Origin of the sequence: Paucimonas lemoignei, assembly GCF_004342585.1 — a bacterium.
Taxonomy (GTDB): Bacteria; Pseudomonadota; Gammaproteobacteria; order Burkholderiales; family Burkholderiaceae_D; genus Paucimonas; species Paucimonas lemoignei.
This window is the reverse complement of the sequence record NZ_SLZQ01000003.1, coordinates 344,862-401,716: the sequence shown is the minus strand read 5'-3', so window position 1 is coordinate 401,716 and position 56,855 is coordinate 344,862. Positions and strand designations below refer to the sequence as shown.

The window sequence follows — 56,855 nt, the reverse complement described above, 5'->3', positions numbered from 1 at the left end:
GTTGGCGCACTCTTTGGAGTGGCTGCGTGAAGAGCATGCCTGCTTGGCCAGCGAAGCCTGCCCCTTCGCTGCACATCGACGCGCTACGACCGGCTTCGCCCTCCTCCGCGCGTGGGTGAGTTCATACGTTGGAGAGACCATACAAATGCAAATCGTTCCTGGCTTGTTCATGCTCGTGCTGAGCCTCGGCATGCTTGCCGTTGCCATACAAGGGGCTTATCGAGGATGGCTGCCCAATGGTCCGAACGGGTTTAAGCAAGGCGAAGGTGTTTCCCGCCAAGGCAATCCAATCGGGTTCTGGCTTGTCTTCTGCCTGTACGTCGGTAGCGGCATCTACGGGGCGTTTTATGCTTTGCGTCTCCTGTCTGGTCACGCGGCTGCATAGCTTCTTGCAAGATCCATAGGAGCGGCATGGGAAGCCACATCGAACTGCACGCCATGCTTCGCAAGGCCCAAACTCGGGAAAGCTCGCTCAGGACTTCGGCATCGGTTTTCCTTGATTCCGCCGCCGCTCGGTATGGCTGCCGGCTTAACTCTTCCTTCACCTGTCCCGGCGAATCGGCACAGTCCTCTTAAGAAGCGCGCTACGACACATAAAGATGCCATGAGCGATCCGATACTGACATTCACAAGCCAAGCAGAGTGGGAATCTTGGCTTGAGAAAAATGGAAGTGCCATTACCGGCGTGTGGCTTCGACTTTCCAAAAAATCTGCCGAGAAGCAGGCAGTCTCCTATGCTGAAGCGGTTGAAAGTGCTCTCTGTCATGGATGGATCGATGGACAGAAGCAAGCGGAAAGCGAACGCTATTGGCTTCAACGCTTCACGCCTAGAGCCGCCAAAAGCATCTGGTCCAAAATCAACAAGGCAAAAGCAGAAGCGCTGATCGCCGCTGGGAGAATGCGTCCGGCTGGTCTGCTTGCAATTGATCGGGCCAGGCAAGACGGGCGCTGGGATGCGGCATATTCATCAGCCGGTACCTCAACCATCCCGGACGATTTGCAACAAGCCCTTGATGCTAATCTGCAGGCCAAGGCATTCTTTGCAACGCTCAACAGCCATAACCGGTATGCCATTTTGTTCAGGATTCAAAATGTCAAAAAGGCAGAAACTCGCATCAAAAAGATCGCGCAATTCATCGAAATGTTAAACAATGGCGAAAAGCTTTACCCATAGCGCTGACGGCCTGACGTGTCGCTCAAAACGGGTCGACAAACTTGCCGTTTCGCGGCCGCCCGACGACCCTGCCAGTTCACTGTTATGCATAAGAGGCAAAGACGAATGAAGCCACGTATTTCCGTAATCACCTTAGGCGTAGATGACCTTAATCGTGCCGTTCAGTTTTACCGCGATGGTCTGGGTTTGGCGACAGATGGCGTAATCGGTAAAGAGTTCGAATACGGCGCGGTCACGTTCTTTGATTTGCAGGCTGGCTTGAAGCTGGCGCTTTGGCCCCGTAAGAGCATTGCGCATGACACCGGCCTTCCGCAAAGCGTGCCGAGTTCAACGGAGTTCACGCTTGGTCATAACGTGGCATCAAAGGCTGAAGTGGATGCCCTAATGAAGCAGGCCGAGAATGCCGGCGCCGTAGTCGTTAAACCTGCGCAAGACACATTCTGGGGCGGGTATGCGGGGTACTTTCAAGACCCGGATGGGCATGTATGGGAAGTGGTCTGGAATCCGCAGTTGTTGCCGCAGGATTAAGTTGTCACTCACTACGCAACCCGAACAGACAATGACAGCCGCTGCTGCATAGCTCTGCCGCCTACATATTATTCCGCCGTTACATGTGATAATCGATAGCCACGGTTTTACCGCAATATTCACCTCGAGAATTGAATGTCAAAAGTTTATATCTATGTGAGCGATGCCGATATCAACGTAAGTTATGCGGTCATCGATCTGGAAACCCTGCCAGCGCCGACGCTGAATGAACTGGTTTTATCCCAGCCAAACCAAGACATTGATATCGTTGACTATCTGAGTTCGGATCAGGCGCGAGCAATTCGCATCGTTAAAAATATCTACGCACACGCCATCGACAAAGAAGCCAGGGAATTCCTGCTGCATCTGGCGCGGTTCTGCGGCAATGCACCGGCATCCGCCACCGGAAAAAGCGATTGGGTGATGATGATTTCTAACGAAAAGGCCAATATGGTAAGGGTCACGCCCGAGCATGCTGCTCAGGCATTCAAGAACGTGCTCGGCTTGCAGTAATAGGCGTGCTTAAGAATATGCGTTGAGGCCAACCGCATGGCTCAAGAATTCGCGGCCATGTTCAGGAAGGCGCCTTGATCTCGCCGGTGAAGTGACCTTTGAACACCATCTCGGCCAAGGGTTGGCGCTGTGACGGCACTTCGCGTTTTTGCAGCGATTCGGACAGCGTCGAGACATCGCCCTGATAGCCGATGGCGACGGCGGCCTCGACCTTCAGATTCTCGGGCAATTTCAACACGACCGGCACCTTCTCGAATTCAATGCCTGCCATGCCGTGGGCGATCAGGCCCATGGCATGTGCCTGCAGCGCCAGGGACATGAAGGCCGAGCCGGCGTCGAAGCTATGGGTGATGTTCTGACGCGAACCGTCGAACGAGGTTACCGAGGTGATGAATATCAGCGCGCCGGCATTCTTGGCCCAGCCTTCGTTGAACGGCACCAGTAGGCTCAGCAGCGTGTCGAATTCCGGCTCGCCGCGTACGCCATAGAAAAAACGCCACGGCTGAAGGTTGGAGGCCGACGGCGCCCACCTTGCGGCTTCCAGCACAGTCAAGACCTGTTGTTCCGTCACAGGCCGATCAGAAAAGGCGCGCGGTGACCAGCGATCGAGGAATTGCTTGTCGATCGGATATTCAGAAGTACGTGCATTACTCATTGGGCTCACTCCGTTTAACCTAACTTTTAAAACTGGTTAGACCCGATTCTAGGGCAAATCAGTGATACCTGTTTTCACGGACGACGAGACCCCGAAAAGCGCTAAAGGAAGCAACGCGCAATGCAAGCTTTTTAAATCAATGCGCTTACCTATCTACTTACGCTGCCGGCGTTTTTCCAAGCACGATGTCAAAGCGCGCGGCGAGTTCTCCCGGAAATTCTGTGCTAGGCAGGAACGGGATCATCACGGATTCGCGCTGTTGAGGGTCAAGGATGCCGCGCACGATGTCATCGTACTCGTTGAGGGGGTGGCCTTGAATATAGAGCTGCGTGGTGAGCAGTTCGTTTCCACCCTTGAGCAACTTGACGTGGATATGCGGCGTGCGTCCGGGATACGGCACGGGCTTGATCGTGCGGAAACGGTATTCGCCATTCTCGCCAGTCTCGAATCGTCCAAAGCCCTGAAAATTGGCATCGTTTTGGGTGTTGGCATCGGCGGTATGAATGTACTTGCCATTGTGGTCGACTTGCCAGATTTCGATTTTAACGCCGCGCAATGGCGTGCCGTCCAGATCGAGAATACGTCCCGTCAAATGGGTAATTTCACCGGCTGCCGGCATGTTGTGGTCGGTAACGATGATCAAATCGTTGTCCTGGTCAAGCGGCAGGCGATCGGGATAAAACGGACCTTCGATCTGTGCCGGCGTCGTGACCAGGCTCTGTGCAAAGCCGCGTGTCGCGCTGCACGCCACGGCGCCGAGCAGCAAGCCGTTCAGCAAGAGCCGGCGCTTGATGTCATGTCGATTGTCAGCGGCATGGGGTGACAGCTGGTTCCAACCGGGCGTGTCTGATTTGGCTTCAGGCATGGCAGTTTCCCCTTCGTCAAGTCAATAGTCTCCTTGAGAGTGGGAGAGTGGCGAAAGGTGCCGGGAAGCCGGAATGAATCAAATGTTCTGTGTAGATTGCAACGCGCCGGACTACCGCGCTTGGCTTGCGCTCATTGCGTGATCAGACGGGAGCATATATTTTCCCGGTAATTATGGCGCGCAATGGCGCATCACTCATGGCGAGCCATGCCTGCCAGGCGCTGGCGCAGGAGACGGAGACCAGGCGTCATGCGGCGGTTCATCCAAAACAAATTGATGTCACCCATAAGGCCATGCAGCCATCGATGGATGGCATCAACTGGGCGAAGAAAGTCGTCGTGCGCGCAGCTTCCTGTTTGCTTCTTGCTTCACACTTTCTGCGACGAACATCGGAGAATTAAATATTGCCGTGCGGAAATAAAGTGATTAAAATCCACGCCGACAGGAAAATCCGATGGCTATCGGTATATTCCTACAGTGCAAATTAAGGAGCAGCAGTGAGCGTAGTTGCAGCAACCGGGGTGGATAACGAGTATCTTGCCTTTACGTTAGGCGAGGAAGAATACGGAATTGCCATCCTTAAGGTGCAGGAAATCCGCGGGTATGAGACGGTCACGCGGATCGCGAATGCGCCTGACTTCATCAAGGGCGTCGTCAATCTGCGCGGCATTATCGTGCCGATCATCGATATGCGTATCAAGTTAAACCTTGGCACGCCAACCTACGACCAGTTCACCGTGGTCATTATTCTCAATCTGCGTGGACGCGAGGTCGGCATGGTGGTCGACAGCGTGTCGGATGTGATTTCCCTGTCGCCGGAGCAGGTCCGGCCGGCGCCGGAAATGGGCACGGCCATGAACACTGATCACTTGATCGGCCTGGGCACGCTCGATCAACGCATGGTGATTCTCGTGGATATCGACAAACTCATGTCGAGTACGGAAATGGGCTTGATCGAGAAGATTCATGCCTGAATCGAACAAGCCGTATCCCGCATCTGCAATCTGGTAGCAGGGAGCAGGGCCATCAAATGGCGCGCTCAGCTGAACATCACCATAAATTCTCTAGCCCGCTCGATCGCTTGCCTGGGAAAACTCCCATGTCCATGCCTGCGCACCTGTTAAGGGTCGCCGCGTCTGTGCTCCAGAACGGCGCCCGTGTCGGGCTTCGGAAAAACTTCACCATTACGAAACTGTTATGAAGAACTGGAAAATCGGATCACGCCTGGCGGCAGGATTTGCTTTGGTATTGGCGCTGGCAATTCTAATGACGGGGATCGGGTTGTGGCGGCTTCACATCGTCGCCGAAGCCACGGCGCAGATGGCGGATGTGCCGTTATCGAAAGAGCGCTGGATTAGCGACTGGTATCGATTCGTCTATAGTGGCGTGCGCCGTACCACCGCCATCGTCAAGAGCACCGATTCATCTCTCGGCGCCTTCTTTGCCGCGGACGCTGAAGCTTCGACAAAGAATTCGGGCGAGCTCCAAAAGAAAATCGAACCGCTCCTGACCACGGAACAGGAAAAAGCGCTATGGCAGGAAATCATGGAGCAGCGCAAACTCTACTTGTCGACCCGCGCTGCGGCAGTCAAGGCCAAGGCTGACGGTAACCTGGAAGAATCCCAGCGCATCCTCGAGAACGAGTACTTGCCGGCCTCGGACAAGTATCTGGATATCATCCAGCAGTTGCAGTCGATGCAGCGGGAAAGCATTAACGCTACGGCCGCCCGGATCCAGGAAACCTACACGGCGAGCAAGACGCTTCTGATCGCGCTCGGTATGCTCGCCCTGACGTTTGGCATTGTGGTCAGCATGTGGCTAACACGCAGCATCACCAAGCCGTTGGCACGCGCGGTCGACATCGCGCGCGCTGTCGCCAGTGGTAACCTCACCAGCGACATCGCAGCTACGTCGCGCGACGAAACCGGTCAGCTGTTGCAGGCATTGAAAGACATGAATGTGGCATTGGTGAAAATGATCACCGATGTCCGCCACGGTATCGAGACGATCGCCACGGCCTCCACCGAGATCGCCGCCGGCAACCAGGATCTCTCTTCCCGCACCGAACAGCAGGCCGGCTCGCTGGAAGAAACCGCCTCGTCGATGGAAGAGCTGACGAGCACAGTCAGGCAGAATGCCGACAACGCGCGCCAGGCCAACTCTATGGCGGAAAGCGCTTCGACTGTCGCCGGCAAGGGCGGCGCCGTCATCGCCCAGGTCGTCGACACCATGGGTGAGATCAACAATTCCGCTAGAAAGATCGTCGATATCATCGGCGTCATCGACGGGATTGCATTTCAGACCAACATTCTTGCTTTGAACGCCGCGGTGGAAGCCGCGCGTGCGGGCGAGCAGGGGCGCGGGTTTGCCGTCGTGGCCAGCGAAGTGAGGACGCTTGCGCAACGGTCTGCCAGCGCGGCCAAGGAAATCAAGGCGCTGATCGATACTTCGGTCGAGAAGGTGGACACGGGCAGCCGGCTGGTCAACGAAGCAGGCATGACGATGTGTGACATCGTCGAAAGTGTGAAGCGCGTCACGGACATCATGGCCGAGATCACCGCCGCCAGCCAGGAGCAGACTGCCGGCATCGAGCAGGTGAACCAGGCGATCGGCCAAATGGATCAGGTCACGCAGCAGAATGCCGCGCTGGTGGAAGAAGCGGCAGCCGCTGCGCAACAGATGCAGGATCAAGCCACGTCCCTGGCCCAGGCCGTGAGCGTGTTTCGGCTCAACGAAAGCAGTGCGCCTGCATTAATCGCGGCGCCTCAAGCACGTCGTGCCGCTCCGCCTGCGGCGCAAACAAAGCCCCGCAGCAATCTGGTCAGCCAAGCGGCGCCGCGGCCGGCGCTGCCGCGAATCCCGGCCGTCACCGTGAAGGATGACTGGGAAGAGTTTTGATTTCTGCTGCTGAGCCTTAAGCAGATGCGGTTGCCTGACCCGCCTGCCGCCAGTCATTGCGTCTTGCAGTCCGGGCCTTGAGTCATTCCCTATGCTGTCAGTGATGCAGCAGCGTGGGCGCGTAGGTTTTTACAAAGAACGCCAGCATGATGCCGGACGTGGCAAGCAGCGTCACTGCACGAATGATCCGGGGCGATGCGCGTCGCCCGATGTGCGCGCCACCGTATCCGCCGATGACTGCGCCAGCCAGCATGGTGAGCGTCTCGGGCCAGCTGACGGCATTGGACACGATGAAGATGACGATCGCCACGACATTGGCTGCACTGACCAGCAGCGTGCGCGGCGCGTTGAGAAGCTTCAGGTCGCAGTTGTCGAGCAGCCCCCACATCGCAATCATCATGATCCCGACCGCGCCGCCGAAGTAGCCGCCATAGATGCCAAGCGCGAACTGGATAGCCAGCACCGCATGCGCATGAATGTGCCAGCGTGCGCGCAATGCCACGCCAATACGCCTTCCGAACGCCAGCGCAACCGACGCCACCAGCAGCAGCCAAGGCAGCACGAAGGTGAACGCCGCCGATGACGTCTGCAGCAACAGTAATGCCCCAACCAAGCCGCCGCATAGCGTCGTCACCAGCAATGCACGTAATGACACGTCGCCTACCGGACGCAATCCATCCCGATATGCCCAGGCGCTGGCCAGGCCGCCTGGAAACAGCGCGACCGTGCTGGACGTGTTCGCTTGAACCGGAGGCACGCCAGCCGCGATCAGTGCCGGCAAACTGACGAATGAGCCACCTCCGGCCAGCGCATTCATCGCGCCGGCCACTACGCCTGCGGTAAAGACTATGTTCATCGATTCCATGAAACGATATTAGTCTTCGGGATACGCTTACGCAATCTGGCAATTCCGGTGCTAGACTTCGGAGGAACCGAACGTAGGAGAGTTGATCATGCGCTTCGACCTGACCGATTTGCGGCTTTTCCTGACCGTCGTGGAGTGCGGCAGCCTGACGCAGGCGGCACGCGAGATACATCTGGCGCTGGCATCGGTCAGTGAACGCATTGCTGGCATGGAAGCGGCTCTGGGCGCGCCGTTATTGGAGCGTAACCGTCGCGGCGTGCGGCCCACTGCAGCAGGCGAGGCCTTGGTCCGGCATGCCCGTTCGATCCTGGGCCAGGTCGAACAGATGCGCGGGGAATTGCGCACCTACGCCACGGGACTGAAGGGCCGCATCAGCTTGTTGTCCAACACCGCGGCCATGGCGGCGTTGTTGCCGCCGCAGCTTTGCCACTTCCTGACAATCCATCGCGACCTGTCGATCGACCTGGAAGAGCGGCCCAGTGCGGACATCGTCCAGGCGCTGGTAGACCGGCGCGCCGATATGGGCATTGTCGCGGACATCACGGATCTCGGGCCGCTGCAGACGCACTTGATTGCCAGTGACCAGCTCGTCGTCGTTTCGAGCCATTCGCATCCCTTGGCCCGACAATCGCGCATTGCCTTTGCCGAACTCCTCGGCGAGCCGATCGTAGGCATGGCGGACACGGCGCTCGAAACGTATCTCGGGGAGCGTGCAGCGCGTCTCGGCCGCCAGCTCGACTACCGCATCCAGCTGCGCAACGTCGAACATGTGGCCATGTGCGTGGAAGCCGGCATCGGCATTTCCATCCTCTCCGATGCGATGGCCAGAACGCTGACGCGCGACTTGGCGATCATGCCGCTGTCGGAAGCCTGGGCCACGCGTCGGCTCTACCTCTGCGCGCGCGATTTTTCCACACTGACGCCGCACGCTCACCTGCTTGCGCAACAACTGCTGCAACGCGAGTCGCAATAGCCCTTGCGCCATGGTGGCGACCAACCCGCTTGGCCCGATACGGCTGACGGCTGCCTTGCTTCCGCATTTGATGCAGCAATCGCGCGCGGCCATTGTGAATGTGTCGTCCGGCCTGGCTTTTCTGCCATTCTTTGCCATCATGGGAAGGTCAGGTCCAAACCGAGCATGCCGGCAACGACGAAGGTGACGAGCCCCAGGCCCAGGAGCACTAGCACGAAGACTGCGACCACCTTGCCGCCCGCGCGTAGCACCGCACGCTTCTCCTCCTCCTTCTCTTTATCGTAATGCCACTTGATGGCAAAGAACATGCCCGTGCCGAACACGAGAACCTTGAACGTAACGAAGACTACAGGGACCCAATCCATCATGTTGAGTATTTCCAGGCTATTTACTTGGCACTAGCTATCGTGTGAGCACTACCTCAAAACGCTGCTTCAGCAGCTTCATTTTTTGTTCAAACCTTCGAAGCCTCGCCTGAGTGTTTTGCTCATTAAGATCGGTTGCCATTTCGGGCTAGCGGCGTGATTTGCTGAATGCAGATGAGAGAGGAGAAAACATCAGCGACTGCCGTGCAAGGATGGTGTTGCCACACATTCTGAGGCATTCTACTTAAAAGCAGTTTCCATACACTGAGACAAATTGTCCCAGTTGAAAATCACGCTAGATCAAGATTTGCCAATCTGCTTGCGCGGCGGCCGAGTCACTCAGCGCTGCTGTGGTTTTCACTGTTCAGGAAACCCTGTGCTGCCTTCGGGAGGTTTCTCAATGTGGTCGCGCCTTGGGTTGCTGCCGCGGTTTTATTTATCGTGAGATCACGCGTGAAATTGAAAAGACTGGAAGAAAGCTACGTTAGCCGTGCAGCATAACGTCCGCTTGGGAGAAGGAAGGGACAGCTGGAAAAGATGAAATCCGGCCCCCGCCGCGATTTCACTCACTTCTGGGGAGGCCGGTGCTAGCTAAAAATAATCGTTCCGGACGATGAGGCATGTCGTGATGTGCGCTCCACCTGTCAGCTATCTCTGTGCCGATACTGTCCACGCACCTTACTCGGTACTACCTTATATTCACCACTGATTCAGCGTATGGGGAAAGACAACCGGCTTAATGCAAGAAGAAATAAAGAAGCACGAGCACGATTGCCGGGACGCCTAGCAACCAGGCCAGAAAATATTTACCCATTTTTACCTCCTCCGGAATGTAAGTAGGAAAAGCTGGCAATTGTCTGCCCGCTTGCCATTAATGGCATTAATGGCGCACCGTATCAATGCGACTTCTTGATCATATCTTTGGCGTCGCCAAAGGCTTTCTGGGTCTTTCCTTCCGCCTGTTTCTCCAAACCTTTTGCTTGCTGTGTTTTGCTGTCGACAAGCTTGCCGGCTTGTTCCTGGACTTTGCCTGCAACGTCTTTTGCCGTTCCTTTGACTTGATCGCGATTCATGTGAGGGCTCCATGAGAAGTTGAGAATTACATAAATAAGGAGCGCAAAATAAATTAAATCGTTCAGTCCATTGCCGCTTGTATTTGATTTTTCGTAATGGTGGGTGTGGGGCGACTTCAAAACTGGCGCTGTCCGCGTACGCTCCAGTCCGCGAGAACCGGCGTTGCGTAAGGCGCGTCGCAGGTACACGCGTCATGGCTTTTTCCGTGACGGGTGAGCGGGAATTGCGCCAATTGTTTGAGGCATAGGGGCGATCACGCCTCTAGACCGGCCTACTCGCCAACATCCGCTCACGGCCAGAAGCAGCCTGCGCTTGAAAAACATGGCGGCCGCACACATGAAACCTGTACGAGATGGAATTTCGAGATGCCTGTAGAGTCTTGCAATTGGAGCGCATCTTGGCAGGCAAGGAATCATCCGTCAGTGTTCAGTGAGGCAGATTTTCCATCCCGAAGATGGATTGCCCATCCGAGGAGAACCTCATCCGTATGGCCTTGCAGGGTGTGCCCGACGTTAGCTCACCGTGCTCCTCGACCCTATGGTTGCGATCATCACGGTCATCGTCCTCAATGGCGCGCGCCGTATCCTGCAGCTTCGATAGGCAGGGCTCAGCCTCATGTAATTCATCATATGACTGATCGGGTTAGCAGCGGACGTTGGCGAAAGTCTGCTTCTGACCCGCAGCTATCCTTTCAAGCTGGGCCAGAGCAAGCACTTAATGCCGGCTTCATCAATTCTGCCTCATACAGAAGGTCGTTCGCCCATGGCGACGCCTGGACGAGCCTGGAGTCGGCGGCTGTGCCGTTCTACTTCTTCTCGGGCATGGCGGAGGAGTGATGGCTTGTGATTAGCCATTGCGATCCATCCCAGGCGTACGTGTAGGTATAACGGGCTTTTACTGTTTCGCCCGTTTTCCCGAATGTGAATGTATATAGTCCGGCATCGACAGCAGAATTACATCCCAGGAAAATAGTGCGCATATCGATTTTGCCGAATGGACGATTCTCTAAAAAGTGATGAAAGTAATCTTCTTTCTCGATGGGCGTGAGGCGGGGCTGGTTTGATACCGTGGGAAGGAGAACCGACCGTTCCGCATAGTTGGCGACGACTTTGTGCGGATCACCTGTTTGCAGAGAGTTGTTCCATCGATCAAATAGCACTGCGATTTCCTGGTCTGAGGAGGCTTTGCAGCTTGCCGGGGTGGCTGCCTGAGCATTCACCGGCGAGTTGTAGTTGGTCGCGCATCCGGCGAGCACGATCAGCAAGATGCCAATCCCAATCGGCTTCATGTCCATCTCCTCGCGTTTTTTCCAAGACTGTGGTAACGGCCTGATACGCACGAAAATTCTACCGACTGGCAAATCTATTCTTTAGAAATGGGAGGCGCTCTGCATTTCTCCTGCAAGTCTAGTTGTTTCCGCAGCTTGGACACCCGATTGCATCAAATGCCATGCCGCGCCAATTCAGCGGTGTCATCGCTTTGGCGCGGCATCAGCCGGCATGCTAGTGAGTGGGATCGAGTTCAAGCAGAGCAGGAGCAGCCGCGCTGGCGGCGAACAGGTGGGGCAACGACGGAACGCGGTACGCCTGAGCTGTCTGGGGCGTGTTGTTCATGCTGAGGCTTGCGAGCGGTGCGGGGACATGCGTCGGATCCAGTTCGGCGAGATAGCCGATATGGCCCTCGACACCGATCCAGCCTGATAGCATGTTGGCAAAATCTTCTTCACGGTACGACATTTCATTTTTCCAGAGAGGTTCACACATCCGTATGTCGATGTAACAACGGATACCAGCGGCTGCCGGATCCAGGCACGGCGACATTCGACATACTTCCTTCGTGTGATTCTTCCTGTGGGCAACAGTTCCTTTGGGAACGATGACATTTCAAGCTTTTGGCTAACTGTCAATGCCTTACGCCACATTTGCGAGCGATCAACGGCGACTTTTGCTGGCGGCAGGATGACGTGACCAAGCCAATTTATTGCCGTTCTCTTTTAGCAGTGTTCGGCGAAGCACTTATCGGCGTGGTGGCGGATAATAGCGGCCACATCACTTTCAGCACCATTTTTGGAATCCTCCCATGGAAATTAAGGTCAACTTTCTCGATAAGCTACGTCTTGAAGCCAAGTTCGATGACTTCACGGTAGTGGCCGACCAGCCTATCCGCTATAAAGGCGACGGCTCGGCGCCCGGCCCATTCGATTACTTTCTGGCTTCATCGGCCTTATGTGCGGCTTACTTTGTAAAGTTGTACTGCAATACTCGCAATATTCCGACCGAGCATATCCGCCTGTCGCAGAACAATATTGTTGATCCGGAAAACCGATACCAGCAGATTTTCAAGATTCAGGTGGAGTTACCGACGGATATCTCCGAATCAGACCGCCGCGGTATCTTGCGTTCCATCGAACGGTGCACGGTCAAAAAAGTGGTGCAGGCCGGCCCCGAGTTCGTGATTGAAGAAGTCGAGAATTTGGATGCCGATGCGCAGGCCTTGCTGACCTTGAAGCCGGCTGCTGACGCCAGCACCTATATCCTTGGCAAGGATCTGCCGTTGGAGCAAACCATCGCCAATATGTCAGGTGTGTTGGCGGGCTTAGGCATCAAGATTGAAATCGCTTCGTGGCGCAATATCGTTCCCAACGTGTGGTCCTTGCATATTCGCGATGCGCACTCGCCGATGTGTTTCACCAATGGCAAGGGCGCAACCAAGGAAAGCGCCTTGGCGTCGGCGTTGGGGGAGTATATCGAGCGGCTGAACAACAACCATTTCTACGCCGGGTCGTTTTGGGGTGAAGACATCGCCAATGCGGCGTTTGTGCATTACCCGAACGAGCGCTGGTTCAAACCTGGCCCTGACGATGCGCTGCCGGCTGAAATTCTGGATGAATACTGCCTGCCGATTTACGATCCCGATGGCGAGTTACGCGCCTCGCACCTGATCGATACCAACTCGGGCAATGTCGAGCGCGGTATCTGTTCGCTCCCCTTTGTGCGGCGGTCGGATGGCGAGGTGGTGTATTTTCCGACCAACCTGGTCGAGAACCTCTACGTCAGCAATGGCATGAGCGCCGGTAATACGCTGAGTGAGGCGCAAGTGCAATGCCTGTCCGAGATTTTCGAACGCGCGGTCAAGCGCGAAATTCTGGAAGGCGAGCTGGCACTGCCGGACGTGCCGCACGAGGTGCTGGCGAAATACCCTGGCATTGTGGCCGGGATTCAGGGCCTCGAAGAACAAGGTTTTCCGGTGCTGGTGAAGGATGCCTCGCTGGGTGGAACCTATCCGGTGATGTGCGTCACCTTGATGAACCCGCGCACTGGCGGGGTCTTTGCCTCGTTCGGCGCGCACCCAAGCTTCGAGGTGGCGCTGGAACGCAGTCTCACGGAATTGCTGCAGGGGCGCAGTTTTGAAGGCCTGAACGATTTACCTAAGCCCACCTTTGCAAGCGAAGCCGTGACCGAGCCATACAACTTTGTCGAACACTTCATTGATTCCAGCGGGGTGGTGTCGTGGCGCTTTTTCAGTGCCAAAGCGGATTTCGATTTTGTTGAGTGGGATTTTTCTGGCCGCGGTGAAAATTCCAATGCCGAGGAAGCTGCAAGCTTGTTCGGCATTCTCGAAGAGATGGGCAAGGAAGCATACGTGACGGTGTATGACCAGCTAGGCGCCACTGCCTGCCGGATTCTGGTGCCCGGCTATTCGGAAATTTATCCGGTCGAAGATCTAATCTGGGACAACACCAACAAGGCGCTATTGTTCCGCGCCGATATCCTGAACTTGCATCGGCTTGACGACGCCAGCCTGTCCGCGCTGCTTGAGCGTCTGGAGAACAATGAACTCGATGAATACGGTGATATCGCCACATTGATCGGTATCGAGTTTGACGAGAATACGGACTGGGGGCAGCTGACAGTGCTTGAGTTGAAGCTGCTGATTCGTCTCGCCTTGCGGCAGTTGGAGGAGGCGCACGAGCTGGTAGGCGCCTTCCTGCAATACAACGACAACACGCTCGAGCGCGGACTGTTTTATCAAGCCTTGAACGTGGTGCTGGAAGTACTGCTCGATGACGAGCTCGAACTGGACGACTACGTGGGCAATTTCCGCCGGATGTTTGGCGATGCGCGCATGGACGCAGTGCTGGGCTCAGTGGATGGCAGCGTGCGCTTCTTTGGCTTGACGCCAACCAGTATGAAACTGGAAGGACTCGACCGGCACCAGCGCCTGCTCGACAGCTACAAGAAGTTGCATAGGGCGCGAGCTAAGGCGGCGGCGGCTGGTAGTTAAGGTACGGAGTCATGGCCGGTGCGATGACGCTGCAAGCGGATGCGCAGCGATAAACTCGTCGACCAGCCGGCAAGTCTCGTCCAGATATTCATCGATGAAGCCGTGGCGGGCGCCGTCGATGATGGCCACCTGCGCATGCGGGATCGCGTTTGCCAGGATCTGCGCATTCGCCGTTGGATTGACGCGGTCGTCCGAGCCATGCAGGATCAGAGTGGGGCAGGCGATGCTTGGCAGCTGCTCCCATACGTCATGGTTTTCACTGGCCATGAAATGCAGTTTTTTTGCATAGTCGGGCGTGGCGGCAGTCGGCAGTGAAAACGGGTGTTGCGCCAAGTAGGCGGGGTTGTAAAACACCTCGGCCATGCCGGCGGTATCGCCGTTGACGAATAGCGCCGATACCCGGGGTTCGCGCGCGACGCCGTGGCGGTTGCCGGGCGAGGTCGCGCCCAATACCAGGCTGGCCACGCGTGCGCGGTGCTTGATCGCCAGCCACTGACAGACACGGCCGCCCATCGAATAGCCGAATACATGCGCGCGTTCAAAGCCGGCCACATCCAGCACGGTGATGGCATCGTCGGCAAACATTTCGGTGGTGTAGGGCGGCGCTTCCGGCTTGTCGCTGTCGCCGGTGCCGCGGTAGTCATACCGGATCACGGTGCAGCGGCTGGCGATGGCGGCGGAGAATTGATCCCACAAGTGCCGGTCGAAGCCCTGTCCGCTAATCAGTAGTAACGGCTCGCCAGTTCCTTGCACATCATAGGCAATGCGGGCGCCGTCGACGGCGGTGGCAAAAGGCATGTCATTCTCCTGCGGCAGCTTAAATTCGTGTCATGGAATATAACACCGAGTCGACGTGGTTGCGGCAGAGGCGGCAGGGACGGCGTGAGCGATGACCGGCCTGTTCTGCATGCGTCGCACCAACTTGACAATGCCTCGGTCAAACCTTCGGATGTCGCACAAAAAGTACAATCTTCCCTTACTTATAGCCAAGATTTCTGCGGTTTTTGCTTTAACTCTTATATAAGACATAAGACATTTGACGTTGCAAGGCATCAAGAATAGAATCTTGGGTTAAGCACTGTCCGGAATAGCCTCGGCGTGCCTAAAAAATAACCCCAGAAACGCCATACCAGAAGGTCTCCCATGCTTGAAAATTATCGCGCTCACGTGGCCGCACGCGCCGCGCTCGGTATTCCTCCCCTGCCGTTGACGGCCCAGCAGACCGCCGAGCTGGTGGAATTGCTGACGAATCCGCCTGCCGGCGAAGAGCAGACTCTGCTCGACCTGATCACCCATCGCGTACCTGCTGGCGTGGACGAAGCTGCCCGCGTGAAGGCTGGCTTCCTGGCCGCCGTCGCTAAAGGTGAGACCGCTTGCGCGCTGATCTCGCGCGCTCGCGCCACCGAACTGCTCGGCACCATGCTGGGCGGTTACAACATCGAGCCGCTGATCTCGCTGCTGGCCGACGCCGAAGTGGGCGCCGTGGCTGCCGACGCGCTGAAGAAAACCCTGCTGATGTTCGACCAGTTCCACGACGTCAAGGAACTGGCAGAAAAGGGCAACGCCAACGCCAAGGCTGTGATGCAAAGCTGGGCCGATGCCGAATGGTTCACCAGCCGTCCGGAAGTGCCGCAAAGCCTGACCATCACCGTTTTCAAGGTAACTGGCGAAACCAACACCGACGACCTGTCGCCGGCCCCGGACGCCACCACCCGCCCGGACATCCCGCTGCACGCGCTGGCGATGCTCAAGAACACCCGTCCCGGCATCACCCCGGAAGAAGACGGCAAGCGCGGCCCGGTCAAGTTTATCGAATCGCTGAAGGAAAAGGGCAACCTGGTCGCCTACGTGGGTGACGTGGTCGGTACCGGTTCTTCGCGTAAGTCGGCTACCAACTCGGTGCTGTGGTTCACCGGTGAAGACATCCCGTTCGTGCCGAACAAGCGCTTCGGCGGCGTTTGCCTGGGCGGCAAGATCGCGCCGATTTTCTACAACACGATGGAAGACGCCGGCGCACTGCCCATCGAACTCGACGTGTCGAAGATGGAAATGGGCGACGTGGTCGAACTGCGTCCGTACGAAGGCAAGGCCCTGAAGAATGGCGAAGTGATCGCCGAATTCCAGGTCAAGTCCGAAGTGCTGTTCGACGAAGTGCGCGCCGGTGGCCGTATTCCCCTGATCATCGGCCGTGGCCTGACCGCCAAGGCGCGTGAAGCGTTGGGCCTGGCGCCGTCGACCCTGTTCCGCCTGCCAGCGCAGCCGGCCAACAGCGGCAAGGGCTTCTCGCTGGCCCAGAAGATGGTCGGCCGCGCCTGCGGTCTGCCGGAAGGCCAGGGCGTGCGCCCGGGCACCTACTGCGAACCGAAGATGACTTCGGTCGGCTCGCAAGACACCACCGGCCCGATGACCCGCGACGAATTGAAGGACCTGGCTTGCCTGGGCTTCTCGGCTGACCTCGTCATGCAGTCGTTCTGCCACACCGCTGCTTATCCGAAGCCGGTGGACGTCAAGACTCACCAGACCCTGCCGAACTTCATCAGCAACCGTGGCGGCATCGCGCTGCGCCCGGGCGACGGCGTGATCCACTCGTGGCTGAACCGCATGCTGTTGCCCGACACCGTCGGCACCGGCGGCGACTCGCACACCCGCTTCCCGATCGGCATCAGCTTCCCGGCCGGTTCGGGCCTGGTCGCCTTTGCCGCCGCCACCGGCACCATGCCGCTGGACATGCCGGAATCGGTGCTGGTCCGCTTCAAGGGCAAGATGCAGCCGGGCGTGACCCTGCGTGACCTGGTCAATGCCATCCCGCTGTACGCCATCAAGCAAGGCATGCTGACGGTTGCCAAGCAGGGCAAGAAGAATATCTTCTCCGGCCGTATCCTGGAAATCGAAGGCCTGCCTGACCTGAAGGTTGAGCAAGCGTTCGAATTGTCGGATGCTTCCGCCGAGCGTTCCGCCGCCGGTTGCACGGTCCACCTGAACAAGGAACCGATCATCGAATACCTCAACAGCAACATCACGCTGCTGAAGTGGATGATCGCCCAGGGCTACCAGGATCCGCGCAGCCTGCAGCGCCGTATCAAGGCGATGGAACAGTGGCTGGCCAAGCCGGAACTGCTGCAGCCGGATGCCGACGCCGAATACGCCGCCGTCATCGAGATCGACCTGGCCGACATTCACGAGCCGATCGTGGCCTGCCCGAACGATCCGGACGATGTGAAGACCCTGTCCGACGTGGCCGGCGCCAAGATCGACGAAGTGTTCATCGGCTCCTGCATGACCAACATCGGTCACTTCCGTGCCGCCTCGAAGCTGTTGGAAGGCAAGCGCGACATCCCGGTCAAGCTGTGGGTTGCTCCGCCGACCAAGATGGACCAGAAGCAGCTGACCGAGGAAGGCCACTATGGCGTCTTCGGTACCGCTGGTGCGCGTACCGAAATGCCGGGCTGCTCGCTGTGCATGGGTAACCAGGCACAGGTGCGTGAAGGCGCGACCGTTATGTCGACCTCGACCCGTAACTTCCCGAACCGTCTGGGCAAGAACACCAACGTGTACCTTGGCTCGGCGGAACTGGCAGCGATCTGCTCGCGTCTGGGCAAGATCCCGACCAAGGAAGAGTACATGGCCGATATGGGCGTGCTCACCGCTAACAGCGACAAGGTCTACCAGTACATGAACTTCGACCAGATCGAAGACTTCAAGGAAGTGGCCGACACCGTGCAGATGTAAGTGGTTTGCCGGGCTACGGCGTGATGTTCCTGCTTTAGGCTCGCGTCGTAGTACCACGTAAATAGCGCCGCAGATTGAATGTCTGCGGCGCTATTTTTTTGTACAGTGTTGGAGGAAGGAGCCGAGATGCCGCCGCTCGTGAGCCGGGGTGGAAAAGTCTGGATGATTCTGTCGCGGGCTAAAGCAGCATTCAGCGTTAAGCAGCGCTCAGCGTTAAGCAGCGCGCAGCATTACTCAGTACTCAACACTAATCAGCGCTCAGCAAAAACTCCTTCAGGAAGGGCGCTGTGCGGCTCGCCTTGTTCCGCACGATCTCTTGCGGCGCGCCTGACGCAACAATCTTGCCGCCTTCATCGCCCGCGCCCGGGCCGACGTCGATCACCCAATCGCTTGCCGCCAGTACGCGCATGTCGTGCTCGACGACGATGACGGTATTGCCGGCTTCAACCAATTTATTGAGCTGGAGGACCAGCTTGTCGACGTCGGAAGGATGTAGCCCGGTAGTCGGCTCATCCAGGATATAGAGCGTGTTGCCGCGCGTGGTGCGTTGCAGCTCGGTCGCCAGCTTGATGCGCTGCGCCTCGCCGCCGGAAAGCTCGGTGGCAGGTTGGCCCAGACGCAGGTAACCAAGCCCGACTTCACGCAGCACGCCCAGGGAACGCTGGATAGCTGGCTCATCGACGAAAAACTCATGAGCGGCATCGACCGTCATGGCCAGCACATCCGCGATGTTCCTGTCCTTGTATTTGATCTCCAGCGTCTTGGCATTGAAGCGGGTACCCTTACAGACCGGGCACGGCGCATAGACGCTCGGAAGGAAAAGCAGCTCGACCATGACGAAGCCTTCGCCCTCGCAATTGCCGCAGCGTCCCTTGGCGACATTGAAGGAAAACCGCCCGGCGTCGTAGTGGCGTGCCTTGGCGGCGCGTGTCGACGCGAAGAGCTTGCGGACATGGTCGAACAAGCCAGTGTAGGTGGCAAGATTGGAGCGCGGCGTGCGCCCGATGGGTTTCTGATCTACCGTTACCAGGCGCTTGATGCTTTCCATGCCCGCCGTGATGCGGCCGCCCAGGGTGGCGGGTGTGTCATGTTCGATCGACTCCCCCTGTTCGGCTTCCGCAACCAGCTCTTGTCCCAGCGCCTTGGATACCAGCTCAACCAGCACTTGGCTTACCAGGCTGGATTTGCCCGAGCCAGACACGCCGCTCACGCTGGTCAGTACACCTAGAGGAAAGGCGGCAGTGAGGTTGTCGAGATTGTTGCGCGTGACGCCTGCCACTTGCAGCCAGCCTTGCGGCGAACGGCTGGGTTGCTTGGCAAAGATGTCCGCTTCTTTGTCCGGGAATAGATAGCGCCGGGTATGCGATTCTGCGACCTCAGACAGCCCCTGCGGCGGGCCGCTGTACAAAATGCGTCCACCATGCTCGCCGGCTTCGGGGCCGACATCGACAATCCAGTCGGCATGCCGGATCACGCCCAGCGCATGTTCGACCACAAACAGGGAATTGCCCGCTTGCTTTAACCGATCCAGCGCTGCCAGCAGCGCCTGCGTGTCGGCGGGATGCAAGCCGGCTGAAGGCTCGTCAAGGACGTAGACCACGCCGAACAGGTTGGAGTGAACTTGCGTGGCCAGCCGCAGCCGCTGCAATTCGCCGGGCGACAAGGTCGGTGTGCTGCGTTCCAGCGTCAGGTAACCCAGTCCCAATGACAGCAGTACCGACAAGCGGTTGGACAGGTCTTCCGCAATGCGCTGGGTGACGATCGCTTTCTCGGGATTTTTTGCCGCCAGCTTGTCCCAGTCCGGCGTGTTCTCCTGCGCATAGGGATGCAGTAGCGTTGCCAGGTGTTTCAAGGGCAGCCTGGAAAGCTCGGTGATATCGTAGCCGGCAAACGTGACGGCAAGCGACTCGGGGCGCAGCCGCTTGCCCTGGCAAAGCGTGCATTCCTTGCCGACCATATACTGCGACACCCGCTTTTTCATGGCCGGGCTTTCCGTATTGGCGAAGGTATCCAGCACATACTTGCGCGCGCTGGTAAAGGTGCCCTGATAGCTGGGCGTTTCCTTGCGCTTCAGGGCGTGGCGCACTTCATCGAGAGTAAATCCCGCATAGACCGGCACCACCGGCTGCTCTTCGGTAAACAGAATCCACTTGCGGTCTTTCTTGGGCAAGTCGCGCCAGGGAATGTCGATGTCATAGCCAAGCGTGGTCAGGATATCGCGCAGGTTCTGTCCATGCCATGCCGGCGGCCAGGCAGCGATCGCCCGTTCCCGGATTGTCTTGCTATCGTCCGGCACCATGGATTGTTCGGTGACTTCATACACCCGTCCTAGGCCATGGCAGGTGGGGCAGGCGCCTTCGGGCGTATTCGGCGAAAACGATTCCGCATACAGGATGTCCTGGCCCTTAGGATAATTGCCGGCACGCGAGTACAGCATGCGCAAGGAATTGGATAGCGTCGTGATGCTGCCGACCGATGAGCGGGTCGTGGGAGCGCCGCGCTGTTGTTGCAGGGCGATGGCGGGAGGCAGCCCTTCGATGCTGTCCACTTCCGGCACCGACATTTGATGAAACAGGCGGCGGGCATAAGGCGACACCGATTCCAGATAGCGCCGCTGCGCTTCGGCGTAGAGCGTGCCGAACGCCAGCGAGGATTTGCCCGAGCCCGATATGCCGGTAAACACCACGAGCGCGTTACGCGGAATGTCGAGGTGCACATCTTTCAGATTGTGCTCCCGCGCGCCGCGAACCTGAACGAAGCCTTCTATTTGCTTCTCCGAAGTTCCATGTGAATGCAAGTCGGTTTTTTTGCGCATCCGCTTTCCCCAGTGATTAGCCTACAAGGACGTGGCAGAGTGGATACGACAATCTGCGCACAGCCGCCAAGCCTGGCCGCTTGCTATTGAGCCATTGGCAAACATTCACTAATTTGAACTTCAGAAAGAGAAAATAGTTCGATTTCGCCGTTTGCTGCGCGGCAGGGCGACAGCATCAACAATTGCAGCAGACGATGATTAACGGTCCCGGAGCATGGATGCTGGACGCTGAACGCAGCGACGCTGTCGTCAACTTTTGGCGAATTCGAGAAATACTTCCGCCAGGAAGCTTTTGCGTGGTCGTAGGGGAAAAGAAGGGGACAAGCAGACCGCCCGAATTGATCAGGCGGTCCGCTGCCCGGCTCACGATCTTCGTGGAAGAACGCGAGCCGGCAAGGAAGTAAAACGCTACTTCACTTAGATGGGACTGCAGTTTGCTTTATCAGTCCAGCCGCTAAGCGATGGGCAGTAATACAGGGGGATGGTGGTAACGTAGCCATAACGCGCGCCCAGCACATTGTATTGGGTCACATTGATGCGGCCCGCAACATAATGGTTGGTGACGGTGGCGCTGGTTGTTTGCGTATAGCCTTGCGTTGCCGTGGTCGTCGTCGTGGTGGCTGCCGTTGTGGTGGTGACGTTGCCCGACGTCGTGGTCGTAGTCGTGCCGCCTCCACCGATGATGCCGAAGAATTGGCCGATGTAGTAGCTCGAGCAAACGTTCACATCCAGGATATACGCGCCGGCCGTGCCACACTGGTTGGCGCCGGTGCCGGGGTCGACAGGCGTGCCATGGCCCATGCCGGTAATGGTGTAAGTCTCGACCAATGGCGTGCCGTTAGCGCTCTTATAAACCTTGTGCGGGAAGCCGCCGACGGTATCGCTGACGTCCGGCGTTTGATCGATGCCATGGTAGTTGGTGAACTGTTCCACGGTTTCGTTCTGGTTTGCCGGCGCCACCGTGTAGTCGGAAGAGCCATGCCAGATCGAGATCTTAGGCTTCGGACCGTTATAGCCGCTATAGCCGCCACGTGCCAGGTCGCCCCACGCAGCCGGAGTCTTGTCCACGCCCGGGCTCATGCAGGTGAAGGCGCTGGTCATGGAAGTCGCGCACTTGTATGGGCCGCCCGCAATGGGCGCCGCGCCGGCAAAGACGTCAGGGTAAGTTGCCGCCATGACGGTTGTCATGAACGCGCCGGCCGACAAGCCCGTCACATAGACGCGGCTCGGGTCGATGCTATGGTTGGCCTTCATGTTGTCGACCATTTGCTTGATCGACAGCGCTTCGCCCTGGCCGCGCGTAATGTCGCCCGGCTCGAACCAGTTGAAGCACTTGTTGGAATTGTTGCCGCTCTGCTGCTGGGGATAGACCACATAGAATTTATGTGTGTTTCCCAATGCAGACCAGCCGGATGCCTCATAAGCGGCGGCAGTCTGCGTACAGCCATGCAATGCCACCACCAGAGGCGCATTGGCAGGCATACCCGATGGCACATGCTTGAACATCTGCAGGTTGCCGGGGTTGGTGCCGAAGTTGGATACCTGCGTCAATGCGTACACTGACGAAGAGCTCACAGCCAATATTATCGGCGCTGCGAATAACAAACTTTTTCTCAACAAGGTGGAACGTGAATTGGCTTTCTTGATTTGCTTTGCAAGCATAGGTCTCTCTCCAATATAGCCAGGATGGCGTGGTTAGAAAAAACGGCTTTTCGCTCTTGTTATGATGTGCGAGCTCGCGTTACGATGGCAGCATTGTGTTAGCCAACTGAGCCCGGAATGGATAAGATGAATTCGCGTGAAGGTCGTAAAGCCAACGCTTAATCCACCGGCATGAAATGAAGTTTGATTGTCTCCATTGCAAGAACTTTGTATCGCTATGCGAATCGATGCGTTTGAGATTGGCATCGAAGTTCATTGCTGTTTTTTTGTGCAGCTAGTTCCATGAAAAATATATTACTCAAATCTTAGGCCAAGCTTAAGGAGCGATGTCAATCGACTGGTCATTCGGCCAGTGCCGAGCAGGCCAAACCAATCGATGTCGCACTTTGTGCGACACATCCTACAGACGGCTTCCGGTTACAATCAGTCATCCTGCTGATTTCATCGAATTCGCCATGCACATCTGGGTCGACGCCGACGCCTGTCCCTCCGTCATTAAAGACATTTTGTTCCGCGTAGCAGACCGCCTGCAGCTCAACGTCACGCTGGTTGCCAACCAGCTGATGCGCGTGCCGGGCTCGCGTTTCATCCGCGCGCTCCAGGTCCCGGCCGGCGCGGATGCGGCCGACGCCGAGATCGTTGCGCGCGTCAGTCCTGGCGACATCGTCGTGACCGGCGATATTCCCCTGGCTTCGCTGGTGCTGGAAAAGGGTGGGCTGCCGCTCAATCCACGCGGCGAGTGGTACACCAAGGACACCATCGCCCAGCAACTGACGATGCGGGCCTTCATGGAAGAGCTGCGCGGCAGTGGCGTCGATACCGGCGGCCCGGCAGCGTTCAGTCAAGCCGATCGCCAGAACTTCGCCAATGCGCTCGACCGCGAACTCGCGCGTAGAAGAAATCACTCAGGCCCACGCTAAGCGCGCCATTCCGACGTTCTCACCGGTCTGATATCGCCGGCTTTGGCAGCACTCATTCCGCGAAGTGACCATTTCTGTTTTCATGGACTCCCGCAGGCTGTGCAATTTTTTCCGCACTTGGTGGAAACGGTTTTGTATGCGACGTAGTCCGCCTTTACAAAACTTTACAACTATCCTTTTTGGCAGATTGAACTTCATCAAAAAAAGCCCATCGCTCAAATCTACACTTGAAGTCCGCTAATTGGTGCCGATTACATATCGAGTACCGATTGCATAAAGGCTGCTTGTGCTGAGCTGAGGCCGGCTTTCATCAATCACTGCACCTGCATTGTGGTGGTTCTTGAAACGATTGGTGTGCCTTGAACGATTTCATCTAAGAAGGCAAACATGCGTATCCGATGCTTTATCGTGACATGGAGTCGCGGGGACTTGTCAATGTCTGCGGACGTCTTATATCGCATTGAGGCTTTGGCAAAAATATTTCGCGTGACCGTCGTCAGCATGGGGCCACTATGCAAGGAAGAGCAGCGTATTGCGAATGTCGATTACCTGGAGCTGCCCGATATAAAAGGGAAGCTCAACTGGATAAAATATTTGTATGCCTGTGCCCGGCTGATCAACAGGCAGCAGCCAGACAGAGTCGTGCTGATGCATACGCTATTGGCGCCCATGGTCTGGCTGCTCAGGAAAATTCCGCTTGCGCTTTACTGGAATGTGCATCCAAGCCAGCTTTTCGAGCCGTCGCCAAACCCTTCATTGATGCAGCGACTCGCGCAGAAAGCGATCCTGGCGGGGGGCTTCTTTGCCGCAGCCAGGCGCGCAAGTTTGATCATGCCGGTCACCAAGGCGCATTACCATGACTTGTTGCATCGCGGGTGCAAGCCGGAGCGCGTCAGGCTTTTTTACATGGGGGTGCACGAACAGTACTCTTGTGCCGCCAGTAATCCCTTCCGGCCGGCCGAGGAGAATTGCCTTAATCTGGTCTATGTCGTTGCGGTCGGCCAGACGCGCGGTTACGACATGTTGCTTAAAGGATTAGCATTGGCAAACCGCGATCGCCGCGTCGCTCAACTAAGCATTCTCGGCGCTACCGGAGAAGAATATCGCTATTGTGTAAAACGCGCCCTGGAGCTCGATATCCATCAGGATGTATTTATATTCGCCCACGTTTCAGGCGACCGGATACCTGTCATGTTGTACGGTATGGATGCCGGTATCTTCCTTTGGGAAGAGAGGCCTTGGTGGCAATTCAATCTGCCGACAAAAATATTTGAATATCTCGCCGCGGGACTGCCTGTGCTGGCCAGCGACATTTACATGCACACCCAATATATCGCGAACGGATATAACGGTATCGTTTTTGAGTGCAGCCCCACCAGCCTTGCAAATGCAATTGGCCAGCTTTGGGCGCAGCGCGCGAATTTGCCGCGGCTGAAGAGAAATGCTGCCGAATGCGGCAGGCAATATCTGTGGCGCCAAATCGAGCCAAGGTTTTTGCTGGCGATGACGAACTTCGATGTCACGGGCTGGGTAGCCGAACAGGGACGGGCCGGCGATTCTCAAATGACAATTTACTAGCCTATAATTCGCCGGCTAGAGGCAGGTGGATCTTTGAGGGTTGAAGTGTCAGCTCTGTCCATATGCCTTTCCCCATTTCTTTTCCAGATCGTGGATGCAGGCATGACGGGCTGCGCTTCGTAAGGGAGGGTGAATGAAAATTCTATTGGTCGACGACGATATCTTGCTTGTCCATATGCTGGCCGACTATTTGCAGCGCGAAGGCTTCGATGTCCTTGCCCTGCATGATGGCGATACGGTTTTTCATGAAGTGTCGTCAAAGACGTATGGGATCGTCATTCTCGACATCATGATGCCTCGAACGAACGGCCTGGAATTATTAAGGCAGATCCGCGCTGTTAGCCAGGTGCCGGTATTAATGTTGACTGCCAAGGGCGATGATATGGACCGCATTACCGGCCTGGAGCTTGGTGCGGATGACTATGTGCCCAAGCCCTGTACGCCGCGCGAACTCACCGCGAGAATTCGCGCGATTCTGCGCCGCACGCATTCGCTGGCAGCCGACGCGGCTCTGGAATCCCTGCTGGTGGCCGGGCCCTTGCGCCTATGGCCGGCGCAGCGCAAAGCGGAGTGGGAAGGGCGCCCCGTCCAGCTGACCAGCACCGAATTCAGCCTGCTTGAGGTATTGGTGCGAAATGCAGGCCGACCAGTCAGCAAGAACGAGCTTTCCGAGCAAGGCCTGGGGCGCTCGCTTGCCCGCTATGACCGGAACATCGATGTGCACATCAGCAGCCTGCGCCGCAAGCTCGGCCTGTCAAAAGAAGGTGCGCCCTGGCTCCGCACAGTACACAGGCTTGGCTACCAACTCGTCAAGGAATAGGAAATGGGGCGCTTATTCTGGAAATTTTTTTTCGCCATTTGGGTGGCACAACTTTTCGGCACGATGTCGGTCATGTTCATCATCGAAGTCGTGCATCGGCAGCATGAAGTTGCAGGCCCCGAATTTGTCGCGCCAAATTCCCCGCAACATGACATTCCGCGATTGCCGCCGCGCGGCCCCAAGCTGTTGCCGATCGAGCCTTTGGTCGCTCACCTGGTTGCGAGCTTGATCGTTGCCGCGATTCTGGCTCACTATCTGTCGAAGCCGATACGCAGTTTGCGCGCGGCGATCGGAGCCATGGCCTCCGGGCAGCTTCAGGTCGCCGCCGCTGATGCCGTGGAACGACGCAAGGACGAATTGGCGGATTTGTTACGTGAATTCGACCATATGGCCGGAAGAGTCGCCTCGTTGGTAGACGGGCAAAGGCAACTGTTTCATGATGTGTCGCATGAATTACGCTCGCCGCTGGCGCGCATGCAGGTCGCGATTGGATTGGCAAGGCAGCAGCCGGAAAAAACCGAGCAATTATTGGAGCGAATCGATGGCGAGATCATACGAACTGATCGCCTGATAGGTGAGCTGCTAGCCTTATCGAGGCTTACCATGCCTGAAATGAAGATGGCGGATGAAGAGTTCGGCATCGACGAACTCCTCACGGAAATTGTCGAAAACGCGCGGTTCGAGGGGAAAGCGAAAGGACAAAAAATCCGCTCTTCCATTGCTACCGGAGCGAGCATCAATGGCAGTCCGGAATTGATGGGCCGGGCAATTGAGAACGTGGTCCGCAATGCGATTGAACACACGCCGCGCGACAGCACGATATCGGTCGAAGCCAGAATGGAGCCAGGGCGCGACCGATTGACGATCGCCGTTTCCGACACCGGCCCAGGCGTGCCTGACATAGAGATCGATCATCATGTCAATTCATCGTTTCGTGGCATAAGGTCCAGTCGCTCGGCAGAGGGGCATGGGCTGGGCCTGTCAATCTCGAAGCGCATCATCGATGCCCATCAGGGCGACATCCACTTCCGCAATCTCGACAAGGGGGGATTATGTGTCGTGATCGTATTGCCGATATCCCAGAGCCGCCAGAACTTCGCGAATGCACCCGACGGCGAACTCGCGCAGATGCCCGCTAATTAGCGAGCCGTGATTTCATGGCATCTCCGGCTGGAGAATGCACCGGCTAAATGAGCACGCGACAACGCCAGTCACCTGCCGGTGTGCGCTCTGCGCAGAAGAGCGGATCATTTCCCCGCTTTGAGCACGACCTTTGTCCAGCCATCCTTGCGCGCATCGAAATTGGCATAGCCTTCCACAGCCTGTTCAAGCGGCAGCTCATGGGAAATGATCATGGATGGCTTGGCACGGCCAGTGTGGATCAGTTTCATCAGGTTGCGGTTATAGGCTTTCACATTTGCCTGTCCGGTGCCGATGCGCTGACCTTTGGTAAAGAAGGTGCCGAAGTCAAATGCGAGTTTCCCTTCCTTGGCCAACTCGTCCGCCGCGCCGGGATCTTCCGGGTTGAAGACGCCGACCACACCAATGCCTCCGGTCGGGCGCACCGCATTCACCAGGTTATTCATGGTCAGGTTCGGCACTTCATGACCATCGTGATGGTGACACTGGTAACCGACGCATTCACAGCCGCAATCTGCACCCTGGCCATCGGTGAGCGACATGATCTGCTCCACGCAGGACTCGTCGGTATTGTCGACCGGGATCGCGCCGATCTTTTCCGCCAATGCCAGCCGGTCCTTGTGATGGTCGACCACGATGACCTTGGAGGCGCCCTTGATCATTGCCGAGTAAGCCGCCATCAGGCCGACAGGGCCGGCGCCGAATACCACCACCGAGTCGCCCGCCTTCATTCCTGCCAATTCGGTCGCATGGTAGCCGGTCGGAAAAATATCCGACAACAATACGTAATCATTTTCCTTTTCTTCGGCATCGGGCGGCAGGACCAGGCAATTGAAATCGGCGTAGGGCACGCGCAGCAATTCCGCCTGGCCGCCGCTGTACGGCCCCATCTCGGCATAGCCATATGCCGCACCGGCATTGCCGGGATTGGCGATCAGGCAAAAGCCTGTCAGGCCACGCTCGCAATTCTCGCAAAAGCCGCAGGAGATGTTGAACGGCAGGCAGACGCGATCGCCGACCTTGACGCGTTCGACGGCGCTGCCGACTTCGATCACGATGCCCATATTCTCGTGGCCCAGTATCTTGCCTTCCTCGACGCTGGTGCGGCCCTCATACATATGCAGGTCCGAACCGCAGATATTGGTGGTGGTGATCTTGACCAGTACATCGGTTGGCTTTTCGATGCGCGCATCCGGCACGTTTTCGATGGCGACCTGGCGTGGTCCTTTATATACAAGCGCTTTCATGCAGTTTTCCTTTTAGGAAGTCCGATACATAACTTGCCTGTCAGCGCAAAGCCAAAGGCGAGTTCTTCACACAAAGCAGGTAAAGACGGACGAGGATCAATGGTGCAGGCGACCGCCACTTCCATAGACTTTTCCTTCGCCGCCCGGAATGTACAAGGCGCCATCCGGGTCGCGCGGCGGCTCATCGTATTGCTGTTTGCTGGCATACTTCGAAGCCATTTTTTCGGCAACGCTCGGCAGGATTTTCGACATGGTTGTGTTAATTACAGACATCGTGCCGACCTTGATATCGCGGCTCGGCTCGGTAGCAGCATGCAAGATTGCCTCGGCTACCTTTATCGGATCGATCTGCGGATCCGGTAATTTTGGCTCCTGATCCATGTAATTTTTCGCATGCTGCGGAAATGGCGTATTGACTGCTGTAGGCTGAATCAGCGTAATCGACACAGGTGCTTTATCCAGTTCTTCGATTTCCACGCGCAGCGCATCGGTAAATCCCTTGACGGCATGCTTGGAGGCAGCATACATGCCTTGCAAGGGAATCACCGCATCGGATACTTCGCTGCCGACGTTGATCAGGGCGCCGCCTTGCTTCTTCAAATGAGGCAGGGCCACGAGCGAGCCGTTTACCACGCCCCAGAAATTGGTGTCGAATAAGCGTCGGCTATCCTGCTCGGATACTTCGTCGAGGCGGCCATAAATCGAGCCGCCTGCATCATTGACCCAGGTATCGATCCGGCCGAAGCGCTGCAGGGCGGCACTGGCAATGCGTTCCACTTGCTGACGGTCGCCGACATCGGCCACGATATACATGGCGTCGCCGCCTTCAGCGGAAATGTCGTCGACAATCTGCGTCAAGGCTTCCTCGCTGCGCGCTGCCAGGACTAGCTTGGCGCCTTGCGAAGCCGCGGCTTGCGCCGTTGCAAGCCCAATGCCGCTGGACGCGCCGGTGATTACAATGACTTGCTCGTTGAGCGCTTTAAGATGTGTGGTCATATCCTCTCCAGATCCTGCATGTAAAAAGTTTTAGAAGTCGAGAGGGCGAAGCATGCAATGTACATGCCTGTAGGTGGCGAGAATCAGCTTTTGGGGACGTGTGGTGATGAACGTAATTGCGTTCGTTACAGTTAATTCTCCGTTCATTACTGAATTTATAAATGAGCGCAATTTCTAACTTGTCACTCACCCCGGGCACGCCTCACCGAGCTGCCGCTCCGCGGCGCCCGGCACGTTCCTGTTATTTACATATCGTTCTGCAGATCGACCGGAAGCGGAGCTGGCGGATGCAGATACCGCGCCCTGCCTGATAGTCGGTCTATTGAGGTTGACACAAGAATGGAAAAGGCTGAGAACAAAGAAAATCAGAAATTTCAAGATTTACTGGCGGAGATATTGCGCCGCAAATGTGGGCATATTTATTCAATAAAGTTAATTCGGATAGGGGTGATAGAGGTCGATAGGAGTGATGTGTGCCTTTTCAGGTAGTAAACGCCACATATTCTTGTTCAGTGCAATAAATTATGGCAAGCTTCGTTTCCACGTGGAAACATTTTGCATCGCTGAACAAAAGGTACTTGGTTAATGAATCACCTCTTGCCGCTAAAAAGCCGGATCCGTCGTTACGCAAGAAGCTATAAGGCTCAATTTTCCAACGGTTTTTCTGTTGATACGCATCGGACTATCGATATCGCCGGCCGCGCAACGCCTGTTTTGATGCATGGCGATGCCGAGCTCAACATGAATTATGCGGCGACGGACACATTCACTGAACGCACCGGCGTGACGACAAGCATCTTTGTCCGCAAAGGTGACGACTTCATTCGCATCACTACTTCAATCAAGAACCAGAAGAATGAACGCGCAGTCGGCACTCTGCTCGACCGCGCTCATCCCGGCTATGCGCGATTGCTGCAGGGGCAAAGCTATTTGGGCTTGTCGTCCGTGTTTGGCGTTCAACTTATGACCGGCTACGATCCAATCCGTGATTCTGCTGGCCGGGTAATCGGCGTCATCGTCGTCGGCATGGCGGTGGTGAACAAGTTTTACAATGGTCTCGGCTTCAAGCTGACTGCCGCGCTATCAGCCGGCGCGACGCTGCTGCTGTGCCTGTATGGGTGGGCATTTTCTGCATTGAGCGGCGCAGCGCTTTCACGTGCTCTGCCAGCAGATGAGGCGCATCAGGCAAGCGCCGCACTCCATGCAAGCTTTAGTAATCTTGCCCTTGTGGGCCTTGGTGGCGTGCTATTGCTTGCGGTAGGGATGTACCCGGTATTGCAACGCTTAGTCAGCAAGCCGCTGATCGGTACGCGATATGCCGCAGAGAAGCTTGCTGCCGGTGATCTCACTTCGCTGGTGCATGTGGACCGGCGCGACGAGATTGGGCAGTTAATGCATGCGGTGAATGCCACTGCGCAGGGGCTTGCCCGCATCGTCGGCGATGTGCGACAGGCCTCGGACAGCATCACCCATGCTTCGCGCGAGATCGCCGACGGCAATGCGGATTTGTCAGCACGCACGGAATCCCAGGCCAGTGCTTTGGAACAGGCCGCCAGCTCGATGGGACAACTGACCGATATTGTCAAACTCAGCGCGGACAAGGCGCGACAAGTCGATGGTCACGTCGCCGCCGCCTCGCAGGTTGCCGGCCACGGCGAAAAGGTGGTTGGCGACGTCGTGCAGACCATGCAGGCGATCAAGCGCAGCTCGCTGAAGGTGGCTGACATTGTTGGCGTGATCGACGGGATCGCATTCCAAACCAATTTGCTTGCCTTGAATGCGGCAGTCGAAGCCGCTCGTGCCGGCGAACATGGCAGAGGTTTCGCCGTTGTCGCAGCGGAAGTGCGCAGCCTCGCCCACCGATCGGCTTCGGCAGCGAAGGAGATCAAGACACTGATCAATGACTCCGTCGGTAGCGTTGACGCCGGCGGTAAGCTGGTTGAAGAAGCCGGCAGCACGATGATTGACATTATGTCGGCTGTGCATCGAGTTAGCGATGCCATGAGCGAAATCACGAAGGCCAGCGAGGAACAACGCGCAGGCATCGAGGAAATTAACACCGCAATCGCGCATATTGACGATATGACGCAACGGAATTCCGCACTTGTGGAAGAGGCCGCCGCAGCCGCTGAAAGCACTTACGACAGCGCCGTAAAATTGTCGAGTGCAGTAACGGCGTTCAAGCTGGCGGGCAGTTGATATTTCTTCGTGTGAAGCCATCATTCAAACCTTCAGGGCTGACATTAGTGCCCCATTCGTGATGGCGAAGCCCTGGATTTTTGTCTTTTAGAATACAAAAATCCTTGATAACTGCATTAACCTGCTCTGTGCTTGTTTCAACTTTGAAGGAAAACAAGACAAGGTGACGTAACGCGGCAAGAGAAGTCATAGCGATTGCGCTTTGAGTGAATGCGCAAAGCTTATTCTACGTATCGGCAGCATTGACTATATGGTGCCTCGTCAAAAGCCACTTATTCCGCCGGCAAGTGCGCGCCTAGCGTTGGTAACCGTGGCAAGCTGATCGTGAAGGTGGTGCCAGTATGTTTTTCGGACGTGACGGTAATGGTGCCGCTGTGGGCGTGAACGATTTCCCTGGCGATAAATAAGCCAATCCCCAGGCTTGTCTCCCTGCTGCAATCCGTCGTGTCTTGCTTGGCCAGGCGAACCAGCGGTTCAAATATCGTGGCGAGTTTTGGCGGATCGATGGGCTCGCCTTGATTGTTCACCGTGACGACCAGGTTGTCTGGGGTCGACATGAGGGTGACGATGACAGGCCCATTCTTTCTGCCATATTGCAAAGCGTTCCCGATAAGGTTGGAAAACACCTGTGAAATCCGATCCTCATCAAGGAGCGCGCCCATGTCACCGCGCGCGTCAAATTCGATCATCCGCTCAGGATGGAAGGTGCGCATTTCTTCGACAACATTCATACAGACAATTGCGAGATTTGCCTGTTTCGGCTTGACCGGCAAACCTGAGCCCAAGTGACTTCTTGTGAAATCAATCAGGTCGCCAATCAGTTTGTTCATGCGCTGACCGGAATTGAACATGCGGGTGGCCGCAACGATATACTTGCTCGCGATATCTGTAGCCTGCATGATGAAGCTCGCGCCGGTAATGATGGTGCCTAGCGGATTGCGTAGATCATGCCCCAGGATCGCCAGAAACATATTCTGGGATTGTTTTACCAACTTTGCATAACGGGCGACAGATTCTGCTAAAGCCTGGTCGATGGCTTCATTGAAGCGCATCATGTCTGCTGAATCAGTCGGCAGCGCCAGCCGGCTACTTGCTGCCCATTGTTGCAATACGCTTGCGCGGAGTGCGCGATATTCCGATACCAGCTGTTCAATCGTATAGCCCGACAATAGACGCGATGCGGCATGCGTCTCGGCCGCGGAATCTCTCTTTGCTCGGGGTGCTTTGCCTTTGGACTTTTCAGATTGCTCGTATGCGTTCTGCGGTCTCTCAAGATCGCCCGCAATTTCTTTGAGCATATGGATGGCATGATTGCGTAGCGCCGTATCATCCATGGTGAGCGCCGGTGGCTCAATGGTGCGGGCAAAATCTTCCCATGCCTGAAGAATGGGTTCTAAATTATTGAGGATGAAGTCAGAAAGACGCGCATTGGCTGTGTTGGGCATTGAAACCTTAGTGGAGTCCCTTCAGCGAGATTCGCGTCCTGGGACGCCGCCATCATAACAGGTATCCCATCTTGCTTAGCGCTGCTTTCTTCCGCCTTCGGACGCCTTTCGGACTGTGGAAGCTGGCCGAATCATTCTTCCTTGGTTGCTGCCGGCTTTTTTCTCGGTTTCCGGGGGCTCGCGGTGGTTTTTCTGCTTGTCTTTGCGGCACTTTTAATTGGCACGGCCTCCTGCTGTTGCACTTCAGCCTCTGGCGGCGCCGATTGTTCCGATGCCACTTCGGGTAAGGCCGCAGCTATAGGCGTAGCCTTGGGCTCGCTTTGCACAGCCTTGCGTCCCGTAGCGCGCGAGCGGCGGCGAGGCTCGGTTGCCGTGGCTGGCGGCACGTCAGCTTCAATCTCACTCGCATTCGGCACGGCAATCGGGCCGCCATTTTCTGGCATGACCGCGGGGCTTGGCGCGGCATTGTTTGCCACCGCACTGCTGCTACGGTACGCGTACGTGCCCGATTTCTCGTCGCGTCCGGATTGGAGCAGGCCGCGTGACTGCGCCTCTTCCAGCAAGTTGCCGAAGGTGCGAAAGCCGTAATGGGATTCGTTAAAGTCGGGTTTGCGGCGCTTGATCGCTTGCTTGAGCGCTGACGCCCAGATCTTGCCGCTGTCGCCACGCACGGACATCAAGGCATCGAATGTTTCGACGGCCATCTCGATGGCCTGCGTCCTGCGCAGTTCCAGATCCTCCTTGCGGCTGCTCTCTTCGGCAGGCTGTCGCTTGGTTGCCGGTGGCGCTTCACGGGTGTCACGTCTTGTGTTCGTGCGCCGGCTTTCACGTACCAGGTCGTCGTAGAAAATGAATTCATCGCAATTGGCGACGAGCAGGTCGGATGTCGATTGCTTGACGCCGACGCCGATCACTTGCTTGGCATTCTCACGCAGCTTCGATACCAGCGGTGAAAAGTCGGAGTCGCCGCTGATGATGACGAAGGTGTTGACATGCGACTTGGTGTAGCAGAGGTCAAGTGCATCGACGACCATCCGGATATCGGCGGAATTTTTGCCGGATTGGCGTACGTGCGGGATTTCGATCAGTTCGAAATTGGCCTCATGCATGGTCGCCTTGAAGCCCTTGTAACGATCCCAGTCGCAATACGCCTTTTTGACAACGATGCTACCCTTGAGTAACAAGCGTTCGAGCACCGGCTTGATATCGAATTTCTCGTACTTGGCATCGCGCACGCCCAGCGCGACGTTTTCGAAATCGCAGAACAGTGCCATGCTAAGGTTGTCGTCGGAAGATGCCATGAGTAGTTAGCCCGGAAGTGCGGTGAAAAAGATGGAACCGCATTATATCCTTGGCAGCGCCTTTCCCTTCTGGGTTCAAGTCGATGCGATTTCGCTTGGGCGAGGCGTCCGCCCTAGGATTTGTCGTCAGTCGTCTTGGCAGCCCCGGTGACGTTGGCTTGTTCATCCTGGCGTTCAAACATGCGGGTCTGCGCCTTTTCCTGCGCATCCGGGCTATGGATTTGCTGATCTTTCTTTGCCAGCTGATTAAAGCGCTGAAACAATACCAGGGCGACCACCACCAGTGCCAGGGAGCCGCCGAATTCGAGCGTTTCTTTCGGATGAGACCAGCCCACGAAGTGCTCCAGGAAGGTGACGCTCATGATTACCACCACCACGCTGATGACTTTTGACTCCAGGTCGGCAAGCGTCTGGACGCCCAGCGACACCGTGATATTGAGGGGCGATACGAACAGGCTGTATAGGCCGACGCCAATCAGGTAAAACACCACCGCCTTGAGCATCACGCTCACAATTTCCAAAAAGCGGATCGTCAATTGGGTCGCGTGCAAATCGCCGTTCAATACAGTCCGCCACGCATCCCATATCCCAAAAACGGCCTGTAGCGCGCCAAGCAGAAACAGCGATACGGCAACGAGCATGACTGCAGTCACCGCCAGCAGAACGATGAATCGTGTATGCCCGATTACCTGGCTGAATCGATCGATTCGTTTCTTCGTGCTGTCCCGCTCATGCTCATTCATCTGTCTAGCCTCTGAAGATCAAGAGTTTCCAAGGCATAGGTCTGGATACTTAAGTTATTCGAGGCGCTAGCCATGTCGGGACAGTAAGGATATATCTATTGCAAACCCATATTTGCAGTCGCGTAGGCCCTGGTGTCATCGAAGGCGGGGTGGCCGGCAAACTGGTAACGGTTCTTTCCCGCGTGTTTGGCGCAATAGAGCGCGCCATCGGCCCGCGCGATCAATGCCTCCGCATCTTCCGCATCCTTGGGATAGAAGCTGATGCCGATGCTGCCGGAAACCTTCACCGATACGTCGCCAATAACAAGTGGCTCTTCCAATAAACCCAGTATCTTGGTCGCGGGCCGCAAGATATCTTCCACGCGGACGATTTCGGCAAGCACCATGATGAATTCATCCCCGCCGATTCGCGCGACCGTGTCTTCCTGACGCGCGACTGAACGCAGGCGCACGGCGATTTCCTTCAGAAGACTATCGCCATAGGCGTGGCCATGCTGATCGTTGACCTGCTTGAATCCATCGAGATCCATGTACATGATGGCGACCATCTGATGATGGCGGCGCGCATACTGCATCGCGGTTTCGATCCGGTCCGCCAGCAAGCGCCGGTTGGGCAGCCCCGTCAAGGAATCGTGCAGGGCTTTTTCTTCGAGTAATCGGCTTTGCTCGGCCATGGCCTTGTACGAAAGGCGCGCTTCGATGGTATTACGCATGCGCATATCCAGCTCGGCCAAATCATATGGCTTGACGATGAAGTCGCGTGCGCCCGCCCCCAGCGCCGCGAGCTTGTAACGCTGGTCGCCTGTAATGGCCAGCACCGGGAGCGTCGCGTGCTTTTCGACGTCCTTTAGCTGCTTCATCACTTCAAGGCCATTCAGGCCGGGCATATGCATGTCGAGCAAGATCAGGTCATAGTCGTTTTGCGCATGGAGTTTGCAAACCTGGCTTGAATCATTGGTGAACGAGACTTGAGTATAGCCGCGCAGCTTGAGCGTTTCGGAGAGCAGCGTGATGTTGTCCGCACTGTCGTCGACCAGAAGAATGCGCGCGGCTCGGATTTTATCCAAAGTTATCATTGATTCTTGGGCGAAAAATATTGAAGTAATGAATGCCTTGCGTAAAGATGTTAAGAGAGAAGACTTTCCTCTCTACATGACGCAGTACGGTTTCGATCCTTTGCGCCGGTCAAAGTTTCTACTTAATATCGCACCCTGAATTTTTACAGGGAGGCGCGGGTCTACCAAACAGGTTTTGTGATAAGTGCGGATTGCAGCAGAGGAACATAGGGCAATCTTTTTCTTCGTGCATAGTCTCAGCCTGCATTGCTGTATTCGAAAGGGACTGCTACATGGCTACGCCTGATGAATTGCCCGCCGGTCTTTCGCTCGATTTTCAGCTTTTGTTTGACGCCACGCCGATTCCTTATCTGGTCCTGACGCCGGATTTCACCATGGTGGCCGCCAATGAAGCGCGCCTCAAGGCCACCAACACCGCGCGCGATCAGATCCTGGGAAAAGGGCTGTTTGACGTATTCCCGGATAACCCCGCGGATCCCGAAGCGACCGGCGTCACGAACTTGCGGGCATCGCTGATGCGGGTGCTGCAGAACAAGCGTCCCGACGCCATGCCGATACAGAAATACGATATCCCCAAGCATGGCGATGTCAACGGCGAATTTGAAGTGCGCTATTGGAAGCCGCTCAACACGCCGGTGCTCAATACGGCGGGCGAGATCATCTACATCATCCATAGCGTTGAAGACGTGACGGAACACATTTTGAAGCAACAGGCCACCGAGGAAAGCGAAGCCAAGTTCCGGCAGATTGCCGATGCCATCCCGCAGATGGTCTGGTCGACGCTGCCAGACGGTTATCACGATTATTACAATCGTCAGCATTATGAATTCGCGGGCGTCCCGGCAGGCTCAACTCTGGGCCAGAGCTGGGCCGCGATATTACATCCGGACGACCTGCTGCGCGCCAGGGAAGCATGGGAACACAGTCTTGCCACAGGCGAGCCCTACGAAAGCGAGTACCGGTTGCGGCATCACTCGGGACAGTATCATTGGGTGCTGGCGCGCGCCTTGTCGATCCGGAATGCGGCGGGCGAAATCGAGCGGTGGATGGGCACCTGCACCGATATCAACGAACAAAAAATCCTGCAGGCCAAGCTGCAGGATGCGCAATTGAGACTGGAAGGCGCATTGACCGCCGCGGAAATCGGCACGTGGACATGGGATATTCAAGCCGACCGAGTCTATGCCGACCCCAACTTTGCCAGGCTGTTTGATGTACCCGAAAAGATTGCCAACGGTGGCCCGCGCGAAGCGTATTTCCATGCCATCCACCCTGACGACCTCAAGGCTGTCGAGGCCAACATCGCCGAGGCGCTCACCACTGGCAAGCCTTATCAAGACTATTACCGCTTGTGTCAGCCGGACGGCAGTATCCGGTATATCCATGCACGAGGAAAAATCGAGTCTGACGCGAGCGGCAAACCCGCATGGATGCCCGGCGTCGTCCTGGACATCACGCAACAGAAACTCGCTGAAGAAGCGAGGCTACGGACCGAATTCCAATTCAAGGCCATCGTCGATTCCAACGTCATCGGAATCCTGCAATATCGTTATGACGGCACCCTGGTGAATGTGAATGATGCCTTTCTGCGGATGCTGGGCTACTCGCGCGAAGACGTCGAGCGGAACGGCTTATCCTGGCGCGAGCTGACACCGCCTGAATGGGCGGATGCAGACCGGCGAAGCATGGATAGCCTGCAATCGAGAGGAAGTGCGGAAGCGTACGAGAAAGAATATTTCCGAAAGGACGGCAGCCGCTTGCCGGTTTATGTTGGTGCTGCCAACTTTCATGACGCCAAAGAAGAAGGCATTGCTTACGTTCTCGATATCAGTGAATCCAAAAAGGCACAATTGGCGCTCAAGGAAAGCGAAGTGCAATTTCGCACGTTGGCAGAGAACATTCCGCAGCTGGCCTGGATGGCCAATAGCGACGGCCAGATCTTTTGGTACAACAACCGCTGGTTCGAGTACACCGGCACGACGCTGGAAGAAACGCAGGGCTGGGGCTGGGAAAAGGTACACCATCCCGACTTCGTGGAAGCAGTCAAGGCAAAGTATTACGACGATATTGTCAAACAGCAGATTGCATGGGAAGACTTGTTTCCGCTGCGTGGCAAGAATGGCGAGTATCGCTGGTTCTTGTCACGAGCTGTTCCTATTCGCGACCGGAACGGGCAGATTGTCCGCTGGTTTGGCACGAATACCGACATCACCATCCAGCGTGAAGCAGAAGAAGCGCTGGAACTGGCCAACCGACGCAAGGATGAATTTCTTGCCATGCTGGCGCACGAGCTGCGCAATCCTCTTGCGCCAATCAGTACGGCGGCAGAGCTTCTCAAGATGGTCAGCTCAGAGGAAAACATCGTCAAAAAATATAGCGAGATTATTGCGAGGCAGGTCAGGCACATGACCGAACTGGTGGACGATTTGCTTGACGTCTCGCGCGTGACACGCGGCCTGGTATCGATAGAGAAGGACGAGCTCAGTATCAAGGAAGTCATCAATAGCGCGATCGAGCAGTCGAGGCCCTTGATCGAGTCGAGAAATCATGCGCTCTCCATCCATCTCGCGCCAAACAATGCCGCGGTACTGGGAGACCGCACGCGCCTCATCCAGGTGCTGACGAACTTGCTGAATAATGCCGCCAAATACACGCCGATGGGCGGCCATATCGCGCTGTCCATGGAAGTGAAAGAGACTCATGTGTGCATCAGCGTGGCTGACGACGGCATCGGCATGGATTCGGAACTTTTGCCCCATGTGTTTGACTTGTTTACCCAGGCAGAACGCACGCCGGACCGCTCCCAGGGCGGCCTCGGCCTTGGCCTGGCGCTGGTAAGAAGCATCATGACGCTACATGGCGGCAGCGTGACGGCCAGGAGCGCAGGGCCCGGCAAGGGAAGCGTCTTTGCCTTGTCGCTGCCGATTTTAAGGAAGGAACAGGAGGCGGCCGACGAATTCCCGGCGGCCGCCACGGAAAGCCATCCATCGCGCCCGTTGAACATCCTGATCGTCGACGACAACGCCGATGCGGCGGTCTCGCTGGAAGCGCTCCTGGAGGAGCAAGGCCATGTCGTGACGGTTCGCGAGAATGCGCAGAGTGCGCTTGAAGAAGCCAAGCATTTGCGTCCCGAAGCCCTGATTCTGGATATCGGCCTGCCCGACATGGATGGCTATGAACTGTCGCGGCGCTTGCATGGCTTATCTGAAACCAAGGACGCCATGTACATTGCGCTAACAGGGTATGGGCAGGCGCATGACAAGATCCTTGCCAAGGCAGCAGGCTTTCAGCATTACTTTGTGAAGCCGGTCGATATGACGTCATTGCGGAGAGTGTTGTCGGCGGCAGGATGAATCAAAGACTCGAAGCGGGGTGCACGTCGGCTGAAGCGACGGGTTTGCGGTAGAATCTTCACGCTTTACTCCGTCTTCGCAAAGTTTTCCGTGTCTTCGTCTCCTCCATCGCTTTCTCCCTCCACCACATCAACCGATATTCCAACAGGCTCTGCGCTACGCGCCAATCTCGCCATGGGCGTTGGCAGCTTTGCCATTGGCACCGGCGAATTTGTCATCATGGGCTTGCTGCCCGAAGTCGCCCGCGACCTGAACGTGACCATCCCACAAGCTGGGCATGTCATCAGTGCCTATGCGCTTGGCGTGGTGATTGGCGCGCCGTTGCTGGCGGTGCTTGCGGCAAGCTGGCCGCGCAGGCGCTTGCTCATCGCGCTCATGGTGGCTTTCGGGCTGGGAAATTTCGCCAGCGCCATCGCGCCGGGCTACTTGTCGCTCAACTTGCTGCGTTTTCTCGCCGGCCTTCCTCACGGCACGTACTTCGGCGTGGCGGCGCTGGTCGCCGCATCCATGGCGCCACCGGGGCGACGAGGGCAGGCAGTGGGGCAGGTGATGCTGGGCCTGACCATCGCCACGCTGATTGGCGTGCCCATCGCGGCATGGCTTGGCCAGGTATTGGGCTGGCGCGCGGCATTCGTATTTGTCGGCGCGCTCGCCATTCTTTGTGCAGTGCTGATTCTGCGTGCATTGCCGGAGATACCCGCCGAGGCTGGCGCAAGCCCGTTGCGCGAACTGGGAGCGCTCAAGCGGCCGCAAGTGTGGCTGACGCTGGCAATCGGCGCCATCGGTTTTGGCGGCCTGTTTTCCGTGTTCAGCTATGTCAAGCCGACGATGATGGAACTGGCGGGCATGCCGTTGGGACAGATACCGATCGTACTGGCATTGTTCGGCGTCGGCATGGTGATCGGTAACTTGATTGGCCCGCGCTTCGCGGACCGCGCGCTGATGCCGACCGTGGCCGGCCTGCTGGTATGGGGCGCGCTCATTCTCGCGGCGTACTCGTTCACCGCCTATCATCCCTGGCTCGGTTCCCTGAATGTGTTGTTGGTTGGCACGCTCGTCGCCCTCGGACCGGTGCTGCAGGTGCGCTTGATGGACGTGGCCGGCGATGCGCAAACGCTTGCTGCGGCGCTGAACCATTCAGCCTTCAACGCCGCCAATGCGCTGGGTGCATGGCTGGGCGGCGTGGCAGTGACTGCCGGACTGGGCTGGTCTTCGACAGGCTGGGTGGGCGCCTTGCTGGCGCTGGCGGGGCTAGCGGTTTTCGCCGTGTCGGTCAGGAGCGCAGGGCGGGATACGGCGCGCTGACTGCATGCCGCCCCTTCAGACCGGCTTGATGTTCTGATTCATCCGGAACAGGTTTGTCGGGTCGTACTTTTTCTTGATTTCCACGAGGCGGTTGTACGTCGCGCCATAGGCAAAGGCGATGCGGTCGGTTTCTTCTTGCGTGAGGAAATTGATGTAAGCACCGCTGCTGGCGAACGGCTGCGACTTGGCGAAGAACTCGCGCGCCCAGGCGATGCAGCGCTCATCGTCGGCAGCTGATTCCCAGCGGCCGTGCACATTCATTACGTAATTGGCTTCCCGGCTCGAATACGCCATCGCCTGAGGCGCGACGCGCGTCGTCTGGCCGCCGATCGTGCCGATGAAGATCTCGCACTGCGGCGACGGCAGCTTGGCCGCGTATTCGAGGATGGCATCGATCACGCCATCGCTGAGTTGGGAGAAATTGTGCGACTTCCAGTAATTGCGCGCGCCCGGCGCCAGGAGCGGATCGAAGGTCTGCTGCCATGCAATGTACGGCTGCACGCCGACATGTTCCCCGACCACCGTGCCAAACCCGCGCAGCGGCTCGATCAGCTTCGCTCCCTCGGCAGGGTCGCCCGCATAGCACAGTGCGAGTACGATGATTTCTTTGCCATGGACCGCCTCAGGCAGGAATGGCAGCGGCGGCGCCTTCCGCGTGACCATCCAGACGTTCAGTTCGTCCGGCATCGTCTGCGTGAACCGCGCAAACTGCGTGAGCACGGTCTTGGCCTGGTCAAACGGGAAGACGATGAGCCCGCATAACACATCCGGGCCGACGGGATGCAGCTGGAACTGGAAGCTGGTGACAATGCCAAAATTGCCGCCGCCGCCGCGCAGGCCCCAGAAGAGATCGGGGTTTTCCGTTTCGCTGGCATGCACTTGTTTGCCGTCTGCGGTGACGACTTCAGCGGAGAGCAGGTTGTCGACGGTCATACCGTACTTGCGGCTCAGCCAGCCGAAGCCGCCGCCGAGCGTCAGGCCGGCCACGCCCGTGGTCGAGTTGATACCCAGCGGTGTAGCGAGACCGTGCGCCTGCGCAGCCTTATCGAAGTCGGCGAGGATGCAACCGGGCTCGACGGTCGCCTGGCGGGCGTTCGTGTCCACCTGCACGTTTTTCATCAACGAGAGATCGGCCATGATGCCGCCATCGCAGACGGCATTGCCGGCGATGTTATGTCCGCCTCCTCGCACCGAGATGAGAAGGGCATGCTGGCGCGCGAACCCGACGGCTTGAACGACATCATCAGTCGATCTGCAGCGGGCGATCAGCGCGGGCGTGCGGTCGATCATGGCATTCCAGATCTGGCGCACCTCATCGTAGGCAGCGTCGTCGGGAAGGAGCACTTCGCCATGGAACTGCGATTTGAACTCGTCAATATTGGCTGTTTGTAGCTGCGTCATGCTTGCCTCCTTTGTTTGCGCCTAACGGGCAATAGAAGATCAGGACTGTCCAATAAACGCAGTAGCAGGGTGATGCGAAAAGCCTTCGATCCTCGCCAGGCCGTGCCGGTTCCACGGTCGGCCAGCTTTTGCAAATGGATTTATTCGGTAATAAACAATTGCCGGGTCGGCTTATCCAGCATGCAATGAAGAATGCTGCGTTCATTTTCTTTATCAAGGACAGATATAACAACGCGACCAGGAAGGACGAAGCGAGTCTTTTCATATTCGCAATACATGGCTTGCTGCTGCAAATTACTATCTACGCTCACCCGGCAGCTAGCATGGAGACACAATGGGAACAATTAATCTGGGACCGTTTGCTATTTCACTTTGGCTCATTTTGCTCACGATCGCGATGTTCTCCAGCTTGGCGGTCGGCCGCTTGACGGCGCGGTCGTGGAAAGTGGATATCGAGCCGATCTTGTGGACCTTACTGATCGCCGCAGTGATAGGGGCGAGAATCGTTTTTGTCGCACGGTATTTTGACGGCTACAAGGCCGCGCCGTGGAGCATTATGGACATTCGCGACGGCGGGTTTTCCAAGTCCGCCGGCATGATGTTGCTGATTGCCTTGGGAGCGTGGTTCGCCTGGCGCCGCAAGGAAGCCCGCAAGCCGCTGGTGCTGGCCGTGGGCACCGGCATTGTGGTCTGGTACTTGGGCATGACAGCTCTGATCGGACGCGATACCGGGCAGGTAAAACTTCCCCAGGTCGAGCTGGTGCACCTGGACGGCGGCACGTTCCAGCTGCAGTCCCTGGCGGGAAAGCCGATGGTGGTGAACCTGTGGGCGAGCTGGTGCCCGCCATGCCGGCACGAGATGCCTGTGCTGCGTGACGGGCAGGCGCAATATCGCGACATCGTCTTTGTTTTCGTGAACCAGGGCGAAGCTGCGGATGTCGTGCAACAGTATCTGAAAGCCGCACAGCTTTCGCTCGATAACGTGTTGCTTGACTCTAAACTGCAAGTGGGCAGGCAGACTGCCTCCATGGCTTTGCCGACCACTTTGTTCTTCAATGAGCAGGGAATCCTTGTCGAGCGACGTGTCGGCGAGCTTTCTGCCGCGACGCTCGCGCAGCGTATCGAGTCCCTGCGCAAGCCGGGGCGGCCTTAGTTTCGGTCCGCGGCTCCGGATATTTCTCATATTCCAACCCAGCGGGCCTGCTAATTTCTAATGTTACTCACGTTCAGTTTGGCTTCGAACGTCTGTTATCGCCCCCAAGCTGTCGTAGCCTATTCCGAAAACCTGCCATTCGGTCCTACAGCGGGCAAATCGAATTTATTCCAGCGAACGATAGGTCATCAAGGCGTTCATCAATGCAGTATGGTCCGGCCATGCCGGTCAACTCTTTTTTAGTGCCTACACTGATCACAGGATAGCCTGTAGCGATGAACTTGGCACACTGCACTGTGATGCGATCGAATTGCGACGCTTGCCTCGCTTCTCGTGTCCCAGCTGATCTGGCAAAGTGACTGCGAGCAGCCCGGCCGCCGATATGGCATGCTCTGATAACCGTACTTTCATCCACCAGTCGAGGAGCATGCTCATGTCTTCGGACAACACCCATTCGTTGCAGTTGCGTTCACTCGTCCGTTCGGAAGGCGAACTGGAACTTTCGCTAGTCCGGGTACCTGTGCCCGTTCCCGCGGAAAATGAAATCGTGATACGTATTGAAGCCACGCCGATCAATCCCTCCGATATCGGCCTGCTGTTTGGCGCGGCCGACATGGCTACCGCCACCTACGCGGAAAACGCCGATGGGCCGGTGGTTACTGCCCGCATCCCCGAGCGCGGCATGAAGAGCATGCAGGGAAGGGTGAACCAGTCGATGCCTGTAGGGAACGAGGGCGCGGGCACAGTCATTGCCGCTGGCGCCTCGCCGGCCGCGCAAGCGCTGCTGGGAAAGACGGTGGCTGCATTGGGCGGCGCCATGTACGCGCACTACCGCTGCGTGCCTGTTGAGCAATGTCTGCTTCTGCCGGAAGGCGCGTCCGCAGCCGATGGCGCGTCTTCCTTTGTCAATCCCTTGACCGCGTTGGGCATGGTGGAAACAATGCGCAGGGAAGGCCATACGGCGCTGGTACATACCGTTGGTGCCTCCAACCTGGGGCAGATGCTGAACCGCATTTGCCAGAACGAACACATCGGACTGGTCAATATAGTCCGCTCCCAGGAGCAAGAGGACCTGTTGCGCAAGAACGGCGCGCAATACGTGTGCAATTCCAGCACCGACAATTTCATGGAAACACTGACCGACGCGTTGGCGGCGACAGGCGCCACGATTGCATTCGATGCCATCGGCGGCGGCCGGCTAGCAGGCCAGATTCTGAGCGCCATGGAAGCGGCGGCCAACAGATCCGCCGGGGAATACAGCCGCTATGGCTCGACAACCTTCAAGCAGGTGTATATCTATGGCGGTCTTGACATGCGCCCGACGGAAATCGTCCGCGATTTTGGCATGGCCTGGAGCATGGGGGGCTGGTTGCTGTTTCCCTTTTTGCAGAAGCTCGGTCCCGAGCGAACGGAGGAACTCAAGCGGCGCGTTGCGGCCGAGCTGAAAACGACCTTTGCCAGTCGCTACACCAAGGTGGTGTCGCTGCAGGAAGCCCTGCAGGAGGAAGCAATCACGGCTTACGGCAAGCGCAGCACGGGCGAGAAATACCTCATCAATCCGTGGAAGGCTCAGCCTGCATGATTGCCTCCGCATTTGCGACTAAGAGGTGAATGCCCTTTAATCCCTGTGCCGTTACCGGATTAGGCCGCCCTATATTTTGAATAAGCGGAAATTTCCACACGTAAATTGATTTCTAACAATATGTGTCGAGCTGGCAACTCTAAAATTTTCTGATTATTTCGTTCGGTGAAGCAATGGAACATCCAGTCAGCCTTTTAATATTTGCACCGGATCTTGTCTCCGGACTAGCGCTGGAAGTCACGCTAGAACAATTGGATGCCCACATCGTTCAGGCCAATGCTGCCCAGGGATCGTGGGTCGACATCGTTTGCGGCGATCCATGCCTTGCCTTGGTCGTCATGCGCAATCAAGCCGAAGCGCTCGATTTGGCAAGCCGCATTCGCACACATTCATCCACCATACCTATCCTGTTTGTCGTGGAAGCAGGTTGCGCAAGTTTCCCGGCTGAGGAGGCGTATGGGTTGGGAAACGTCGATCACATCGTGCAGCCGGTGAGCGCAAATGTGTTGAACGCCAAAGTGTCAATGCTGCTTCACATGGTAAAAAGCAGCGAGGCCGCACATCGATTGGAACGCGAACGTCAGCATGCGGCAGAAACCGGCAGGGACCGCCCCAGTCCTGAGTTCCTCGCGACGCTAGCACATGAATTGCGCAATCCTTTGGCGCCAATTCGCAGCGGTCTGGGCGTCATCCAGTTAAGCAAGGGAAATCCGGAGGTCGTTGAAAAAATCCGCGAAATGATGGAACGCCAGGTCTCGCACCTGGTGCGGCTGATCGACGACTTGCAAGACGTGGCGCGCGTCACCGGCAAACGTCTCGATCTCAAAAAAGCATCCGTCAGCTTAAACGACATTATTCAGGATGCAGTCGGCGCGAGCACACCTGCGATCGAAGCGGCCGGCCATGTATTTACTGTCAATCTGCCGTCTGCGCCTTTGACGCTGAACGCCGACCGCGCAAAGATCGCGTTGGCGCTTCAGCATGTCTTGATCAACGCGGCGCGCTACACGCCGGCCGGCGGCAGCATCCGACTGGCCGCCTGTCACGATCACGGCCACGCCGTGATCAGCGTGACCGATAACGGCGTCGGCATCTCCGAAGAAAAGCTGCCATCTCTGTACGAGATGTTTAATCAGGCAAGCCGCACTGGCATGCGCGCGCAGGGCGGGCTGGGTATCGGGCTGCCGTTGATCCATCGGTTGATTCAGCTACACGAAGGGTCCGTGACGGCCTCAAGTGCCGGCACCGGCATGGGTACCACATTCACGATCCGCTTGCCACTCGCCGAACAAGCGAATGCCGGCAGCTCAGCGCAACCGGCGCCATCGCCTTCAGCAATTCGCCCCGTCTCCAGACGCTTCAAATTATTGGTGGTTGACGATAATTTGGACGCCGCCGACAGCCTCTCGGATCTACTCGAGCTCGACGGCCACACCATACGCGCCGCGTACAGCGGCAGCGAAGCGCTTCGGATCGCACAAGAATTCCAACCTGAGGTCGCCATACTCGACCTCGACATGCCCGGCATGAATGGCTACGAAACTGCACGCAGCTTGCGCGCCCAGCCTGGATTCGAGGGACTGGTCTTGGTGGCGTTGACCGGCTGGGGCACGGAAAAATCCCGCGACCAAGCCAAGAAAGCCGGCTTCGACCACCACCTCACGAAGCCAGTGGAACTGGCGTCGGTGGATCTTCTATTGTCCGAGCTCGGGCGACTAACCGAATCGACCGCCCAATCGTAGCGGGCAAAAGCGACGCAGAAGTATTCATGACCGACATTTCGCTCCGCCTGCGCCGAGCCGCCAGAGATCAGGAAATCGACACGCAAAGGCGTCACGGCGCACAAGGCATCATTGCGCATGCCGCGGAAATTGCCGTCTCAAAAAATCTCGCGCTCCAACATGCAGAATGGAATTTGGGCGCCGGTCTTTCTCACAGTAGTTCGCACCGTCTCGATCTGATGGTGGCAGAGAAAATCAGCACCGGCTATTTTTTAGACCAAGACCTGGTCAGCTATGCGCGCGGCCAAAATACGGAATACATCCGCTTGAAACTGCTGCGCATGTTTGATTTGTTTTGGTCAGCTGGTAGTTAAGGCGGATTGATGTAGCGTTACGCTATGAGATTTCACGCCTTCCTCGTGGCGGCCTAATGTGCGCTTCGGGTCGGGAGCTGCTTCTCAGTTTCCCCAATGCCCAGCTAATGGGCGTCTGTGCTCGGCCACTAGTGAACAGTCGAGTCGGAAGGCCAAAGCATTCAAGCCTGGCTTTCCAACCTGAAATTCGGGGCGCCTATCTTGATTTATTCAATAATTCCATTATTATGGAATTATGAAAACCAAAGATGTCATTGCCACCTTAGCGGCGCTCGCCCAGGAATCGCGCCTTGCGGTCTACCGCTTGCTCGTTCAGGCCGGTCCTGAAGGCTTGGCTGCATCGCGGATCGCCGATCAACTGGACATTCCGCCATCGTCGCTTTCGTTCCATTTGAAAGAGCTGATGCATGCGGATATGGTGGTCCAAAAGAAGGCAGGCCGCTCGCTAATCTATTCCGCTAACTACCAGACCATGAATGCTCTTCTTGGCTTCCTGACCGAAAACTGCTGCGGAGGGAATCCCTGTTCCAAGGATGGCAAAGCTAACTGCTCTATTAAAGAAGGAGTCTCACCATGAAACGCCTGCATGTACACATCTCGGTCGACAATCTTGCCGACAGTATCAAGTTCTATTCGGGTATGTTTGCCACCGAACCAACCGTGGTCAAGCCGGACTATGCCAAATGGATGCTGGACGATCCCCGTGTGAACTTCGCTATCTCCCAGCGTGGTGCCGACATCGGCCTGAACCATCTCGGCATCCAAGTAGAGTCGGCAACCGAGCTGAGCGAGATGCAGTCGCGTCTCGCGTCGCTCCAGCCGGACCTGGAAAAAGAAGAAAGCGTGGCATGTTGTTACGCGAAGTCTGACAAATACTGGGTGAATGATCCCTCTGGTATAGCCTGGGAAACCTTCCATACACTGGATACGATTCCCGTCTTTGGCGAGCCCGACAAGACCAATCCTGAAACTGAGGCTTGCTGCATTCCGCTGGCCAAGGTCAAGGTAAAAGCCGAATCGCCTTGTTGCGTGCCGGCCTCTCCGGCAAAAGAAGGCTCTTCCTGCTGCTAACGATGTGAGATATGAATGACCGGTAAAACCTATAACGTGCTATCGCTTTGTACTGGTAACGCCTCACGCAGCACTGGTACTGAGTGAAATGACTGCTACGCATGCCACAGCCGTTGCCGGTGGCGCCGCACCGGCAATCGGCTTTTTCGAGCGTTACCTGACTATCTGGGTTGCGCTTTGTATCGTCGCCGGCATTATCCTTGGCCGCCTGCTGCCGGATGTTTTTCATGGGATTGCCCAGCTTGAAGTGGCCAAGGTCAATATCCCGGTTGGCATCCTGATTTGGGTCATGATCATTCCCATGCTGATCAAGATCGACTTTGGGGCGCTGTCCCAGGTCAAAAGTCAGTGGCGGGGGATTGGCGTCACGCTTTTCATCAATTGGCTGGTGAAGCCGTTTTCGATGGCGCTGCTTGCCTGGATCTTCATTCGTCATGTGTTTGCGTCCTGGCTGCCGGCCGACCAGCTCGATAGCTATATCGCCGGACTGATTCTGCTGGCCGCTGCGCCCTGTACGGCAATGGTCTTCGTCTGGAGCCAATTGTGCAAGGGAGACGCCTACTTTACGCTGTCGCAGGTCGCGCTGAATGATGCCATCATGATCGTTGCCTTTGCGCCGATTGTGGCGTTATTACTGGGACTATCGTCGATCTCGGTTCCCTGGGATACCTTGATGACATCGGTGGGCTTGTACATCATTATTCCCGTGATCCTAGCTCAGTTCATCCGCAAGTCGCTGCTCGCCAAGGGTAATCGTGTCCTGGAAAATGCAGTAGCCAAGCTGGGGCCGTATTCGATTTCTGCCTTGCTCCTGACTCTGGTTCTGTTGTTTGCGCTCCAAGGCGAGGCAATTACCAAGCAGCCGGTCGTCATTGCGCTATTGGCAGTACCGATTCTGATTCAAGTGTTTTTCAACTCAGGGCTGGCCTACCTGCTGAATAAAAAGCTTCGTGTGCCGCATTGTGTTGCCGGACCTTCGAGCCTGATTGGCGCGTCCAACTTCTTCGAGTTGGCCGTGGCAACCGCAATCAGCCTATTCGGCTTCCAATCGGGCGCCGCGCTGGCGACGGTGGTTGGCGTGCTGATCGAGGTGCCGGTGATGCTGCTGGTAGTCGGTATCGTGAATCGTTCCCAACAATGGTACGAAGCAAAGGCATAACCTTATGGACATTACGATTTATCACAACCCAAGCTGTGGGACATCGCGCAATACATTGGCACTGATTCGCAATACTGGTGTTGAGCCGGTAGTTATTGAATACCTGAATAATCCGCCGTCACGGGAGGGGCTGACGGATATGATCGCCAAAGCCGGCCTAACTGTGCGGGACGCCATCCGTGAAAAAGGGACGCCTTATGCAGAACTGGGCCTGGATAACCCGGCATTGAGCGATGAGCAGCTGCTGGACGCGATGCTGGCCCAGCCAATCCTTATCAATCGTCCTTTTGTCGTGACGTCGGTCGGTGTACGTCTATGCCGCCCATCGGAGGTGGTGCTAGATATCCTTCCTTTGCCGCAGAAGAGGCCATTCACCAAGGAAGATGGAGAAGTTGTGATCGATGCTGAAGGTCACCGTATTTCGAAATAGTTAGCGACTAAATGTTGTCCGCAAATGTCCGCTTCGGGTCGAAAGCGGGCGCTCGAAGAATGGCGCGGGCGCCGTGCTGCCGGGCCGTCGGCTCGTCAGGAGAGCACATACCATGGCCGGGCATTGCCGGCAGGCCCAGGTCTAGATGGTGTATTGTGGAGAATTCAGTTAACGGAGTTCGGAATGCCCGATTCAATCCACTTCTACGAACCGCGTGACGGCCACCGCTTGCCGCACAACCCGTTCAACGCTATCGTCGGTCCACGTCCGATCGGATGGATTTCTTCGCGCAGCAGTTCGGGCGTGCTGAACCTCGCGCCCTACAGCTTTTTCAACGCTTTCAATTACGTTCCCCCGATAGTCGGCTTCGCCAGCATCGGCTACAAGGACACGGTGCGTAACATCGTGGAGACCGGCGAGTTCGCATGGAACCTGGTCACACGTCCACTGGCCGAGGCAATGAATCAGACCTGTGCACCAGTGCCCTTCGAAACCGATGAATTTGCCTTGGCCGGACTAACACCGATCGATTCCCGCATCATTTCGGTACCCCGCGTGGCTGAAAGCCCGGTCTCGTTCGAATGCCGCCGCACCCAGATCGTGCAACTGGAAACGGTCAGCGGCGAGCAGGTGCCGACCTGGCTGGTGCTGGGCGAGGTCGTCGGCGTGCATATCGCGCAGTCGCTCCTGAAAAATGGTGTCTACGACACGGCGGCTGCCGAACACGTCCTGCGCGGCGGCGGTCCCGCGGACTATTTTTCCGTCGACGCTGCGCAGCATTTCCTCATGACCCGTCCCGAGTAGCCAGGTAGTCCCATGCTCCGCAGAGAGGTAAATCCGCGCTATTGGAAATGAGCTGGTGGCATGGACTGTCGGTGTTTAAAAATCAATCCAAAGACTAAAGTCTGTCGAAGTATGTCCGCTTCCGGCCAGAAACGGACATCGATCACTTAGCCTTCCATGGTGTTGGCGATGCCAGACCGCGGCCGCCCGCTGATATATTTTAAATATTACCCGGGTAATATTGACACTTTATTTTTACCCGGGTAATATTTATTCTATACGGATAAAAATGACCACGTTCCCTATGCAATCTCAAGCAAACCAAACCTTCACCGCCTTTTGGGGACCGCGGATGGTCGCATCAGGAACCTTGAGTAAGGTTGCCGTTGCGCTCTATGACAGGCTGAAGAAAAGCCCGAACGCCATACCGCTCGTTTTCGATGATGAGACTGGAAAGCAGGTTGAGCTCGATTTGCGAGGGACCTGTGCTGAGGTGGAAGCGCGTTACACGGATAAGCCACTTTCCGTTCAGCCTGCATCGAGCGAAGAAGGGCCGATCACCAAAGGTCGAGGCCGCCCTCGGCTGGGAGTGATTGCACGGGAGGTGACGCTGCTTCCGGAACATTGGGACTGGCTCGCTACGCAGCCTGGCGGCGCCTCCGTCGCATTACGCAAACTGGTGCACGAAGCCAGACAGGCAAATGTCGAGCGTGATCGGCAACGGCGCACTCATGAACGCATCTACAACGTGATGGTTGTCTTGGCGGGAAACCTTCCGGGTTTTGAGGAAGCCAGCCGTGCCCTGTTCGCAGGCCAGCTCGATCGATTGGCGGAATTCACGACCGATTGGCCGGCTGATATCGGGAGTTACATGATGCGCCTCGCCAAAACAGAATCTGTAATGCCTACGGGCAGAAGAAAGTAGCTCTGCACGACTGCACCGGCTATGGCGGATAGCTTATACGTTTAGATTCGCAAGTTTTTATTCACTCCACACAAGACTGTCATGCCGATTACAACCGATACTTCTTCGCCCAGCCGGCGTGACATCTCGCGTCAAGCACGAGACGCTTTTCCGCCAATGGGGATCTACATCATTCGCGACAAGGAAACCGGACAAACGCTGGTTGCATCAAGCCGCAACGTATACGGCGCAATGAATCGCGCTCAGTTCGAGTTACGTCTACGTTCGCATGCCAACAAGACGCTCCAAGCGAAATGGGACCGTGGCGGCCCGGACCGATTCGAGTTTGAGCTCGTTGAGCTTCTGAAGGAAAGAGAAGACTCCAATTTTGACTACGGCGAAGAACTCCGCACCCTTGAGCAACTCTATCGCGAGCAATACGAACAACAAGCCGGAGCTATACGTTGATCTTGTCGCCATCATTGGCGGCATCTCTGCTAAGCAGCAGAAAATAATCACAAATACAGCTGCGGCACAGAACCTGGCCCGATAGCGTAGCGGCGCGCTGCCTTATTCCTCCTCGCTGTTGGCGAAATCCGCCAGTGCCTGCGGCCGGAGCAGCACCAGTTTCCTGCCGTCGAACTCCAGCCATCCGGCGCGGTTGAATTCGCCCAGCAGGCGATTGACCGTCTGCCGGCTGGTGCCTGTCATGTTGGCCAGTTCCTGGTGCGTGATCGGCGCGCCGAAGCGCACTTGTTCGCCGGAGATCTGGCCCCACTGCTGTCCCAGCCGCAGCAAGGTGCGGGCCAGTCGCGCATCGGCGCGCCGGGTGGCATTGTCGGTGGCGGCGTCGCACGCCAGGCGCAGCCTGCCGCTGAGCAGGCGGATGACGTTGATGCCCAGTTGCGGATAGCTGCGCAAGTAGGATTCAAAGACGCTGCGCGGCAAAGCGTACACCACGGAACGCTCGGTCGCCTGCGCAAACACGGATTGCTGCGCCGCCCCGGAAATGCCGCCGGCGCCGAACAAGTCGCCGGCACTGCAGAACCAGAAGATCGTCACATCGCCGCGTGGGCTGATCTGGAATACCTTCACCGTGCCGCGTTCAAGATAGTACACATGACTGGCGGCGGAATCGGCGGAAAAGATCATCTGTCCGCGCCGGAACTCGAGCCGCTCGGCGCTCACCAGAAACGGTCCGCGCGCTTCCTGCACGCCTTCAAACAAGTCATCCTGCCGCCAATACCACGGTATATCACTTAAAGTCATAATGCAGTTATCTACTATTCATATTCGATCTAAATATACATTATTTGTCACCTATGCGACATATTTATTGGCCTGGATTCTCCATACTGTGATGCATCGAAGGCATGACAGCACGCACCGCCACGGCGCCGAGGCTTGTCCAGTCCTTTTTACGTTAACAATTCAGAGGGTCGACGCCATGACAAACGCACACAGAATCACCAAAGCCGTCACTTCCATCATCCCGGTCGAGGAGCGCTACCAGCACATCCGCCCGGTGCCGCAACTGCCCAATTTTGCCGCGCATATCGAGGGCGTGGATTTGCAGAAGCCGTTGTCAGCCGCCGTGCGCGAAGAGCTGTACCAGGCGCTGCTGGATTTCGAAGTGCTGTTTTTCCCGCCGCAGAGCCTGACGCCGGAACAGCACCTGGAACTGGCTTCGGTGTTCGGTCCCGTGGCGCAAGGTGCTTACTTCCCGCGCAAGGATGGCCACAGCCAGATCGAGGTGATCGAAACCGATGAAAAGCGTCCGCCTTCGATCGACCACTGGCACAGCGACGTGACCTGGGTGGCCGAGCCGCCGGCCGGCACCGTGATCCAGATTACCGAAGGGCCGTCGGTCGGCGGCAATACCGCATGGGCCAGCCTGAGCAAGGCATTCCAGGCGCTTTCCCCGGGCATGCGCGACTACCTGCGCGGCTTGACCGCGACCCATACCTGGGAAATCAGCAACTGGCGCAATTACCTCGCCGGCCTGGGCGAAGATGTGCTGGCCAAGGCGATCAAGGAATTTGCGCCGGTCGAGCATCCGGTCGTGCGGCCGCACCCGGAGTCGGGCAAGGAAGTGCTGTTCGTGAATGAAACCTTCACCCGCAACATCAATGGCGTGTCGTCTACCGAGAGCCGCGAAATCCTGCGCTTCCTGACGCAATGGCTGAAGCAGCCCGAGTTCATCTACTCGCATAAATGGGAGCTCAACGGCATCGCGGTGTGGGATAACCGGACCACCCAGCATTACGCCCTGGCGGATTACTGGCCGCATCGCCGTGTCAACCAGCGCGTCACCTTCAACGTGCGCGGGGCAAAACAGCAGGAGCGCACCGTCCTGGAAATCGTGGGCGCGGAAAATCGCGTCAGCAGCCGGGCATACGGCGAATGAGCCGGGCGCGATGATGACGAGTCCGCTGCAATCCGTCCATACCGGTCTGCTTGAAATCCACTATGCCGACACCGGTCCGCGCGATGGCGAGCCCGTCATTCTCCTGCATGGATGGCCCGATGGCATCGCCACGTGGTCGGCGACGGCAGCGGCATTGAATGCCGCCGGCTTTCGCACCATCGCGCCGTATCTGCGCGGTTTCGGGCCGAATCGTTTTCTGCATGACGACACGCCGCGCAGCGCGCAAATCACTGCGCTGGCGCAGGACGTGCTGGATCTGGCCGACTTGCTGGGCTTGCCGCGCTTTGCCATGGTCGGCCATGACTGGGGTGCGCGCACCGGCTACGTGCTGGCGGCGCAGGCGGCGCATCGCCTGACGCGCTATGTCAGTCTGTCGATCGGCTACGGCAGCAGCAGCCTGTCGTTTCGCCAGGCGCAGCAATTCTGGTACCAATGGTTCTTCGCGCATCCGCAGGGCGTGGCCGCCTTGCAGCAGGACCGGCGCGCCCTGTGCCGCAGCCTGTGGCAAAGCTGGTCGCCGGGATGGCGGTTAAGCGATGCCGAGTTCGATGCCGTCGCCGGCGGTTTCGACAACCCGGACTGGCTCGACATTACCCTGCACGGCTACCGCCACCGCTGGGGATTGGCCGATGCCGATCCCCGCTACGCCAACCTGGAAACGCGCCAGCAGCAAATGCCGGCGATTGCCGTGCCCACCTTGTTGATCCATGGCGCAGACGATGGCTGCATCACGCTCGATAGCTCGGCTGGCAGCCATGCCTGGTTCACCGGTGAATACCAACGCATTGTCTTGCCCGGAGTCGGCCACTTTCCGCAACGTGAGGCCGCTGCGCAGACGGCGGAATTGATCGTCGAGTGGCTGCGCGCCTAGTGCCTGCCGCCGCGATACCCGACATGCCGCAACGGTCCGACAGGACCGTTTTTTTATTTCTACAGCCTTGTGATTTCTGCATTGATAGCGGCATCAATGTTTATTACCAAAATTCATTATGAAATTAGTGATCATTATTATTTGAAATGATCATAGGTTAACTGTCGCGAAGGCGACATATTTTCAGGCTTGTAATCGACATACTAGAGTGCATGAAACGCGGGCACATCACATCCAGCGCAGCAAGCCGACATCAGCCGGCCTGCCGGATTGCCCTGGCGCCGCGTTGACTTGCAGGAGCATCACACATGACTTATCACGAACACTCAGGCACATCAGGCTTGCACGCCGGCCGCATCGTCTTCGAAGGCGTCAGCAAGCGCTATGACGGCAAGGCCGGCTCGCCGGGAACGCTGGCGCTGGATAATCTCAACCTGAGCATCGCGCCATCGGAAATCGTCGCCGTGCTCGGGCCGACCGGCTGCGGCAAATCCTCGGCGCTCAACCTGATCGCCGGGTTCGAGGAACCGACGCAGGGACGCATCCTGGTGGATGGCAAGGCCGTGCACGACACGCATCCGGACCGCGCCATCGTTTTTCAGCATGGCGCGCTGTTTCCCTGGCTGACCGTGTTCGACAACACCGTCCTCGGCCTCAAGTCGCGCGGCATCGACAAGCAAACCTATACTCGACAGGCGCGCGAACTGCTGGCGGAAGTCGGTCTCTCCGGCTTCGAAAACCACTATCCGTACCAGCTTTCCGGCGGCATGCAGCAGCGCGTGCAGATCGCCCGCGCGCTGGTGTCGGCGCCGCGCATCCTGCTGATGGACGAGCCCTTCGGCGCGCTCGATTACCAGACCCGCATCCAGATGCAGGAGCTGCTGCTGCAGCTGTGGCAGGACCATCGCCCGACTGTGTTTTTCATCACGCATGACGTGACCGAGGCGATCTTCGTCGCCGATCGCGTCCTGGTGATGAGCAGCCGTCCCGGCCGCGTCTCGCTCGAAGTGCCGGTCCGCACGCCCAAGCCGCGCGCGCAGGACTTCCTGTCGAGTCCCGAATTCATCGCATTGCAAGGGCGCCTGTTGCAGGCCGTCCAGAACGAGGTGCGCTCTGCCCGCGCCGCCTCTCCCATTTCATCCTGATTGATAGGAAGCTCAACATGAAACCAGCCATCACCAAAACATCCATTACGCGCAAGTTGCTGGCGACGGCGGCATGCGCCGTAACGTTGCTGGGAGCAAGCGCCGCTTCTCCCGCGTTTGCCCAGCCGGCCCAGCCGCTCAAGTTCAAGTGGGGCGCGCCGACCGCCGATTACTTCGTGCTGTATGTCGCCATCGACCAGGGCTTGTTCAAAAAAGCCGGCCTGGATCCGCAGTTTTACTGGTTCCCGACCGGTGCGCCGCTGCTGGCCGGCCTGAAGAGCGGCGACATCGATGTCTTCACCACCGGCCTGGCAACCGTGTTTGCGCTGGGCCAGAAAATCCCGCTGACCTTCATCGGCTGGGAAGTGGATACCTCTGCCGGCGAGGGCTTGGTCGTCAGCACGAATTCGCCCGTGAAAAGCTATCGTGACCTTGCCAAGGCCAAGTCGGTTGCCGTCGCTTCTGGCACCTGCGCCCAGGTGGCGTTCGGCCTGGCGGCGCGCAAGGCAGGTGTGTCGCCGAAGAACGTCAACGTCGTCAACCTGGCGCCGCCGCTGCAAGCCAACGCATTCAGGAGCGGCGCCATCGACGCCGGCTTCGGTTGGGCGCCTTATCCGCAGTTGCTGGAAACCCAGGGGCACAAGACCGTCAATTACGATGACGAGTATGGACCGAATGGCGGCGTTTGCCCTTCGCTGTACGGCGCTCGTCCGCAGTTCCTGAAGGAGCATCCGGAGGTCGGTCATAAGCTGGTGCAGGTGCGCGCCGAAGCGCTGGCGCTGATCGAGAAAAACCCGGAGCTTGCCGTCGATGCGCTGGCCAAACGCCTGTCGATTTCGAAGGAAGTCGCGCGGGCGGCGCTCAATCGCGTCGGCGGAGCGAACCTGCCGACCCTGAAGCAGGAAATCACGCCGGGCACCCGCTGGTCGCTGGTGGACCAGAAAGCCGGCCTGGCGGCCAAGCTGCACGTCGCCGGCGAGATCCTGCATGAAACCGGCACCATTCCGGCGCCGTTGACCTGGGAGCAGATCAACGCATCGATTGATTCCTCCTACATCGAGAAATTTCTGAAGCAGGGGCGGCAATGAGCATTCCAAGCACGGCGAGCCTGAAGTACGACAGCAGTGTCGATGCGGCAGAGGCGGCGGGGGGCCGCCGCCACATCCCGGACTGGGTATATTCGGTGGCTGCCATTGCCGCATTGCTGGCGATCTGGACAGCGGTGACTGCAGGCGGCTGGGTCGAGCCAGACTATCTTCCGAGCCCGCTTGGCATCATGCAGTCATTCCAGACCCTGCTTGCCGACGGTT

The 56,855-nt window shown here is 57.2% G+C and carries 53 protein-coding genes and 1 pseudogene (2 of these 54 cut by a window edge); 35 read left to right on the top strand and 19 right to left on the bottom strand.

Features of this window, described 5'->3' with window-relative positions:
* The 5 genes from EDC30_RS07220 to EDC30_RS07200 all read left to right on the top strand — a co-directional run.
* Positions 1 to 30, top strand: partial view of a VIT1/CCC1 transporter family protein gene (locus EDC30_RS07220; protein WP_132258138.1) — the end only. The gene continues 660 nt to the left of window position 1, outside the view; the window shows 30 of its 690 coding nt (coding positions 661–690); its start codon lies off the left edge, out of view; the stop codon is at positions 28 to 30.
* A 115-nt stretch (positions 31 to 145) separates the two neighbouring features.
* On the top strand, positions 146 to 385 hold the full coding sequence (locus EDC30_RS07215) for a hypothetical protein (RefSeq protein ID WP_132258137.1): 240 nt from the start codon (positions 146 to 148) through the stop codon (positions 383 to 385).
* A gap of 219 nt (positions 386 to 604) precedes the next feature.
* Entirely contained in the window at positions 605 to 1,174 is a 570-nt protein-coding gene (locus EDC30_RS07210) for a YdeI/OmpD-associated family protein (RefSeq protein WP_132258136.1), read from the top strand.
* Between the two features lie 105 nt (positions 1,175 to 1,279).
* Entirely contained in the window at positions 1,280 to 1,702 is a 423-nt protein-coding gene (locus EDC30_RS07205) for a VOC family protein (RefSeq protein ID WP_132258135.1), read from the top strand.
* A 156-nt stretch (positions 1,703 to 1,858) separates the two neighbouring features.
* The gene (locus EDC30_RS07200; RefSeq protein ID WP_132258134.1) at positions 1,859 to 2,215 is read left to right on the top strand and encodes a hypothetical protein; all 357 of its coding nucleotides are present in this window, start codon (positions 1,859 to 1,861) and stop codon (positions 2,213 to 2,215) included.
* Between the two features lie 61 nt (positions 2,216 to 2,276).
* Here the strand turns inward: EDC30_RS07200 and EDC30_RS07195 are convergent, their stop codons facing one another.
* Positions 2,277 to 2,870 carry a nitroreductase family protein gene (locus tag EDC30_RS07195; RefSeq protein ID WP_132258133.1) on the bottom strand — a complete coding sequence of 198 codons (594 nt, stop codon included), beginning with the start codon at positions 2,868 to 2,870 and terminating at the stop codon, positions 2,277 to 2,279.
* A gap of 157 nt (positions 2,871 to 3,027) precedes the next feature.
* Positions 3,028 to 3,735, bottom strand: coding sequence for a dioxygenase family protein (locus tag EDC30_RS07190; RefSeq protein ID WP_132258132.1), 708 nt, complete (start codon positions 3,733 to 3,735; stop codon positions 3,028 to 3,030).
* A gap of 197 nt (positions 3,736 to 3,932) precedes the next feature.
* On the opposite strand from EDC30_RS07190, the gene EDC30_RS07185 reads away from it, so the two are divergent.
* The 3 genes from EDC30_RS07185 (at position 3,933) to EDC30_RS07175 (ending at position 6,633) form a co-directional block, all read left to right on the top strand.
* Positions 3,933 to 4,136, top strand: a complete 204-nt coding sequence (locus EDC30_RS07185; RefSeq protein ID WP_132258131.1) for a hypothetical protein — start codon at positions 3,933 to 3,935, stop codon at positions 4,134 to 4,136.
* 96 nt (positions 4,137 to 4,232) lie between these two features.
* Entirely contained in the window at positions 4,233 to 4,709 is a 477-nt protein-coding gene (locus tag EDC30_RS07180) for a chemotaxis protein CheW (RefSeq protein ID WP_132258130.1), read from the top strand.
* A gap of 223 nt (positions 4,710 to 4,932) precedes the next feature.
* A complete protein-coding gene (locus EDC30_RS07175; RefSeq protein ID WP_132258129.1) occupies positions 4,933 to 6,633 on the top strand; it encodes a methyl-accepting chemotaxis protein in 1,701 nt (566 codons plus the stop codon).
* Positions 6,634 to 6,730: 97 nt separating this feature from the next.
* On the opposite strand, the gene EDC30_RS07170 is transcribed toward EDC30_RS07175, so the two are convergent.
* Positions 6,731 to 7,498, bottom strand: coding sequence for a sulfite exporter TauE/SafE family protein (locus EDC30_RS07170; protein WP_132258128.1), 768 nt, complete (start codon positions 7,496 to 7,498; stop codon positions 6,731 to 6,733).
* A gap of 88 nt (positions 7,499 to 7,586) precedes the next feature.
* Between EDC30_RS07170 and EDC30_RS07165 the strand changes: the two genes are divergently transcribed.
* Both EDC30_RS07165 and EDC30_RS07160 read left to right on the top strand, forming a co-directional pair.
* The gene (locus EDC30_RS07165) at positions 7,587 to 8,471 is read left to right on the top strand and encodes a LysR family transcriptional regulator (protein ID WP_132258163.1); all 885 of its coding nucleotides are present in this window, start codon (positions 7,587 to 7,589) and stop codon (positions 8,469 to 8,471) included.
* Positions 8,472 to 8,481: 10 nt separating this feature from the next.
* Positions 8,482 to 8,658: an SDR family NAD(P)-dependent oxidoreductase gene (locus EDC30_RS07160; protein WP_132258127.1), complete on the top strand. Its 177-nt coding sequence runs from the start codon at positions 8,482 to 8,484 to the stop codon at positions 8,656 to 8,658.
* On the opposite strand, the gene EDC30_RS07155 is transcribed toward EDC30_RS07160, so the two are convergent.
* The 4 genes from EDC30_RS07155 to EDC30_RS07140 all read right to left on the bottom strand — a co-directional run bounded on the left by EDC30_RS07155 (position 8,609) and on the right by EDC30_RS07140 (position 11,646).
* Positions 8,609 to 8,839 (bottom strand): hypothetical protein, encoded by a 231-nt coding sequence (locus EDC30_RS07155; RefSeq protein ID WP_132258126.1) that lies wholly within the window; start codon positions 8,837 to 8,839, stop codon positions 8,609 to 8,611. The two genes, EDC30_RS07160 and EDC30_RS07155, sit on opposite strands and share 50 nt — an antisense overlap.
* 893 nt (positions 8,840 to 9,732) lie before the next feature.
* The gene (locus tag EDC30_RS07150; protein WP_132258072.1) at positions 9,733 to 9,909 is read right to left on the bottom strand and encodes a CsbD family protein; all 177 of its coding nucleotides are present in this window, start codon (positions 9,907 to 9,909) and stop codon (positions 9,733 to 9,735) included.
* Between the two features lie 806 nt (positions 9,910 to 10,715).
* Positions 10,716 to 11,198: a DUF4440 domain-containing protein gene (locus EDC30_RS07145; protein WP_132258125.1), complete on the bottom strand. Its 483-nt coding sequence runs from the start codon at positions 11,196 to 11,198 to the stop codon at positions 10,716 to 10,718.
* A 214-nt stretch (positions 11,199 to 11,412) separates the two neighbouring features.
* On the bottom strand, positions 11,413 to 11,646 hold the full coding sequence (locus tag EDC30_RS07140; protein WP_132258124.1) for a hypothetical protein: 234 nt from the start codon (positions 11,644 to 11,646) through the stop codon (positions 11,413 to 11,415).
* A 343-nt stretch (positions 11,647 to 11,989) separates the two neighbouring features.
* Here EDC30_RS07140 and EDC30_RS07135 point away from each other — a divergent pair, with 343 nt between their 5' ends.
* Positions 11,990 to 14,194 carry an OsmC domain/YcaO domain-containing protein gene (locus EDC30_RS07135; protein WP_132258123.1) on the top strand — a complete coding sequence of 735 codons (2,205 nt, stop codon included), beginning with the start codon at positions 11,990 to 11,992 and terminating at the stop codon, positions 14,192 to 14,194.
* 9 nt (positions 14,195 to 14,203) lie between these two features.
* Here EDC30_RS07135 and EDC30_RS07130 read toward each other — a convergent pair whose 3' ends face one another.
* Positions 14,204 to 14,992 (bottom strand): alpha/beta fold hydrolase, encoded by a 789-nt coding sequence (locus tag EDC30_RS07130; protein WP_132258122.1) that lies wholly within the window; start codon positions 14,990 to 14,992, stop codon positions 14,204 to 14,206.
* A 345-nt stretch (positions 14,993 to 15,337) separates the two neighbouring features.
* Here EDC30_RS07130 and acnB point away from each other — a divergent pair, with 345 nt between their 5' ends.
* Positions 15,338 to 17,923 carry a bifunctional aconitate hydratase 2/2-methylisocitrate dehydratase gene (gene acnB, locus EDC30_RS07125; RefSeq protein WP_132258121.1) on the top strand — a complete coding sequence of 862 codons (2,586 nt, stop codon included), beginning with the start codon at positions 15,338 to 15,340 and terminating at the stop codon, positions 17,921 to 17,923.
* Between the two features lie 247 nt (positions 17,924 to 18,170).
* On the opposite strand, the gene uvrA is transcribed toward acnB, so the two are convergent.
* On the bottom strand, positions 18,171 to 20,738 hold the full coding sequence (gene uvrA / locus EDC30_RS07120; RefSeq protein WP_132258120.1) for an excinuclease ABC subunit UvrA: 2,568 nt from the start codon (positions 20,736 to 20,738) through the stop codon (positions 18,171 to 18,173).
* 417 nt (positions 20,739 to 21,155) lie between these two features.
* Positions 21,156 to 22,313: an extracellular catalytic domain type 1 short-chain-length polyhydroxyalkanoate depolymerase gene (locus tag EDC30_RS07115; RefSeq protein ID WP_207907224.1), complete on the bottom strand. Its 1,158-nt coding sequence runs from the start codon at positions 22,311 to 22,313 to the stop codon at positions 21,156 to 21,158.
* A gap of 542 nt (positions 22,314 to 22,855) precedes the next feature.
* Here EDC30_RS07115 and EDC30_RS07110 point away from each other — a divergent pair.
* The 4 genes from EDC30_RS07110 (at position 22,856) to EDC30_RS07095 (ending at position 26,861) form a co-directional block, all read left to right on the top strand.
* Entirely contained in the window at positions 22,856 to 23,320 is a 465-nt protein-coding gene (locus EDC30_RS07110; RefSeq protein ID WP_132258118.1) for a YaiI/YqxD family protein, read from the top strand.
* Between the two features lie 435 nt (positions 23,321 to 23,755).
* Complete coding sequence (locus tag EDC30_RS07105) at positions 23,756 to 24,898, top strand: glycosyltransferase family 4 protein (RefSeq protein WP_165973759.1); 1,143 nt, start codon at positions 23,756 to 23,758, stop codon at positions 24,896 to 24,898.
* A 133-nt stretch (positions 24,899 to 25,031) separates the two neighbouring features.
* Positions 25,032 to 25,718 carry a response regulator transcription factor gene (locus EDC30_RS07100; RefSeq protein ID WP_132258116.1) on the top strand — a complete coding sequence of 229 codons (687 nt, stop codon included), beginning with the start codon at positions 25,032 to 25,034 and terminating at the stop codon, positions 25,716 to 25,718.
* A 3-nt stretch (positions 25,719 to 25,721) separates the two neighbouring features.
* Positions 25,722 to 26,861 (top strand): HAMP domain-containing sensor histidine kinase, encoded by a 1,140-nt coding sequence (locus tag EDC30_RS07095; RefSeq protein WP_132258115.1) that lies wholly within the window; start codon positions 25,722 to 25,724, stop codon positions 26,859 to 26,861.
* A 104-nt stretch (positions 26,862 to 26,965) separates the two neighbouring features.
* On the opposite strand, the gene EDC30_RS07090 is transcribed toward EDC30_RS07095, so the two are convergent.
* Together EDC30_RS07090 and EDC30_RS07085 are read right to left on the bottom strand one after the other, a co-directional pair.
* Positions 26,966 to 28,105 (bottom strand): glutathione-independent formaldehyde dehydrogenase, encoded by a 1,140-nt coding sequence (locus EDC30_RS07090; RefSeq protein ID WP_132258114.1) that lies wholly within the window; start codon positions 28,103 to 28,105, stop codon positions 26,966 to 26,968.
* A gap of 96 nt (positions 28,106 to 28,201) precedes the next feature.
* Complete coding sequence (locus tag EDC30_RS07085) at positions 28,202 to 29,101, bottom strand: SDR family oxidoreductase (RefSeq protein ID WP_132258113.1); 900 nt, start codon at positions 29,099 to 29,101, stop codon at positions 28,202 to 28,204.
* Positions 29,102 to 29,686: 585 nt separating this feature from the next.
* Here EDC30_RS07085 and EDC30_RS19890 point away from each other — a divergent pair.
* Positions 29,687 to 31,300: a methyl-accepting chemotaxis protein gene (locus tag EDC30_RS19890; protein WP_132258112.1), complete on the top strand. Its 1,614-nt coding sequence runs from the start codon at positions 29,687 to 29,689 to the stop codon at positions 31,298 to 31,300.
* Here the strand turns inward: EDC30_RS19890 and EDC30_RS07075 are convergent.
* The 5 genes and pseudogenes from EDC30_RS07075 to EDC30_RS07055 all read right to left on the bottom strand — a co-directional run bounded on the left by EDC30_RS07075 (position 31,281) and on the right by EDC30_RS07055 (position 35,865).
* Positions 31,281 to 31,490, bottom strand: a complete 210-nt coding sequence (locus EDC30_RS07075) for a Dabb family protein (RefSeq protein ID WP_132258111.1) — start codon at positions 31,488 to 31,490, stop codon at positions 31,281 to 31,283. The genes EDC30_RS19890 and EDC30_RS07075 overlap by 20 nt on opposite strands.
* A gap of 82 nt (positions 31,491 to 31,572) precedes the next feature.
* Positions 31,573 to 32,745 carry a sensor histidine kinase gene (locus EDC30_RS07070; protein WP_132258110.1) on the bottom strand — a complete coding sequence of 391 codons (1,173 nt, stop codon included), beginning with the start codon at positions 32,743 to 32,745 and terminating at the stop codon, positions 31,573 to 31,575.
* 457 nt (positions 32,746 to 33,202) lie between these two features.
* A pseudogene (locus tag EDC30_RS07065) lies at positions 33,203 to 34,046 on the bottom strand (NYN domain-containing protein); the annotation flags it as partial.
* A gap of 113 nt (positions 34,047 to 34,159) precedes the next feature.
* Positions 34,160 to 34,789: a YqhA family protein gene (locus tag EDC30_RS07060; protein WP_132258108.1), complete on the bottom strand. Its 630-nt coding sequence runs from the start codon at positions 34,787 to 34,789 to the stop codon at positions 34,160 to 34,162.
* Between the two features lie 95 nt (positions 34,790 to 34,884).
* Positions 34,885 to 35,865: a diguanylate cyclase domain-containing protein gene (locus EDC30_RS07055; RefSeq protein ID WP_132258107.1), complete on the bottom strand. Its 981-nt coding sequence runs from the start codon at positions 35,863 to 35,865 to the stop codon at positions 34,885 to 34,887.
* A 272-nt stretch (positions 35,866 to 36,137) separates the two neighbouring features.
* Between EDC30_RS07055 and EDC30_RS07050 the strand changes: the two genes are divergently transcribed.
* Together EDC30_RS07050 and EDC30_RS07045 are read left to right on the top strand one after the other, a co-directional pair.
* Positions 36,138 to 39,218 (top strand): hybrid sensor histidine kinase/response regulator, encoded by a 3,081-nt coding sequence (locus tag EDC30_RS07050; protein WP_132258106.1) that lies wholly within the window; start codon positions 36,138 to 36,140, stop codon positions 39,216 to 39,218.
* Positions 39,219 to 39,308: 90 nt separating this feature from the next.
* The gene (locus tag EDC30_RS07045) at positions 39,309 to 40,523 is read left to right on the top strand and encodes an MFS transporter (protein ID WP_243656681.1); all 1,215 of its coding nucleotides are present in this window, start codon (positions 39,309 to 39,311) and stop codon (positions 40,521 to 40,523) included.
* 15 nt (positions 40,524 to 40,538) lie between these two features.
* Here the strand turns inward: EDC30_RS07045 and EDC30_RS07040 are convergent, their stop codons facing one another.
* Positions 40,539 to 41,924: an FAD-binding oxidoreductase gene (locus tag EDC30_RS07040; RefSeq protein WP_132258105.1), complete on the bottom strand. Its 1,386-nt coding sequence runs from the start codon at positions 41,922 to 41,924 to the stop codon at positions 40,539 to 40,541.
* Between the two features lie 334 nt (positions 41,925 to 42,258).
* Between EDC30_RS07040 and EDC30_RS07035 the strand changes: the two genes are divergently transcribed.
* From EDC30_RS07035 to EDC30_RS06985, 11 genes are all read left to right on the top strand, one after another.
* Positions 42,259 to 43,077 (top strand): TlpA disulfide reductase family protein, encoded by an 819-nt coding sequence (locus EDC30_RS07035; protein WP_132258104.1) that lies wholly within the window; start codon positions 42,259 to 42,261, stop codon positions 43,075 to 43,077.
* Between the two features lie 433 nt (positions 43,078 to 43,510).
* Entirely contained in the window at positions 43,511 to 44,659 is a 1,149-nt protein-coding gene (locus EDC30_RS07030; RefSeq protein ID WP_132258103.1) for a zinc-binding dehydrogenase, read from the top strand.
* 173 nt (positions 44,660 to 44,832) lie between these two features.
* A complete protein-coding gene (locus EDC30_RS07025) occupies positions 44,833 to 46,401 on the top strand; it encodes an ATP-binding response regulator (protein ID WP_132258102.1) in 1,569 nt (522 codons plus the stop codon).
* A gap of 26 nt (positions 46,402 to 46,427) precedes the next feature.
* Positions 46,428 to 46,754 carry a hypothetical protein gene (locus EDC30_RS07020; RefSeq protein ID WP_132258101.1) on the top strand — a complete coding sequence of 109 codons (327 nt, stop codon included), beginning with the start codon at positions 46,428 to 46,430 and terminating at the stop codon, positions 46,752 to 46,754.
* A gap of 235 nt (positions 46,755 to 46,989) precedes the next feature.
* On the top strand, positions 46,990 to 47,331 hold the full coding sequence (locus EDC30_RS07015) for an ArsR/SmtB family transcription factor (RefSeq protein ID WP_132258100.1): 342 nt from the start codon (positions 46,990 to 46,992) through the stop codon (positions 47,329 to 47,331).
* Positions 47,328 to 47,825 carry an ArsI/CadI family heavy metal resistance metalloenzyme gene (locus EDC30_RS07010; protein WP_132258099.1) on the top strand — a complete coding sequence of 166 codons (498 nt, stop codon included), beginning with the start codon at positions 47,328 to 47,330 and terminating at the stop codon, positions 47,823 to 47,825. The genes EDC30_RS07015 and EDC30_RS07010 overlap by 4 nt, the downstream gene beginning before the upstream one ends.
* Positions 47,826 to 47,913: 88 nt before the next feature.
* Positions 47,914 to 48,984 carry an ACR3 family arsenite efflux transporter gene (gene arsB, locus EDC30_RS07005; RefSeq protein ID WP_132258098.1) on the top strand — a complete coding sequence of 357 codons (1,071 nt, stop codon included), beginning with the start codon at positions 47,914 to 47,916 and terminating at the stop codon, positions 48,982 to 48,984.
* A 4-nt stretch (positions 48,985 to 48,988) separates the two neighbouring features.
* Positions 48,989 to 49,414 (top strand): arsenate reductase (glutaredoxin), encoded by a 426-nt coding sequence (gene arsC, locus EDC30_RS07000; RefSeq protein WP_132258097.1) that lies wholly within the window; start codon positions 48,989 to 48,991, stop codon positions 49,412 to 49,414.
* Positions 49,415 to 49,597: 183 nt separating this feature from the next.
* Positions 49,598 to 50,218: a flavin reductase family protein gene (locus tag EDC30_RS06995; protein WP_132258096.1), complete on the top strand. Its 621-nt coding sequence runs from the start codon at positions 49,598 to 49,600 to the stop codon at positions 50,216 to 50,218.
* Positions 50,219 to 50,486: 268 nt separating this feature from the next.
* On the top strand, positions 50,487 to 51,122 hold the full coding sequence (locus EDC30_RS06990; RefSeq protein ID WP_243656680.1) for a DUF2239 family protein: 636 nt from the start codon (positions 50,487 to 50,489) through the stop codon (positions 51,120 to 51,122).
* A gap of 81 nt (positions 51,123 to 51,203) precedes the next feature.
* On the top strand, positions 51,204 to 51,569 hold the full coding sequence (locus tag EDC30_RS06985) for a GIY-YIG nuclease family protein (protein WP_132258095.1): 366 nt from the start codon (positions 51,204 to 51,206) through the stop codon (positions 51,567 to 51,569).
* Positions 51,570 to 51,671: 102 nt separating this feature from the next.
* On the opposite strand, the gene EDC30_RS06980 is transcribed toward EDC30_RS06985, so the two are convergent.
* Entirely contained in the window at positions 51,672 to 52,370 is a 699-nt protein-coding gene (locus tag EDC30_RS06980; RefSeq protein ID WP_132258094.1) for a Crp/Fnr family transcriptional regulator, read from the bottom strand.
* Positions 52,371 to 52,548: 178 nt separating this feature from the next.
* Between EDC30_RS06980 and EDC30_RS06975 the strand changes: the two genes are divergently transcribed.
* From EDC30_RS06975 to EDC30_RS06955, 5 genes are all read left to right on the top strand, one after another.
* Positions 52,549 to 53,508 carry a TauD/TfdA dioxygenase family protein gene (locus EDC30_RS06975; RefSeq protein WP_132258093.1) on the top strand — a complete coding sequence of 320 codons (960 nt, stop codon included), beginning with the start codon at positions 52,549 to 52,551 and terminating at the stop codon, positions 53,506 to 53,508.
* 10 nt (positions 53,509 to 53,518) lie between these two features.
* Positions 53,519 to 54,400, top strand: coding sequence for an alpha/beta fold hydrolase (locus tag EDC30_RS06970; RefSeq protein ID WP_132258092.1), 882 nt, complete (start codon positions 53,519 to 53,521; stop codon positions 54,398 to 54,400).
* A 308-nt stretch (positions 54,401 to 54,708) separates the two neighbouring features.
* A complete protein-coding gene (locus EDC30_RS06965; RefSeq protein WP_132258091.1) occupies positions 54,709 to 55,545 on the top strand; it encodes an ABC transporter ATP-binding protein in 837 nt (278 codons plus the stop codon).
* 17 nt (positions 55,546 to 55,562) lie between these two features.
* Positions 55,563 to 56,633 carry an ABC transporter substrate-binding protein gene (locus EDC30_RS06960; RefSeq protein ID WP_132258090.1) on the top strand — a complete coding sequence of 357 codons (1,071 nt, stop codon included), beginning with the start codon at positions 55,563 to 55,565 and terminating at the stop codon, positions 56,631 to 56,633.
* Positions 56,630 to 56,855, top strand: partial view of an ABC transporter permease gene (locus EDC30_RS06955; protein WP_132258088.1) — the 5' end (the start) only. Its footprint extends 611 nt past the window's final position; only the first 226 of its 837 coding nucleotides appear in the window; its start codon is at positions 56,630 to 56,632; its stop codon lies off the right edge, out of view. Before EDC30_RS06960 ends, EDC30_RS06955 begins: the two co-directional genes overlap by 4 nt.

Bases quoted from the DNA above. Each gene is read 5' to 3' on its own strand.
- EDC30_RS07210 (WP_132258136.1), top strand. From the start codon at position 605: ATGAGCGATCCGATACTGACATTCACAAGCCAAGCAGAGTGGGAATCT.
- EDC30_RS07025 (WP_132258102.1), top strand. From the start codon at position 44,833: ATGGAACATCCAGTCAGCCTTTTAATATTTGCACCGGATCTTGTCTCC.
- EDC30_RS07135 (WP_132258123.1), top strand. From the start codon at position 11,990: ATGGAAATTAAGGTCAACTTTCTCGATAAGCTACGTCTTGAAGCCAAG.
- EDC30_RS07185 (WP_132258131.1), top strand. From the start codon at position 3,933: ATGGCGAGCCATGCCTGCCAGGCGCTGGCGCAGGAGACGGAGACCAGG.
- EDC30_RS07195 (WP_132258133.1), bottom strand. From the start codon at position 2,870: ATGAGTAATGCACGTACTTCTGAATATCCGATCGACAAGCAATTCCTC.
- EDC30_RS06995 (WP_132258096.1), top strand. From the start codon at position 49,598: ATGCCCGATTCAATCCACTTCTACGAACCGCGTGACGGCCACCGCTTG.
- EDC30_RS07060 (WP_132258108.1), bottom strand. From the start codon at position 34,789: ATGAATGAGCATGAGCGGGACAGCACGAAGAAACGAATCGATCGATTC.
- EDC30_RS07055 (WP_132258107.1), bottom strand. From the start codon at position 35,865: ATGATAACTTTGGATAAAATCCGAGCCGCGCGCATTCTTCTGGTCGAC.
- EDC30_RS19890 (WP_132258112.1), top strand. From the start codon at position 29,687: ATGAATCACCTCTTGCCGCTAAAAAGCCGGATCCGTCGTTACGCAAGA.
- EDC30_RS07155 (WP_132258126.1), bottom strand. From the start codon at position 8,839: ATGATGGATTGGGTCCCTGTAGTCTTCGTTACGTTCAAGGTTCTCGTG.
- EDC30_RS07010 (WP_132258099.1), top strand. From the start codon at position 47,328: ATGAAACGCCTGCATGTACACATCTCGGTCGACAATCTTGCCGACAGT.
- EDC30_RS06990 (WP_243656680.1), top strand. From the start codon at position 50,487: ATGACCACGTTCCCTATGCAATCTCAAGCAAACCAAACCTTCACCGCC.
- EDC30_RS07085 (WP_132258113.1), bottom strand. From the start codon at position 29,101: ATGACCACACATCTTAAAGCGCTCAACGAGCAAGTCATTGTAATCACC.
- EDC30_RS07050 (WP_132258106.1), top strand. From the start codon at position 36,138: ATGGCTACGCCTGATGAATTGCCCGCCGGTCTTTCGCTCGATTTTCAG.
- acnB (WP_132258121.1), top strand. From the start codon at position 15,338: ATGCTTGAAAATTATCGCGCTCACGTGGCCGCACGCGCCGCGCTCGGT.
- EDC30_RS07020 (WP_132258101.1), top strand. From the start codon at position 46,428: ATGACCGACATTTCGCTCCGCCTGCGCCGAGCCGCCAGAGATCAGGAA.
- arsB (WP_132258098.1), top strand. From the start codon at position 47,914: ATGACTGCTACGCATGCCACAGCCGTTGCCGGTGGCGCCGCACCGGCA.
- EDC30_RS07075 (WP_132258111.1), bottom strand. From the start codon at position 31,490: ATGACTTCTCTTGCCGCGTTACGTCACCTTGTCTTGTTTTCCTTCAAA.
- EDC30_RS07095 (WP_132258115.1), top strand. From the start codon at position 25,722: ATGGGGCGCTTATTCTGGAAATTTTTTTTCGCCATTTGGGTGGCACAA.
- EDC30_RS07100 (WP_132258116.1), top strand. From the start codon at position 25,032: ATGAAAATTCTATTGGTCGACGACGATATCTTGCTTGTCCATATGCTG.
- arsC (WP_132258097.1), top strand. From the start codon at position 48,989: ATGGACATTACGATTTATCACAACCCAAGCTGTGGGACATCGCGCAAT.
- EDC30_RS07150 (WP_132258072.1), bottom strand. From the start codon at position 9,909: ATGAATCGCGATCAAGTCAAAGGAACGGCAAAAGACGTTGCAGGCAAA.
- EDC30_RS07140 (WP_132258124.1), bottom strand. From the start codon at position 11,646: ATGTCGTACCGTGAAGAAGATTTTGCCAACATGCTATCAGGCTGGATC.
- EDC30_RS07205 (WP_132258135.1), top strand. From the start codon at position 1,280: ATGAAGCCACGTATTTCCGTAATCACCTTAGGCGTAGATGACCTTAAT.
- EDC30_RS07040 (WP_132258105.1), bottom strand. From the start codon at position 41,924: ATGACGCAGCTACAAACAGCCAATATTGACGAGTTCAAATCGCAGTTC.
- EDC30_RS07110 (WP_132258118.1), top strand. From the start codon at position 22,856: ATGCACATCTGGGTCGACGCCGACGCCTGTCCCTCCGTCATTAAAGAC.
- EDC30_RS07175 (WP_132258129.1), top strand. From the start codon at position 4,933: ATGAAGAACTGGAAAATCGGATCACGCCTGGCGGCAGGATTTGCTTTG.
- EDC30_RS07130 (WP_132258122.1), bottom strand. From the start codon at position 14,992: ATGCCTTTTGCCACCGCCGTCGACGGCGCCCGCATTGCCTATGATGTG.
- EDC30_RS07105 (WP_165973759.1), top strand. From the start codon at position 23,756: ATGTCTGCGGACGTCTTATATCGCATTGAGGCTTTGGCAAAAATATTT.
- EDC30_RS07215 (WP_132258137.1), top strand. From the start codon at position 146: ATGCAAATCGTTCCTGGCTTGTTCATGCTCGTGCTGAGCCTCGGCATG.
- EDC30_RS06985 (WP_132258095.1), top strand. From the start codon at position 51,204: ATGCCGATTACAACCGATACTTCTTCGCCCAGCCGGCGTGACATCTCG.
- EDC30_RS07070 (WP_132258110.1), bottom strand. From the start codon at position 32,745: ATGCCCAACACAGCCAATGCGCGTCTTTCTGACTTCATCCTCAATAAT.
- EDC30_RS06975 (WP_132258093.1), top strand. From the start codon at position 52,549: ATGACAAACGCACACAGAATCACCAAAGCCGTCACTTCCATCATCCCG.
- EDC30_RS07035 (WP_132258104.1), top strand. From the start codon at position 42,259: ATGGGAACAATTAATCTGGGACCGTTTGCTATTTCACTTTGGCTCATT.
- EDC30_RS07170 (WP_132258128.1), bottom strand. From the start codon at position 7,498: ATGGAATCGATGAACATAGTCTTTACCGCAGGCGTAGTGGCCGGCGCG.
- EDC30_RS07030 (WP_132258103.1), top strand. From the start codon at position 43,511: ATGTCTTCGGACAACACCCATTCGTTGCAGTTGCGTTCACTCGTCCGT.
- EDC30_RS07090 (WP_132258114.1), bottom strand. From the start codon at position 28,105: ATGAAAGCGCTTGTATATAAAGGACCACGCCAGGTCGCCATCGAAAAC.
- EDC30_RS06970 (WP_132258092.1), top strand. From the start codon at position 53,519: ATGATGACGAGTCCGCTGCAATCCGTCCATACCGGTCTGCTTGAAATC.
- EDC30_RS07145 (WP_132258125.1), bottom strand. From the start codon at position 11,198: ATGAAGCCGATTGGGATTGGCATCTTGCTGATCGTGCTCGCCGGATGC.
- EDC30_RS07165 (WP_132258163.1), top strand. From the start codon at position 7,587: ATGCGCTTCGACCTGACCGATTTGCGGCTTTTCCTGACCGTCGTGGAG.
- EDC30_RS07015 (WP_132258100.1), top strand. From the start codon at position 46,990: ATGAAAACCAAAGATGTCATTGCCACCTTAGCGGCGCTCGCCCAGGAA.
- EDC30_RS06960 (WP_132258090.1), top strand. From the start codon at position 55,563: ATGAAACCAGCCATCACCAAAACATCCATTACGCGCAAGTTGCTGGCG.
- uvrA (WP_132258120.1), bottom strand. From the start codon at position 20,738: ATGCGCAAAAAAACCGACTTGCATTCACATGGAACTTCGGAGAAGCAA.
- EDC30_RS06965 (WP_132258091.1), top strand. From the start codon at position 54,709: ATGACTTATCACGAACACTCAGGCACATCAGGCTTGCACGCCGGCCGC.
- EDC30_RS07190 (WP_132258132.1), bottom strand. From the start codon at position 3,735: ATGCCTGAAGCCAAATCAGACACGCCCGGTTGGAACCAGCTGTCACCC.
- EDC30_RS07160 (WP_132258127.1), top strand. From the start codon at position 8,482: ATGGTGGCGACCAACCCGCTTGGCCCGATACGGCTGACGGCTGCCTTG.
- EDC30_RS06980 (WP_132258094.1), bottom strand. From the start codon at position 52,370: ATGACTTTAAGTGATATACCGTGGTATTGGCGGCAGGATGACTTGTTT.